This window comes from Burkholderia sp. E168m22 (assembly GCF_001319805.1).
GTDB classification, from domain to species: domain Bacteria; phylum Pseudomonadota; class Gammaproteobacteria; order Burkholderiales; family Burkholderiaceae; genus Burkholderia; species Burkholderia orbicola.
The window spans coordinates 1-57,671 of record NZ_BBSK01000151.1 but is presented as its reverse complement, the minus strand read 5'-3'; the positions used below and the strand labels follow the sequence as shown (position 1 = coordinate 57,671).

At 68.6% G+C, this 57,671-nt stretch carries 44 protein-coding genes (1 of these 44 running past the window's edge); 15 read left to right on the top strand and 29 right to left on the bottom strand.

All coding sequences use genetic code 11. From position 1 onward, the window contains the following. The 11 genes from malQ to AP428_RS33370 form a co-directional block, all read right to left on the bottom strand. Nucleotides 1–1,369 carry the 5' portion of a 4-alpha-glucanotransferase gene (gene malQ / locus AP428_RS33420; RefSeq protein ID WP_054928676.1) on the bottom strand. Its footprint begins 854 nt before the window's first position, so the window shows 1,369 of its 2,223 coding nt (coding positions 1–1,369); the start codon lies at nt 1,367–1,369; its stop codon lies off the left edge, out of view. Then, a complete protein-coding gene (gene treZ / locus AP428_RS33415) occupies nt 1,366–3,237 on the bottom strand; it encodes a malto-oligosyltrehalose trehalohydrolase (RefSeq protein WP_011545540.1) in 1,872 nt (623 codons plus the stop codon). The genes malQ and treZ overlap by 4 nt, the downstream gene beginning before the upstream one ends. A gap of 8 nt (nt 3,238–3,245) precedes the next feature. After that, nucleotides 3,246–5,363: a glycogen debranching protein GlgX gene (gene glgX / locus AP428_RS33410; RefSeq protein WP_011545539.1), complete on the bottom strand. Its 2,118-nt coding sequence runs from the start codon at nt 5,361–5,363 to the stop codon at nt 3,246–3,248. Between the two features lie 32 nt (nt 5,364–5,395). Then, nucleotides 5,396–7,606 (bottom strand): 1,4-alpha-glucan branching protein GlgB, encoded by a 2,211-nt coding sequence (glgB, locus tag AP428_RS33405; RefSeq protein WP_011695010.1) that lies wholly within the window; start codon nt 7,604–7,606, stop codon nt 5,396–5,398. Beyond that, complete coding sequence (gene treS, locus AP428_RS33400) at nt 7,603–11,013, bottom strand: maltose alpha-D-glucosyltransferase (RefSeq protein ID WP_054928677.1); 3,411 nt, start codon at nt 11,011–11,013, stop codon at nt 7,603–7,605. The genes glgB and treS overlap by 4 nt, the downstream gene beginning before the upstream one ends. Further along, nucleotides 11,013–14,405, bottom strand: coding sequence for a maltotransferase domain-containing protein (locus tag AP428_RS33395; RefSeq protein WP_054928675.1), 3,393 nt, complete (start codon nt 14,403–14,405; stop codon nt 11,013–11,015). Before AP428_RS33395 ends, treS begins: the two co-directional genes overlap by 1 nt. 156 nt (nt 14,406–14,561) lie before the next feature. Then, complete coding sequence (locus AP428_RS33390) at nt 14,562–15,050, bottom strand: phage protein NinX family protein (protein WP_011545535.1); 489 nt, start codon at nt 15,048–15,050, stop codon at nt 14,562–14,564. A gap of 29 nt (nt 15,051–15,079) precedes the next feature. After that, the gene (locus AP428_RS33385) at nt 15,080–15,871 is read right to left on the bottom strand and encodes an endonuclease/exonuclease/phosphatase family protein (protein WP_011545534.1); all 792 of its coding nucleotides are present in this window, start codon (nt 15,869–15,871) and stop codon (nt 15,080–15,082) included. After that, a complete protein-coding gene (locus tag AP428_RS33380) occupies nt 15,862–18,060 on the bottom strand; it encodes a VTT domain-containing protein (protein ID WP_011545533.1) in 2,199 nt (732 codons plus the stop codon). Before AP428_RS33380 ends, AP428_RS33385 begins: the two co-directional genes overlap by 10 nt. After that, nucleotides 18,057–18,380, bottom strand: coding sequence for a hypothetical protein (locus AP428_RS33375; RefSeq protein WP_011695012.1), 324 nt, complete (start codon nt 18,378–18,380; stop codon nt 18,057–18,059). The genes AP428_RS33380 and AP428_RS33375 overlap by 4 nt, the downstream gene beginning before the upstream one ends. Next, nucleotides 18,377–19,072, bottom strand: a complete 696-nt coding sequence (locus tag AP428_RS33370) for an MgtC/SapB family protein (protein ID WP_027808544.1) — start codon at nt 19,070–19,072, stop codon at nt 18,377–18,379. The genes AP428_RS33375 and AP428_RS33370 overlap by 4 nt, the downstream gene beginning before the upstream one ends. A gap of 177 nt (nt 19,073–19,249) precedes the next feature. Between AP428_RS33370 and AP428_RS33365 the strand changes: the two genes are divergently transcribed. After that, nucleotides 19,250–19,492 (top strand): DUF6566 family protein, encoded by a 243-nt coding sequence (locus AP428_RS33365; RefSeq protein WP_023476627.1) that lies wholly within the window; start codon nt 19,250–19,252, stop codon nt 19,490–19,492. A gap of 92 nt (nt 19,493–19,584) precedes the next feature. Continuing rightward, nucleotides 19,585–20,292, top strand: a complete 708-nt coding sequence (locus tag AP428_RS33360) for a succinate dehydrogenase/fumarate reductase iron-sulfur subunit (protein WP_011545529.1) — start codon at nt 19,585–19,587, stop codon at nt 20,290–20,292. Between the two features lie 34 nt (nt 20,293–20,326). Here AP428_RS33360 and AP428_RS33355 read toward each other — a convergent pair whose 3' ends face one another. The 5 genes from AP428_RS33355 to AP428_RS33335 form a co-directional block, all read right to left on the bottom strand. Further along, nucleotides 20,327–21,379: a Rieske (2Fe-2S) protein gene (locus AP428_RS33355; protein WP_011545528.1), complete on the bottom strand. Its 1,053-nt coding sequence runs from the start codon at nt 21,377–21,379 to the stop codon at nt 20,327–20,329. After that, nucleotides 21,376–22,431, bottom strand: coding sequence for a Rieske 2Fe-2S domain-containing protein (locus AP428_RS33350; RefSeq protein ID WP_011545527.1), 1,056 nt, complete (start codon nt 22,429–22,431; stop codon nt 21,376–21,378). Before AP428_RS33350 ends, AP428_RS33355 begins: the two co-directional genes overlap by 4 nt. 12 nt (nt 22,432–22,443) lie before the next feature. Then, nucleotides 22,444–23,538, bottom strand: coding sequence for a methyltransferase type 12 (locus AP428_RS33345; protein WP_011545526.1), 1,095 nt, complete (start codon nt 23,536–23,538; stop codon nt 22,444–22,446). 13 nt (nt 23,539–23,551) lie between these two features. Next, complete coding sequence (locus AP428_RS33340) at nt 23,552–24,514, bottom strand: cyclopropane-fatty-acyl-phospholipid synthase family protein (protein WP_011545525.1); 963 nt, start codon at nt 24,512–24,514, stop codon at nt 23,552–23,554. 639 nt (nt 24,515–25,153) lie between these two features. Next, nucleotides 25,154–25,828: an HAD family hydrolase gene (locus AP428_RS33335; protein WP_011545523.1), complete on the bottom strand. Its 675-nt coding sequence runs from the start codon at nt 25,826–25,828 to the stop codon at nt 25,154–25,156. A 199-nt stretch (nt 25,829–26,027) separates the two neighbouring features. On the opposite strand from AP428_RS33335, the gene AP428_RS33330 reads away from it, so the two are divergent. Beyond that, complete coding sequence (locus tag AP428_RS33330) at nt 26,028–27,230, top strand: sugar transporter (RefSeq protein WP_011545522.1); 1,203 nt, start codon at nt 26,028–26,030, stop codon at nt 27,228–27,230. A 28-nt stretch (nt 27,231–27,258) separates the two neighbouring features. Here AP428_RS33330 and AP428_RS33325 read toward each other — a convergent pair whose 3' ends face one another. Beyond that, entirely contained in the window at nt 27,259–28,035 is a 777-nt protein-coding gene (locus AP428_RS33325) for an SDR family NAD(P)-dependent oxidoreductase (protein WP_054928674.1), read from the bottom strand. A gap of 158 nt (nt 28,036–28,193) precedes the next feature. Between AP428_RS33325 and AP428_RS33320 the strand changes: the two genes are divergently transcribed. Continuing rightward, nucleotides 28,194–29,096 carry a LysR family transcriptional regulator gene (locus tag AP428_RS33320; RefSeq protein WP_011545520.1) on the top strand — a complete coding sequence of 301 codons (903 nt, stop codon included), beginning with the start codon at nt 28,194–28,196 and terminating at the stop codon, nt 29,094–29,096. Between the two features lie 138 nt (nt 29,097–29,234). Here AP428_RS33320 and AP428_RS33315 read toward each other — a convergent pair whose 3' ends face one another. The 4 genes from AP428_RS33315 to AP428_RS33300 all read right to left on the bottom strand — a co-directional run bounded on the left by AP428_RS33315 (nt 29,235) and on the right by AP428_RS33300 (nt 34,396). Next, nucleotides 29,235–30,404 (bottom strand): helix-turn-helix domain-containing protein, encoded by a 1,170-nt coding sequence (locus tag AP428_RS33315; protein ID WP_226292092.1) that lies wholly within the window; start codon nt 30,402–30,404, stop codon nt 29,235–29,237. Nucleotides 30,405–30,558: 154 nt separating this feature from the next. After that, on the bottom strand, nt 30,559–31,686 hold the full coding sequence (locus AP428_RS33310; protein ID WP_054928673.1) for an NAD(P)-dependent alcohol dehydrogenase: 1,128 nt from the start codon (nt 31,684–31,686) through the stop codon (nt 30,559–30,561). 14 nt (nt 31,687–31,700) lie between these two features. Then, nucleotides 31,701–33,170 carry a benzaldehyde dehydrogenase gene (locus AP428_RS33305; protein ID WP_011545517.1) on the bottom strand — a complete coding sequence of 490 codons (1,470 nt, stop codon included), beginning with the start codon at nt 33,168–33,170 and terminating at the stop codon, nt 31,701–31,703. 371 nt (nt 33,171–33,541) lie between these two features. Then, nucleotides 33,542–34,396 (bottom strand): AraC family transcriptional regulator, encoded by an 855-nt coding sequence (locus tag AP428_RS33300; protein WP_011545516.1) that lies wholly within the window; start codon nt 34,394–34,396, stop codon nt 33,542–33,544. Between the two features lie 203 nt (nt 34,397–34,599). On the opposite strand from AP428_RS33300, the gene AP428_RS33295 reads away from it, so the two are divergent. The 9 genes from AP428_RS33295 (at nt 34,600) to AP428_RS33255 (ending at nt 44,769) form a co-directional block, all read left to right on the top strand. Then, nucleotides 34,600–35,472 carry a PhzF family phenazine biosynthesis protein gene (locus AP428_RS33295; protein WP_011545515.1) on the top strand — a complete coding sequence of 291 codons (873 nt, stop codon included), beginning with the start codon at nt 34,600–34,602 and terminating at the stop codon, nt 35,470–35,472. Nucleotides 35,473–35,475: 3 nt separating this feature from the next. Continuing rightward, entirely contained in the window at nt 35,476–36,957 is a 1,482-nt protein-coding gene (locus tag AP428_RS33290) for a winged helix-turn-helix domain-containing protein (protein ID WP_011545514.1), read from the top strand. A 640-nt stretch (nt 36,958–37,597) separates the two neighbouring features. Then, nucleotides 37,598–38,548 carry a catechol 1,2-dioxygenase gene (catA, locus tag AP428_RS33285; RefSeq protein ID WP_011545513.1) on the top strand — a complete coding sequence of 317 codons (951 nt, stop codon included), beginning with the start codon at nt 37,598–37,600 and terminating at the stop codon, nt 38,546–38,548. Between the two features lie 117 nt (nt 38,549–38,665). Beyond that, complete coding sequence (locus tag AP428_RS33280; RefSeq protein ID WP_011545512.1) at nt 38,666–40,024, top strand: Rieske 2Fe-2S domain-containing protein; 1,359 nt, start codon at nt 38,666–38,668, stop codon at nt 40,022–40,024. Then, nucleotides 40,021–40,509: a benzoate 1,2-dioxygenase small subunit gene (gene benB, locus AP428_RS33275; protein ID WP_011695017.1), complete on the top strand. Its 489-nt coding sequence runs from the start codon at nt 40,021–40,023 to the stop codon at nt 40,507–40,509. The genes AP428_RS33280 and benB overlap by 4 nt, the downstream gene beginning before the upstream one ends. 39 nt (nt 40,510–40,548) lie before the next feature. Next, a complete protein-coding gene (gene benC, locus AP428_RS33270) occupies nt 40,549–41,571 on the top strand; it encodes a benzoate 1,2-dioxygenase electron transfer component BenC (RefSeq protein WP_011545510.1) in 1,023 nt (340 codons plus the stop codon). Further along, nucleotides 41,568–42,344, top strand: coding sequence for a 1,6-dihydroxycyclohexa-2,4-diene-1-carboxylate dehydrogenase (locus AP428_RS33265; protein ID WP_011545509.1), 777 nt, complete (start codon nt 41,568–41,570; stop codon nt 42,342–42,344). The genes benC and AP428_RS33265 overlap by 4 nt, the downstream gene beginning before the upstream one ends. Before the next feature lie 89 nt (nt 42,345–42,433). After that, entirely contained in the window at nt 42,434–42,832 is a 399-nt protein-coding gene (locus AP428_RS33260; protein WP_011545508.1) for a RidA family protein, read from the top strand. 131 nt (nt 42,833–42,963) lie between these two features. Then, nucleotides 42,964–44,769 (top strand): tannase/feruloyl esterase family alpha/beta hydrolase, encoded by a 1,806-nt coding sequence (locus AP428_RS33255; RefSeq protein ID WP_226292095.1) that lies wholly within the window; start codon nt 42,964–42,966, stop codon nt 44,767–44,769. Nucleotides 44,770–44,901: 132 nt separating this feature from the next. On the opposite strand, the gene AP428_RS33250 is transcribed toward AP428_RS33255, so the two are convergent. The 4 genes from AP428_RS33250 to AP428_RS33235 all read right to left on the bottom strand — a co-directional run bounded on the left by AP428_RS33250 (nt 44,902) and on the right by AP428_RS33235 (nt 50,705). Continuing rightward, nucleotides 44,902–45,708, bottom strand: coding sequence for an oxidoreductase (locus AP428_RS33250; RefSeq protein WP_011695018.1), 807 nt, complete (start codon nt 45,706–45,708; stop codon nt 44,902–44,904). A gap of 35 nt (nt 45,709–45,743) precedes the next feature. Beyond that, complete coding sequence (locus AP428_RS33245) at nt 45,744–48,884, bottom strand: efflux RND transporter permease subunit (protein WP_011545505.1); 3,141 nt, start codon at nt 48,882–48,884, stop codon at nt 45,744–45,746. After that, nucleotides 48,881–50,005 (bottom strand): efflux RND transporter periplasmic adaptor subunit, encoded by a 1,125-nt coding sequence (locus tag AP428_RS33240; protein WP_011545504.1) that lies wholly within the window; start codon nt 50,003–50,005, stop codon nt 48,881–48,883. Before AP428_RS33240 ends, AP428_RS33245 begins: the two co-directional genes overlap by 4 nt. Nucleotides 50,006–50,087: 82 nt before the next feature. Further along, nucleotides 50,088–50,705 (bottom strand): TetR/AcrR family transcriptional regulator, encoded by a 618-nt coding sequence (locus AP428_RS33235; protein WP_011545503.1) that lies wholly within the window; start codon nt 50,703–50,705, stop codon nt 50,088–50,090. A gap of 77 nt (nt 50,706–50,782) precedes the next feature. Here AP428_RS33235 and AP428_RS33230 point away from each other — a divergent pair, with 77 nt between their 5' ends. Together AP428_RS33230 and AP428_RS33225 are read left to right on the top strand one after the other, a co-directional pair. Continuing rightward, on the top strand, nt 50,783–52,243 hold the full coding sequence (locus tag AP428_RS33230) for an efflux transporter outer membrane subunit (protein WP_011545502.1): 1,461 nt from the start codon (nt 50,783–50,785) through the stop codon (nt 52,241–52,243). A gap of 44 nt (nt 52,244–52,287) precedes the next feature. Then, nucleotides 52,288–52,653 (top strand): addiction module antidote protein, encoded by a 366-nt coding sequence (locus AP428_RS33225; RefSeq protein WP_011545501.1) that lies wholly within the window; start codon nt 52,288–52,290, stop codon nt 52,651–52,653. Between the two features lie 90 nt (nt 52,654–52,743). Here AP428_RS33225 and AP428_RS33220 read toward each other — a convergent pair whose 3' ends face one another. The 4 genes from AP428_RS33220 to AP428_RS33205 all read right to left on the bottom strand — a co-directional run. Continuing rightward, complete coding sequence (locus tag AP428_RS33220) at nt 52,744–54,327, bottom strand: cytochrome c (RefSeq protein WP_011545500.1); 1,584 nt, start codon at nt 54,325–54,327, stop codon at nt 52,744–52,746. After that, nucleotides 54,318–54,719 carry a hypothetical protein gene (locus AP428_RS33215; RefSeq protein ID WP_011695019.1) on the bottom strand — a complete coding sequence of 134 codons (402 nt, stop codon included), beginning with the start codon at nt 54,717–54,719 and terminating at the stop codon, nt 54,318–54,320. Before AP428_RS33215 ends, AP428_RS33220 begins: the two co-directional genes overlap by 10 nt. Continuing rightward, on the bottom strand, nt 54,716–57,355 hold the full coding sequence (gene ctaD, locus AP428_RS33210) for a cytochrome c oxidase subunit I (RefSeq protein ID WP_011545499.1): 2,640 nt from the start codon (nt 57,353–57,355) through the stop codon (nt 54,716–54,718). The genes AP428_RS33215 and ctaD overlap by 4 nt, the downstream gene beginning before the upstream one ends. Before the next feature lie 13 nt (nt 57,356–57,368). Next, nucleotides 57,369–57,671: cytochrome c family protein (locus AP428_RS33205; protein ID WP_156349368.1), on the bottom strand; the 303-nt coding region annotated here is incomplete at its 5' end.

Genomic DNA, 57,671 nt, shown 5'->3' with positions numbered 1-57,671 from the left:
TCCACATTCGCGCGAAGCCGAGCACGTGGTCGATGCGGATGCCGCCGGCGTGCGCGAACGCGGCGCGCAGCAGGTCGATGAACGGCATGAAGCCGTCCGCACGCAGCGCGTCGGGCGTCCACGTCGTCACGCCCCACGCCTGACCGGCCGCATTGAACAGGTCGGGCGGCGCGCCGAGCGATACACCGCGCAGCAGCGTCGTGCCGTGCGCCCACGCGTCGCTGCCGGCCTGATCGGAGCCGACCGCGAGATCGGCGATCAGCCCGGTCGCCATGCCCGCGCCGCGCGCGGCGTGCTGCGCGTCGCCGAGCGCGCGCGACGCGCACCATTGGAGGAAGGTGTGGAACGCGATCGTGTCGGCATGCTCATGCGCGAACGCGTCGACTTCCGCCGACCCCGACATGCGCCATTGCGACGGCCACTGCCGCCAGTCCGCGCCGATCCCGTGCTCGATGCAGAACGCCTGCAGCGCATCGAAGCGCGCATGCGCGTCGAGCGCCGCGCCGCCCGCCGCGCGAAACCGCTGGTACGTGTCGCGCGACGGGTCGTCGCTCGCGCGCCATGCGTCGAAGCACGCACGCAGGCGCCGCAGCTTCGTCGGCAGCACGCTGGGCCAGTCGATCAGCGCGGCGTCGGCCGTGGCAGCGGATGGGCGATGTGCCGCGTCGGCGCCCGGCACCGCGTCGCAGTCGAGATACGCGACGTTGTGCCAGCGCCGCGACGACGGCGAATACGGGCTGTCGTGCGCGGGAAGCGCCGGATAGCCGGCATGCGTCGGGCTGATCGCCACCGCCTGCGCGCCGTGTCGCGCCGCCTGTGCGGCGAGCCGCGCAAGCGCCGTGTAATCGCCCGCGCCATCGTCGCCGGTGCGGCGCAGGCTGTAGAGCTGCGCCGCGATGCCCCAGCGGCCTCCGTCGTGCGCACGGGCGAGCGCGTCGAATGGCCGTGCCCGCGGCGGCGCAATCGCGAGCCCGATGCGCTGCTCGCCGATGTCGAGCGCGTGATAACCGGGCATCGCGAGCGGCGGCAGCGTGCCGTGTTCGCCCGCGCCGCCCACCCGGCCGTCCACGTGCCCGCCGGTTTCGAGCGAGATCCTGAAGCGCGCGCCCGGCGGCGCGATGGTCGCGGGCAGCGTCAGCGGCAGGCCGGCGTCGCCGGTCACGAGGCGCGGCGGTGACGCGTTCGCATCGGCGAGCGCGGCCGCGCTGTCGACCCGCTGGATCGCCGTGCCGCACGGCCAGCCGAGCGCATCGACGAGCGCGACCAGCGCGTCGTCGTCCACGCGCCGTGCGACGCCGCCCGCGTCGGTCCAGTCGGGTTGCAGGCCGGCCGCACGGGCGAGCGCCGCGATCGGGACGTCGGTCGTCATGAGAGGCTCCGTCCGTTCGTGCTGTGATGCCGCGCATCCCGGTTGACCGCGCCGTCGCGCCATACGATGCAGGCGCGGGGCGGCACGTGCCCGCCGGGCAGCCGGTCGCGCGCCCGCGGCGGCGTCTCGAACACGATCTTGCCGACCGGCAGCGCGGGCAGCGTCGCGTCGTGCGAGCCGAGATTCAGCGCGATCGTCAGCGTGCTGCCGTCGCCGAGGCGCCAGCGCGCGACCAGTGCGGGCGGGTCGCCGTCGCCCGCGAGCAGTTCGACGCCGAGCGACCGCGCGTTCTCCAGATGCGGCGTCACGAGCGCCGCGCGCACGGCCAGCGCGCTGCGGTAGAAGCGCCGCCAGGCGGCCGCGTCGGGCCACGACTCGTCGGGCGGATGGTGCGACGACGAGCGCACGAAGGTCGCGATGTCGTTCGGGTCGGGAATCGCGTCGCGATGGGCGGCGTCGGCGAACGCGGGAAACGCGGCGAATTCGCGGCGCCGGCCTTCGCGCACCGCATCGGCGAGCGCGCCGCGATAGTCGGTGAAGAACTGGAACGGCTGCGTGCTGCCGTCTTCCTCGCCCATGAACAGCAGCGGGATCGACGGCGCGAGCAGCATCAGCGCGGTGGCCGCGCGCACCGCATCGTCGTTCGCGAGCGCGCGCAGCCGTTCGCCGAACGCGCGGTTGCCGACCTGGTCGTGGTTCTGCAGGAACACGACGAACGCGGTCGGCGGCAGGTGCGCGCTCGGCTCGCCGCGCGCGGCGCCGTCGTGCAGCGGCGACGGGTCGCCCTGGTACGCGAAGCCTTCGCCGAGCGTGCGCGCGAAATGGCGCAGCGGCGCATCGGCGTACGCGCGGTAGTAACCGTCGCGCTCGCCGGTCAGCAGCACGTGCGCGCTGTTGTGGAAGTCGTCGTTCCATTGCGCGTCGAAGCCGCCGGGGCCGAGCAGGCTCGCGGTATTGCGCTCGTTCTCCAGCACGAGATGCACGTGGCGCGCGTCGCCTGCCTGCGCGCGCACGCGGCGCGCGAGTTCGCGCAGCCATGCGTCGTCGTCGATCGCGTGCGCGGCGTCGATGCGCAGCCCGTCGAAGCGGTACTCGTCCAGCCAGTACAGCGCGTTGTCGATGAAGAACGCGCTCGTCTGCGGGCGGGTGAAGTCGATCGCCGGCCCCCACGCAGTCTGCCGGTCCGCGCGGAAGAAGTCGGGTGCGTAGCGCGGCAGCAGGTTGCCGTCGGGGCCGAAGTGGTTGTATACGACGTCGAGGAATACCTGCAGCCCGAGCCCGTGCGCGCTGTCGACCAGCGATTTCAGTTCCTCGGGCCGCCCGTACGACGCGTCGGGCGCGAACGGCAGCACGCCGTCGTAGCCCCAGTTGCGTGCGCCGGGAAACGCATTGACGGGCATCAGCTCGACGGCGGTCACGCTGAGTTCGGCGATCGCCGGCAGGCGCCGCTCGACGGCCGCGTAGCCGCCGCATGCGCCGACATGCAGCTCGTAGAGCACCGTTTCGTGCCACGGGCGGCCGCGCCACGCGTCGTGGCGCCAGCGGTACGCAGCCGGATCGACGACCTGGCTCGGGCCGTGCACGTCGTACGGCTGGAAGCGCGACGCGGGATCGGCCACCGCCAGCGCGTCGTCGAGCAGGTAGCGGTACAGCGTGCCGGGGCCGCACGGCGCGACCGTCTCGAACCAGCCGTCGCCGGCAGGCGTCATCGGGATCGCGCGGCCGCCTGCGTCCTGCAGCTCGACGGCGGCGGTGCGGCTCGCGGGCGCCCATAGCCGGAAGCGCGTGCGGTCGGCCTCGATGCAGGTCGCGCCGAACGACGATTCGAATACATGCGTGCCGGTGGGGCGGGCGGAACGGGATGTCATAGCGGTCCTCAGGAAGACTGATCTGGCGGCGGCACGGCCGCGACCGCGATCACGGCCGCATGCGCGGCGACGTCGAGCCCCGCTTCCGGCCACGAGCGCGGGCCCGAGTCGGGCGTCGCAGTGTCGAGCAGGATGCGGTAATCGAGCACGGGCGCGGGCGGTATGAACGTGATGGTGTCGGCCGATGCGTTCAGCATCACGAGCAACGCTTCGGTGCGCCCGGTGCGGCCGGTGCCGACGCGCCGCATCGTCAATGCGCGGCGTTCGCCGTCTTCCCAGGCGGGCACGGTGAGCGCGTCGCCGCGTTCGTCGAACCAGTCGATCTCGCGCATGCCCGGCGCGCCGTCGCGGTCGCCCGACGGGTAGCGCGGCGCCGACATCACCGGATACATGCGCCGCAGCGCGGCGAGCCGCGACACGAAGCGGGTCATCTGCACGCCGGCGTCGCTGTGCGCGAGATCCCAGTCGAGCCACGACAGTTCGTTATCCTGGCAATACGCGTTGTTGTTGCCGTGCTGCGTGCGGCCGAATTCGTCGCCGGCCACGAGCATCGGCGTGCCGAGCGCGGTAAACAGCGTCGCGAGCATCGAGCGGGCGACGCGCAGCCGCACGTCGCGGATCGCCGTGTCGTCGGTCGGCCCTTCGACGCCCCAGTTCGCGCTGCAGTTGTCGTCGCGGCCGTCGCGGTTGTCCTCGCCGTTCGCGTCGTTGTGCTTGCCCGCATACGCCACGAGGTCGGCCAGCGTGAAGCCGTCGTGCGCGGTCACGAAATTGATCGAGGCCCACGTGCGGCGCCGCCCGTGATTGAACAGGTCGGCCGAGCCCGACAGCCGCGCGGCCAGTTCCGGGCGCTGCCCCGCGTCGCCGCGCCAGAAACGCCGCACGGTGTCGCGAAACCGGTCGTTCCATTCGGCGAAGCCGGGCGGGTGGCGGCCGAGCTGATAGCCGCCGGGGCCGAGATCCCACGGCTCGGTGATCAGCTTGCGCTGCGCGAGCACGGGGTCCTGCCGCAGCGCATCGAAGAACCCGGCGCCGGGCTCGAAGCCGTGATCCTCGCGGCCGAGCGTCACGCCGAGATCGAAGCGGAAGCCGTCGATGTTGAACGCGGTCGCCCAGTAGCGCAGCGAATCCATCACCATCTGCACGACGCGCGGATGCGACATGTTCAGCGTGTTGCCGCAGCCGGTTTCGTCGACGTGATAACGCGGATCGTCGGGCCGCAGCCGGTAATAGCTCGCGTTGTCGAGGCCGCGCCACGACAGCGTGGGCCCGAGCTGGTTGCCTTCGCACGTGTGGTTGTAGACCACGTCCAGCACGACTTCGATGCCGGCCGCATGCAGCTGGCGCACCGCGATGCGCATTTCGTCGAGCCGCCGCGTCGTCAGGTACGACGGCTCCGGCGCGAAGAACGCGGCCGTGTCGTAGCCCCAGTAGTTGCGCAGCCCGCGTTTCACGAGCTCGCGCTGCTGCAGGAACGCGTGGATCGGCAGCAGCTCGACCGTCGTCACGCCGATCGACAGCAGGTGATCGATGAACGCCGGATGCGCGAGCGACGCGAACGTGCCGCGCTCCGGCGGGCGCAGCCCGGCGCGGCGCATCGACGCGCCGCGCACGTGGGTCTCGTAGATCACGGTGCTGCGCCACGGCACGTTCGGGCGGCGGTCGTTGCTCCAGTCGAACGCTTCGTCGACGACCACCGCTTTCGGCATCGCGGGGGCCGAATCGCGGCGGTCCATCGACAGGTCGGCCCGGTTCGAATGCACGCGATAGCCGAACAGTGCGTCCGACCAGCGGAACTGGCCGACCAGCTTGCGCGCGTACGGGTCGAGCAGCAGCTTGGTCGGATTGAAGCGATGGCCGTGCTGCGGCTGGTACGGGCCGTCCGCGCGGAACCCGTACACGGTGCCCGGATGCGCGTTGGGCAGGTAGCCGTGCCACACCTCGTCGGTGCATTCGGGCAGGTCGAGGCGCGCGAGTTCCTTGCGGCCGGTCGGGTCGAACACGCACAGCTGGATGCGCTGCGCGTGCGCGGAAAATACCGCGAAGTTGGTCCCGAGGCCGTCCCAACTGGCGCCGAGCGGATAGCTGCGGCCGGGTTCGAGACGGTCGGGCAGGGCGGTCGGCATGGGGTGGGTCTCCGTGTCGGGGAGGTGAATGATCAGGCAGGGGTCAACCAGAGCGTCGCGAGCGGCGGCAGGCGCAAGCTCGCCGACCACGCCTCGCCGTGCGCGGGCACGGCTTCGGCCCACACGGCGCCGTCGTTGCCGGCGTTGGTGCCGCCGTACGACGCGGCATCGGTGTTCATCAGTTCGCGCCAGTGGCCGGGCGCGGGCAGGCCGAGCCGATAACCGGCGCGCGGCACGGGCGTGAAGTTGCAGACGGCGACCACCAGGCGCCCCGTATCGTCGCGGCGCGCGAACGCGAACACGCTGTTGTCGCGGTCGTCGCCGATCAGCCAGGCGAAGCCGGCCGCGTGGCAGTCGAGCGCATGCAGCGCCGGCTCGGCCGCGTACGCGCGGTTGAGATCGCGCACGAGCCGCTGCACGCCGCGATGCGCGGGCGCGTCGAGCAAATCCCAGTGCGGCGTCGCGTCGTGCGCGAACTCGCTCCACTGCGCGAATTCGCTGCCCATGAACAGCAGCTTCTTGCCGGGGTGTGCCCACATGAAGCCGAAATACGCGCGCAGCGTCGCGAGCCGCTGCCACGCGTCGCCGGGCATCTTCGCGACGAGCGAGCCCTTGCCGTGCACGACCTCGTCGTGCGACAGCGGCAGCACGAAGCGCTCGGAGAACGCGTACACGAGCCCGAACGTCATCCGGTCGTGGTGATAGCGGCGGTGGATCGGGTCTTCGTGCAGGTACGCGAGCGTGTCGTGCATCCAGCCCATGTTCCACTTGAAGTCGAAGCCGAGCCCGCCGTCGGCGGTCGGCGCGGTGACGCCCGGCCACGCGGTCGACTCCTCCGCGACGGTGACGACGCCGGCCGGCGCGGCGTCACCGTGCAGCGTGTCGTTCAGCCGGCGCAGGAACGCGACCGATTCGAGGTTTTCGCGGCCGCCGTACACGTTCGGCACCCATTCGCCTTCCTTGCGCGAATAGTCGCGATACAGCATCGACGCGACCGCGTCGACGCGGATGCCGTCGACGTGATAGCGGCGCGCCCACGCGAGCGCCGACGCGACGAGGAACGCACTGACCTCGGTGCGCCCGACGTTGAACACGCAGGTGTTCCAGTCGGGGTGCATCCCCTCGCGCGGGTCGGCATGCTCGTACAGCGCGCTGCCGTCGAATTGCGCGAGCCCGTGCGCGTCGTTCGGAAAATGCGCGGGCACCCAGTCGACGAGCACGCCGATGCCGGCCGCGTGCGCACGATCGACGAAGCGCGCGAAGCCCTCGACCGGCCCGAAGCGCGCGGACGGCGCGAACTGCGCGAGCGGCTGGTAGCCCCACGAGCCGCCGAACGGGTATTCGGCGATCGGCATGAATTCGACGTGCGTGAAGCCCATCCCCTTCACGTACGGAATCAGCCGCTCGGCGAGTTCGTCCCACGTCGCGCTGCGGTCCATCTGTTCGGGGATGCGCTGCCACGACTCCGGATGGACCTCGTAGATCGACCACGGCACGCGGTAGCGGTCGTCGTGGCGCGGCCGTGCGTGCATCCAGCCGTCGTCGTGCCAGGCGAACGCGTGGAGCGCCGCGACGTCGGCGACCACCGACGCCGTGCGCGGCGGCGCCTCGGTCGCCCGTGCGCACGGATCGGCCTTGTGCGGCAGCACGCGCCCGTCGGCCGCGCACAGCTCGTACTTGTAGCGCTCGCCCGCTCCGATGCCCGGCACGAACAGCTCCCACACGCCCGACGGCCGCCGCAGCCGCATCGGATGGCGGCGTCCGTCCCATGCGTTGAAATCGCCGACCACCGACACGCGCTGCGCGCTCGGCGCCCACACCGCGAACCGCACGCCGTCGGTGTCGTCGATGCGCACCGGTGTCGCGCCGAGGCAGTCGAGCACGGCTTCGGGATCGCCGGCCGAAAAACGCGCAAGCGCTGCTTCGTCGAGCAGCGTGCCGAACGCGTACGCATCGTCGGTCACCTGATGCGCGTCCGGCCAGTCGATCGAGAGCAGATAGTGCGGCGCGCCGCCATCGTGCGCGATCGTCCCCGCGAAGCAGCCCGCGCGATCGACGCACGCGAGCGTGCCGAGTTCGGCGCCGTCCGGCGACAGCGCGCGCACGCGCTCGGCGCCGGGCAGCAGCGCCCGCACGACGATCTGGTCATCGTGTCGGTGCGGGCCGAGGCACGCGAACGGGTCGGGATGGCGGCCGGCGAGCAGCGCATCGATATCGGCGCGGTCGAACAGCGTATCGGTCATGGGTTTCCTCCGTCGTCGGGCAGCGCGCCGTCGCCGAGCAGCCGGTCGACCAGCGCCGCGAGCCCGCCGACCGGCACGCTCAGCCAGTCGGGCCGGTTCGCGGCTTCGTAGCACAGCTCGTACGACGCCTTGTCGATCAGGAACAGCGCGAGCAGGCGGTCCGCATAGTGCGGATCGACGAAGCGCGCGGGCGCGAGGTCGGCCGCCGCGCGATAGCATTCGACGAAGCGGTCGGCGGCGGCCTGTCCGAAGCGGTCGAACAGCGCACGCTTGCGGCCGGCCGCTTGCGGCGGCGCCTTCTCGATTGCGAACTGCGCGGTCGCGCTCACGTACGACAGCGAGCGCAGCAGGCCGGCCACGTCACGCAGCGGATGCGATTTCGCGCGCCGCCGCTCGAGCGGGCGCGCCGGTTCGCCTTCGAAGTCGATCAGCAACGCGTCGCCCTGCACGTCGAGCACCTGGCCCAGATGAAAATCGCCGTGAATTCGCGTGCATTGCGCGTCGAGCGTGCGTGGCACGAGTTCGCCGAGCGCCTCGACGGCCGCGTCGCGCGATGCGAGCAGCGCGTCGGCCGACGCGCGGGTGGGGGCATCGAGCGCGTCGAGCCGCGTGCGCAGCACGTCGAGCGCGCGTTCGAACGACGCGATCGCGTCCACGCACCAGCCGTCGACGTGATCGGGCGTCGCGGTTTCCGGTGCGAACGCGGGATCGTCGGATGGCTGCGCGAGCGCGACGTGCAACTGGCCGAGCCGCGTGCCGATGATGCCCGCGAACGCCGCGTAGCCGAGCAGCGCGTCGGGTTCCTCGTCCGTTTCGGCCGTCTCGCCTTCGTCCGCGGCCGGCAGCGCCAGCTCGTCGATCGCGCGGCGCAGGAAGTCGAACGAGCGCGTCCACGCGTCGCCCTGGTTGTCGACGTAGCGCTGCAGGATCGCGACCGTATGCGGCGTGCCGTCCGGGTCGACGTGCACGACTTCGCCGGCCAGCGTCGCGGTGTTCGCATACCCGATGCGCGTCAGGTGCCGGCTCATTTCCGCTTCCGGATGAATGCCGTGCGCGACCTTGCGCACCAGCTTCAGCACGATCGCGTCGCCGATCACGAGCGAACTGTTGCTCTGCTCGGCCGCGAGCCAGCGCACTTCCGCGTCGTCGCCCGGATCGAGCCCGGCGAGCGCGTCTTCCGGCAGAAAGGTGAGTTGGCCGCCGTCGGACGTGGGCACCGTCGCGCCGTCGCGCAGCTTGCGCAGCATCCCGCGCGCGAACGCCGGCAGCGCGAACGCATCGGTCAGGTAGCCGACCGTATGGCCGCGCCGCACGCGCGCGAGCGCCAGTTGCGCGAACAGCGGATGGGACGTCTCGCCGCCCCACGCGGCCGCGAGCGGCACCACGTAGCGCTCGACGCCGCCGTCGCTCGCGGACACCCACGCCTCCGCATACTGGAACGGCTCGTCCGGAATCGGCGTGACGACGTTCAGCCACGCGTCGCCGATCTTGCGATCCTTCGATGCGAACCAGCGCCGCCGCGCGAGCCACGACGCGAGCGCGTCGTGCGCCAGCGCGTGCAGTTGCGACACGTCCGGCCGCGTATCGCCGCGCCGCATCACGAGCGTCACGTATTCGGGCAGGGGCTCCGCATGCGGCTGCCGCCACGACGGCTCGCGGCCGTGTTCGGCGAGCACGAACCACAGGAACCCGTACGGCGGGAAGGTGAGGAGATACGGGAGCTGGCCGATCGGCGGAAACGGCGAATCGGAGGTCATCTCGATCGGCACGCGGCCCGCGAATTCGGACAGGTCGAGTTCTACCGCCTGCGACGCGCGCGACAGGTTCGCGACGCACAGCACCGGCTCGTGGCCCTCCAGCTCGCGCAGGTACGCGAGCACCTTGCGGTTCTCCGGGCGCAGGAAGCGGATCGTGCCGCGCCCGAACGCCTGCGACGCACGGCGCGTCGCGAGGATGCGCCGCGTCCAGTTCAGCAGCGAATGCGGGTCGCGCGTCTGCGCCTCGACGTTGATTGCGTCGTAGCCGTACAGCGAGCCCATCACCGGCGGCAGCACCAGCAGTTCGGGGTCGGCGCGCGAGAAGCCGCCGTTGCGGTCCGACGACCACTGCATCGGTGTGCGCACGCCGTCGCGGTCGCCGAGGTGGATGTTGTCGCCCATCCCGAGTTCGTCGCCGTAGTAGATCACCGGCGTGCCGGGCATCGACAGCAGCAGCGAATTGATCAGCTCGATGCGGCGCCGGTCGCGCTCCATCAGCGGCGCGAGCCGGCGCCGGATGCCGAGGTTCAGCCGCGCGCGGCGGTCGCTCGCATAGGTCTGCCACAGCAGGTCGCGCTCCGAATCGGTGACCATCTCGAGCGTCAGCTCGTCGTGGTTGCGCAGGAACACGGCCCACTGGTTGCTCGGCGCGAGCGCCGGCGTCTGCCGCATGATGTCGAGGATCGGGAAGCGATCCTCGCTCGCGATCGACATGTAGATGCGCGGCATCAGCGGGAAGTGGAACGCCATGTGGCATTCGTCCTCGTTGCCGAAGTATTCCTGCACGTCTTCCGGCCACTGATTCGCTTCCGCGAGCAGCATCCGGTTCGGGTACTCGGCGTCGATCGTCGCGCGAATCCGCTTCAGGATCGCATGCGTCTCGGGCAGGTTCTCGTTGTTGGTGCCTTCGCGCTCGACCAGATACGGCACCGCGTCGAGCCGCAGCCCGTCGATGCCGAGGTCGAGCCAGAAGCGCATCACCTGGATCACTTCGCGCACGACGGCCGGGTTGTCGAAGTTCAGGTCCGGCTGGTGCGAGTAGAAGCGGTGCCAGTAGTACTGGCCGGCCACCGGGTCGTGGGTCCAGTTCGACGTTTCGGTATCCAGAAAGATGATCCGCGTGCCTGCGTATTTCGTGTCGGTGTCGGACCACACGTAGTAGTCGCGATGCGTGGAGCCCGGTTTCGCGCGGCGCGCGCGCTGGAACCACGGATGCTGGTCCGACGTGTGGTTGATCACGAGCTCCGCGATCACGCGGATGCCGCGCGCATGCGCCTCGCGGATGAAGCGCCGCACGTCGGCCAGCGTGCCGTAGTCGGGATGCACGTCGCGGTAGTCGGCGATGTCGTAGCCGTCGTCGCGGCGCGGCGACGGATAGAACGGCAGCAGCCAGATCGTGTCGACGCCGAGTTCGGCGATGTAGTCGAGCTTCGCGATCAGGCCGGGGAAATCGCCGATGCCGTCGTTGTTCGAGTCGTAGAACGACTTCACGTGCACCTGGTAGATGATCGCGTCCTTGTACCACAGCGGATCGTCCGCACAGAGCGCGGGTTCGCGGCGGCGCGCGCGGCGCCGGCGCGGCGTGCCGGCCGGCGCGAGCGACGGGAATTGCGCGCGGCGCACGTCGTCGAGGGAATCTTCGCGTTTCATCATGCATGCGCTCCCGAAGGGCGGCGGGCGGGGTCCGGTTCGGGTGCCGCCGCCCGCGCGGCGCCCGGAGACGGCGCGAGCCGCCAGATTGCGTACGGCCGCACGTGCGGATCGAGCGACACGTACTGGCGATGGCCGCGCCAGGTCTCCGCGTGCGCGGCGTCCTGTTCGAGCGCATCGAGCGGTTCGCCGTCGGCCAGCCCGAGGCCGCGCCACAGCGCCGCATCGAGCGTGAAGTTCGCGGCCTGCGGATGCCACGGGTCGAGGCTGATCGCCACGATCACCACGCTGTCGAACGCGGGCGTCGCCTTCATGAACACGAGCACCGAATCGTTGTCGGCCTCGACGAACGTAAGCCCGAGATGCGTCTGCAGCGCCGCGTGATCGCGCCGCGCGCGGTTCAGCCGCGCGACTTCCGTGCCGATGTGCGCGCCCTTGCTCCAGTCGCGCGCGCGCAGCTCGTATTTCTCGGCATCCGCGTATTCCTCGCTGTCCGGCAGCGGCGCCGATTCGCCGAGCTCGAAGCCCGAGTACAGGCCCCACGAGCCGGCCAGCGTCGCCGCGAGCGCCGCGCGGATCACGAACTGCGAACGCGGCGCGTTCTGCAGGTGGCGCGGATTGATGTCGGGCGTGTTGACGAAGAAGTTCGGCCGGAAGAATTCGCGTGGCGGGCCGGCGGTCAGCTCGGTCAGGTAGTCGATGAAGTCGCGCTTCGACTCGCGCCACGTGAAGTACGTATACGACTGCGAGAAGCCGACTTTCGCGAGGCGGTACATCATCCCCGGCCGCGTGAACGCCTCGGACAGGAACACGACGTCCGGATGCCGGCCGCGCACGTCGGCGATCATCCACGCCCAGAACGGCAGCGGCTTCGTGTGCGGGTTGTCGACGCGGAAGATCCGCACGCCCGCGTCGACCCAGAACAGCACCGCGTCGCGCAGCGCGAGCCACAGGTCGGGCAGCGCGTCCGGCGCGTAGAAGTCGGGGTTCACGATGTCCTGGTAGCGCTTCGGCGGATTCTCCGCGAAGCGCAGCGAGCCGTCGGGCCGCCACGCGAACCAGCCCGGATGCGCGGCGAGCCACGGATGGTCGGGCGAGCACTGGATCGCGAAATCGAGCGCGATCTCGAGCCCGTGCCCGCGCGCGGCGTCGACCAGCGCGCGGAACGACTCGAGCGTGCCGAGCTGCGGATGCACGGCCGTATGGCCGCCGTCGGGCGAGCCGATCGCGTACGGGCTGCCGACGTCGTCGGGGCCGGCGGTCAGGCTGTTGTTGCGGCCCTTGCGCGCGGACGTGCCGATCGGGTGGATCGGCGGGAAATACAGCACGTCGAAACCCATGTCGCGGATGCGCGGCAAATGCGCGATCACGTCGTCGAACGTGCCGTGCCGGTGCGGATCGTCGCTCGCCGAGCGCGGAAACATCTCGTACCAGCTCGAGAAGCGCGCCTGGCGGCGTTCGACGTCGACCGGGTAGGTCGTCGCGTCGTGCGTGACGAACGGGCGGTAGCGCAGCGCCGCGAAGGCGTCGGCGAGCGCGGGCCCGCCGATCGACGCGAGGCGGTCGTCGGGCGACGCGTCCTTGAGTTCGGCGACGAGCCGTTCCATCTGCTTGACCGCGCGCGGATCGACGGGATCGGCGAGCTTCAGCGCGGTCGCGAGCAGCAGTTGCGCTTCGCGCACCTCCAGCGTCACGTCCTGGCCGGCCGCGCGCTTCTTCGCGATATCGGTGACGAGCGACGCCCAGTCGTCGCGCCACGCGACCACGCGGAATTCATGGCGGCCGAGCCGGTCGAGCGTGACGCGTGCGTGCCAGCGGTCGTTCGGCTCGGCTTCGAACGGCACTTCGCGCCAGGTGTCGTCGTCGGCGGCGCGCCACTGGAGCACGGCCGCGAGATGCGCGTGCCCGTCCGTGAAGATCGACGCGCTGACGACGAGCGGCTCGCCGATCACGCGCTTGATCGCGAAGCGGCCGTCGTCGACCGACGGCTCGACGCGCTCGATCGCGATCCGGTCGGCCACGAGCGCGGCCGACAGCGCGGTGCGTTCGCGCGCGGCGTCGGCGCGCGTCGTGACGGGCGGCGCCCGCCATGCATGCAGCAGCGCATACGCGCCGGGCGCGAGCGTGAACGGCTCGAGCGCGGCCGGCGGATGCGTGCGCGCGCCGTCCTGCGTGACGACGCGTGTGAAGCCGCCCGGCACGCCGGGCAGGATCGTCGCGGGGTCGACCGTCGCAGGCGCGTCGAGATCGGGATTCAACGCGATCAGCAACGCCGCGTCGTCGTGTTCGAGCAGCGGCCCGGTGCCGCGCAGCAGCGCGGTCGCGCTCGCGCCCGGCGCGCTCAGTTGCACGATTTCGCCGCGCGCCGCCGCGACGGGCGTGGCGCGGCGCCACGCGTTCGCGTCGGCGAGCGCGCCCGACAGGTCGAAACGCGCGTGCTCGAACGCGGCGCGGTAGCGCGCGGCATCCGCGTCGCGCGCCATCAACGGCACCGTCACGCCGCGCTCGAAGCCCATCGGCACGAGCCAGCCGGTGCCGACGGCCGCGGCCGTCCACAGCGCGCGGCGATACGCGCGGGCGACGGTGTCGTCCGGCGCGTCGGGCCAGTCGTCGGCCAGACGCGGGCCGTCGGGCGCATCAGGGAACGCGATCGGCGCGCCGATCCGGCGCAGCAGCCGGTGCTCGTCCGCGAACCACGGCGCGCGCAGGTCCCACCAGCGTACCGACGAAAACACCGCGTCGAACCCGGCGGCTTCGAGTTGCGCGAGCGCGTCGCGTGCATGGCCGGGCACCCCGGCGAGCACCGCGACGTCCGGGCGCGCACGGCGCAGCGCCGCGCGCCAGCCCGGCCACCAGTCGGCCGGCAGGTGATGCGGCGCGTCGATCAGGAAGCCGGCCGCGCCCGCGTCGGCGTACGTCGCGAGATGCGCGCACCACCATGCGGACAGCGCGTCGCGCACCGCTTCGTCGGCGGTGTTCGCATGCGCGATATCCAGTGCGTGCGCGGTGCCGCGCGGATCGATCAGCGCGTCGTCGTGCGTACGCTCGGCGTACCAGTCAGGATGCTCGGTGCGCAGCGGATTGTCGCGCGCGATGCGGTCGGGCACGACTTCGAGCAGCAGGCGCAGCCCGTGGCCTTTCGCCAGTTGCGCGAGCCGCGAGAAGGTTTCGAGCGCGCTCGCGCGTGTCTCGAACGACTGGGCCGGCCGACGGAAATCGGCCACGTGGCGCGGAAAGCCGGCCACGCTCGCGGCCCAGAACGCGCCGACCAGCACGTGATCGAAGCCCATCCCCGCGATATGCGCGAAGGTTTGCGGCCACGCGTCGAGCGTTCCGACGAGGCGGGCGTCGCAGAAGTAGAGATGGGGAGCGAACGGTGGTGTGGAGTCCATGGCGTGGCGCGGCGTGGGCGAGTGGCGCGGGCGGTAAAGCCGGTTCGTCGCAACCTGCGTGCCTGCTGCGCGAACGTCAGCAGGACGGGGGCGTGCAGGGGAAGGCGGTTTGAAGGGGCCTGTCGTTTTTACATGAGCGCCAGGCCCACGTATGTACTACATGCGCGGTATGGAGCGGATATCCGAACTGTCGCCCGTCGCGGCATCATCGTCCGTCGTCGGGATCGGCACACCCGGGTCAGACCGCACCACCGCGCCATGTTCGATCCGGTGCGGGAACGGCGGCGGCGCGTCCACCTCGTCGCCGAAGCGTGCGCGCACGAATGCGCGCAGCAGCGCCTCACGCGCCGTGTGGCCATGCGCGCCGCAGGTCGACGGGCCGTCGACGAAGGTCGCGTCGCATTCGACGTCGTCGCCGTGGCGGGCGATCCGCAGATCCTCCACGCGATCGAGCACCGCGCCCGCGTCGGCCCACGACGCCGACGGCGCGAACGGTGCGTCGAGATGCCGGAACGCGTCGCAGGCGGCCGTCACGACCACGGTCGGCGCGACCGCCGTGAAGCGCAGCGTGTCTTCGTCATCGGCGCACAACGCGCGTGCGCACCAGTAATCGAGATCCTTTCCGTCGAGTGCGTCGGTTCGCATGGGCTGCCTCCGTCGGATCGAAAAACGCGTCACAGCGCAAGCGCCGTGCCCGTCGCGGGCGTCGAACGCATCCGCGCCACCAGCGGGTAGTGGTCCGACGCGTGCCGCGCCCGCGCGCTGCGGTGCACGACCACGTCGACCAGCAGCTCGCCCGGATGAATCCAGATCCGGTCGAGCGAGAACACCGGGCACACGGTCGGGAACGTGCGCGGCGCCGGCGCACGCCGGAACCGCGTGACGAGCGCCTGCAGCGCGCGGCCGCGCACGAACCATTCGTTGATGTCGCCGAGCAGGATCACCGGCATCGCGCCCGTATCGAATGCCGCGAGCAGCCGCTGCACCTGCGCGCTGCGTTCGCTGGCCGACAGCCCGAGATGGGTCGCGACCACGCGGATCGGGCCCGTGCTGCAGTCGATGTCGGCGTCGAGCGCGCCGCGCGGCTCGCGCGGGTGGAACGACAGGTCGAGCGTGCGCGCCGCGCGGATCGGGCAGCGCGACAGCACCGCGTTGCCGTAGCGGCGCTCGGGCGTGTCGATCGTCGGGCCGGCCGCCGCGTGCATGCCGGTCGCGTCGCGCAGGTGCGCAAGCACGTCCGGCGCGCGTGTGCCGCCGAGCGGCACTTCCTGCAGCGCGATCACGTCCGCGTCGAGTTCGTCGATCACGGCCGCGATCCGGTCGACCGCACGCGCTGACCACGCACCGTAGCCGCCGTGGATGTTGTAGGTCGCGATCCGCAGGTCGCGCCCGCCCGGCGCGGCGGCGGGCGCCGCGTCGGCGGTGACGACGTGCGGCGCCGGGGCCGGTTGTTTGCTCAGCGCCATCGTCGCAGCATCCTCACGAGCAGGATCGACACGCCGACCAGCGCGAGGCCGATCGCCGCGAGCCACGCGAACGCGCCGGGCCCCGGATGGCTGAGCGCGGCAGTCAGCTGGTGCGCGAACGTGACGGTCAGCACGATGCCGGGCAGCATCCCGAGCGCGGTGCCGATCAGGTAGTCGCGCAGCCCGATGTGCGATGCGCCGGCGACGAGGTTCACGACGGTGAACGGCGCGATCGGCAGCAGCCGCAGCACGGCCATCGCGACCACGCCGCGCCGGCCGATGTGCTCGCTCAGCCGGTTCGCGCGCGGGCCGGCGAGCCGGCGCACCGCGTCGCGCCCGAGCCAGCGGCCCAGCGCGTAGGTCGCGGCGGCGGCCGCCATCGAGCCGATGCCCGCATACGCGAAGCCCGGCCACGCGCCGAACACGAGCCCCGTCGCGGCGATCAGCAGCGTGATCGGCACCGCGCAGGTCGCCGCCACCACGTACGCCGCGAGCAGCAGCACCGGCGCGGCCGGCAGCCGCGCGATGCCGGCCACCGCGTGCGACAGCGACGCGACGTTCAGGTGCGCGCCCAGCGGCGTGAAGCGCCACGCGAGCGCCAGCGCGGCGATCGCGAGCACGATCGCGCCCAGCACGAAAAAGCGCGCGGTGAGCGAGCGGTGCTGTTCGTGCGGCACGAATTCGCGGACGAACCGGTCGGGCTCGATCGGCTGCTCGGGGTCGAGCCGCGCGCTGACCGGCACGAGCGCCTCGAATTGCGGCGACACGGCCGGATCGAGCGTGCGCAGCGTGCGGCCGGGTTTTGCGCGCAGCCGGTCGAGCACGACGTTCGGCCGTTCGCCGCACGCGAACGCGTCGGCCACCTCGGCGGGCGTCGTGCCGAGATGCTCGGCCAGCAGCCGCTCGCGCATGCCGGCGATCGCGCCGCGGATGCGTGGATCGCCGGCCGCGACGAGCGCGATGCAGCATTCGGTATCGAGCACCATCGAGCGGTTATTGAGGTTCGCGCTGCCGATCACGATGCATTCGTCGTCGACGATCGCGATCTTGCTGTGCACGTTCACGCACGCGTCGCCAAGCCCGTCGACGTGCGGATACAGCAGCCGGTAGCGGTCGAAGCGGTCGGCCGACGCGAGCGTCGCGTGCAGCCGCGCGCGCAGCACGCCCATCGTCGCCTCTTGCAGCCAGCCGCTCTGCACCCGCGGCGCGACGACGGTGACGTCCGGCCCGTCCGTATCGGCGAGGCGCGAGGACAACGCGTCGCGCACCACCGCCGCGGTGAAATACTGGTTTTCGACATACAGGTGCCGCTGCGCGGCGCGGATCGTGTCCTCGACCAGCGCGCGCACCTGCCGCACCGGTTCGCGCCCGCCGTGGCGCGGCGCCGTATAGGCGATGCCGAGCCGCACGTCGCGCACGTCGACGCGCGCCTCGCGCGGCCACGGATCGTCGTCGTCGGGCCGGTAGAGATGCCGCTGCGCGCGGATCGCGATCGGGCGCCCGCACGCTTGCAGCCAGCGGGCCCGCGCCTGATCGCCGATCGCGGCGGCCGCGTCGCCGTCGAACATCGCGTGCACGTCGTGGAACGGCCCGTACGGCATGCCCTGCTCGTCGCGGCGGCGCGGATCGTCGGCCGCATGCGCGGGCGTGTCCCAGCGGGCGCGCGTCAGGTCGAGGCCGCCGACGAACGCGAGCCGGTCGTCGATCACGACCAGCTTCTGGTGATGCGATGCACCGCGCGGGTGCGCATCGTCGAGCCGGAACCGGATGCCGCGATGCGCGCGCCAGCCGGCCCGATACACGGGCGGCCAGTCGCGCTCCAGCGCGTAGATCATCGCGAAATCCCACGCGAGCACGTAGATGCGCAGGTTGTGACGGGCCGACGCGAGCGCATGCAGGAAGGCCGCGAGCGTGTCGGGCAGCGTGTCGTCCGCGCCGCCCGGCGCGAGCCGCATCCGGCTGTCGACGTCCCAGCCGACGATGAACACCGTATGGCGCGCACGCAGCAGCGCGGCGCGCAGCGTCGAGAAATACGCGTCGCCGTCGACCAGCATCGTGAAGCGGTCCGCGTGGCGGATCGTGTCGCAGTTGCGCCCGCGTTCGAGCAGGCCGTGCCGCGACGGGCCGTCCGCCGACGCGGCGTCGATGCGCCGGTCGTCGGCGCGGGTCACGCGATCCGGCGCGATCATCGGGCCCCGACGTCCCGGTTGCCGTCGATCCGCTGCAGCAGCGCATCGCAGCGTGCCCGAAGCCCCTGCAACTCCGGCGAATGCGCGTCGAGCCGCGCATGCTCGCCATCCGCGACCGCGATGTCGTAGATCTCCTGCGCGATCGTCGCCGACGCGTGCGCGATCCTGATCCGGTCGAGCCAGTCGCATTCGGCGTGCTGGCACGCGAGCCACGCGCGCAGCGCGCCCACCAGCTGGCTGGTCGTGAGCCACGTTCCGCTGCGCATGCGCGCGGCGAGCTGGCTCGTCACGAGATAGGAGAGCAGGTCGGTCTGGGTCACACGAAACTCCTTGACGAGGTGTCGGGTTGACAGGTCCGTACGCACGCGATGTTTTGCAGCGTCTCGCAGATCGCCGCAAATTCCGGCCCGCTCGTGCGCGAGAACGAGACGGAGATGTCGTCGGTGTCCGGATCGTCGTCCGATTGCTGGACGATGAACCGTTTCACGCGCACCCGGCCGGGGCCGAGCGCCTCGTGCAGCGTGCCGAGCGTGAGGCCGCCGCGCTCGGCCACGAGCTGCAGCGTGCGCTGCTGGCGCTGCGCGATGAAGCGGCGCTCGAGCGGTTTCACGCCCGCGAGGATCGCGAGCACGATCGCCGTCGCGCCGACCGACGCAACCACCATGCCGCCACCCGCGGCGAGCCCGACGCCGGCCACCGCCCACAGGCTCGCGGCCGTCGTCAGCCCGCGCACCACTTCGCCGCGCAGCAGGATCGAGCCCGCGCCGAGAAAGCCGATGCCGGACACCACTTGCGCGGCGACCCGCGACGGATCGAGCACGACGCCGTTCTGCCCGCGCACGTCCTCGAAGCCGAACGTCGACACCAGCATCACGAGCGCGGAGCCCACGCACACGAGCATGTGCGTGCGCAGCCCGGCGGCCCAGTTGAGGCGTTCGCGTTCGAGCCCGATCACGCTGCCGAGCAGCGCGGCCAGCAGCAGGCGTCCGAGTAATTCGAGGTGGCCGATCATGATGTGCATCCCTTCCGGCCCTAAGTGAAGCGGGCCCGGTAGCGGTTCGATGCGGAAAAGGGACGCAAGCAGCGTGCCGGCCGGGCACGGCGCGTGCGCGCAAGGCCGACGGCGCGCCTGGCGAGCATGCGGCGCGCATTTTTTGCATCGCTATCGCAGATAAGACAGGAGGCCACCGTGGCACATCAACAGGACGCACAGGTTCGGGACCCGTATCGCGGCCACGAGATTTTCGTGTGGGCGCGACCCAACGAGCGCGGCGCATGGCGCGACGAGGTGCAGGTGTACGTCAACGGCGCACGCATCGAGCTGGTGGTGCCGGAAGCCGCCGGCCCCGAATGGCTGACCGAGGTCGAGGCGCTGCGGGCGGGCCTCGAGCGCGGCCGCTATCTGATCGACAAGCGCGTGGACGACGATTGACCGGCATCGCGCTTGCGGCGCCGTGTGCCGCGACAGCGCCCCGCCGTGCAAGTACCCCATGAACCCACGCCGGCCCGCGCCGGGAGGAACCGATGAGCGATCCGCGCACCTTGCATATCTATCGCTACGACCCCGACCGCGACGCGGCGCCTTACATGCAGCGCTACGAGATCGACGTGAATCCGGACGACCGCATGCTGCTCGACGTGCTGGGCCGCGTGAAGTGCGACGACGAGACGCTGTCGTATCGGCGCTCCTGCCGCGAAGGCATCTGCGGCTCGGACGCGATGAACATCAACGGCAAGAACGGCCTCGCATGCCTGACCAACATGCAGACGCTGCCGCGCGAAATCGTGCTGCGGCCATTGCCGGGGCTGCCGGTGGTGCGCGACCTGATCGTCGACATGACCGATTTCTTCAACCAGTACCACTCGATCCGGCCATACCTGATCAACGACACGACGCCGCCCGCGCGCGAGCGGCTGCAATCGCCGGAGGAGCGCGACCAGCTCGACGGGCTGTACGAATGCATCCTGTGCGCGTGCTGTTCGACGTCGTGCCCGAGCTACTGGTGGAACCCGGACAAGTTCGTCGGTCCCGCCGGGCTGCTGCAGGCGTATCGCTTCATCGCCGATTCGCGCGATCTCGCGACGGCCGAGCGGCTCGACGATCTCGAGGACCCGTACCGGCTGTTCCGCTGCCGGACGATCATGAATTGCACGGACGTGTGCCCGAAGGGGCTGAATCCGACCAAGGCGATTTCGGAGATCCGGACGATGCTGGTCAGGCGGACGGTGTGAGGCAGGATATCCCGAAGCCGGGCTTCAACTCCCGCTATTTCCCGGCGAACGCGTCCGCCTGCGCGGCGCGATGCCGTGCCGCAACCCGATCACTGGCCGGATAGAACTGCCGCGCCCATCGCTGGAACACCGGGTACGGCCCGTCGCCTGCGACCGGGGTACCGTAGCCGGTGTAGTCGCGATTGCCCCACACCATGATGTCTTCCTTGAACACCGGCACCAGCCACAGCCGGTGCAGCAACCGGCCGAGCACGGCGTAGACGAGCCGCTGCACCGGGGCCGGCCACCTCGACAGCCACGAAAAGCGGAACGAGATACCGTCACGGAAGGTCCAGCGCAGCGGCGCGATCTGCACGCCGCACGCGAAGATCTTCGCTTCGAGGCCGATCGCCTTCATTTCATGGTCGGACGACACGCAGCCAAGGCCGTGAACGCCGATCAGCGTGCGCCATTTGATGTGCTTCCACGCCATGTCCACCTGCATCGAAATGCGCGGGCCGTCGATCACGGGCGTATGCGGCTTCATGTCCTTCCAGCGGTGCAGCGCGCCGAAATGTTCGAGATCGAAGCCGTTTTCCGGCAGGTTCTGCATCACGCCGCGTAGCGTGAATGCCTGGCCGACCGGTGCCGAGAAGCCGGTCATGTCCACTTCCGGCAGTTCCCAGGTCGGCGCCAGGCCGTCGGCGTTCTGCCATACGAACACGAAGCCGTTCCACTCGCGCACATGCCAGGTGCGAAGCGTCGGCCGTTGGCCGCCTTTCGTGCAGCCGGCGGCGATACGCCGGCCGTCGGGGCCGTACGCGTAGTGATGGAACGGACAGACGATCTGCTCGCCGTCGACCGTGCCGCCGTGGCCGAGATGCGCGCCCTGGTGCGGGCAATACGCGTCGACCGCGCAGGCGACGCCCGAGGCCGTCCGGTACAGCACGACGTCGCGTCCCATGAACGGCGTCGCGAGCACGGCCCCGCGCTTCAGCTCGCGGCTGAAACACAGCGCGAACCACCCGTCCGGATAGGGCAGCGGCGCGGTTTCGTCGACGGGGCCGGCTGCATGCATCGCGCGCTCCTGCATCGGCATGGCACTCATCGCGCGAATTCCCGATCGGCATGTGCGATGGCCGCCGACACGGGGCCGTCTCGCCCGTCGGGTGCGTCGCCGCCGGGCGCCGGGTAGAACTGCGCGGCCCAGCGCCGGAACGTCATGATCGGCAGCTCGCCGGCCATCAGCGTCGGGCGTGCGTCGTAGTCGCGGTGATCCCAGATGCGCAGGTCGCGCTTGAATTGCGGCACGAACCACAGCCGGTATGCGGCGCTCGCGAGGACCTCGTGCAGGGCCCGGCGCAGCGGCGACGGCCACGCCGACGCACGTTCGACGCGCAGCGCGACGAATTCGCGGCAGGTCCAGCGATCGGGTTCGATCTGCGTCGGGAACAGCACGACCCGCGCGTGCAGCCCGAGGTCCGGCAGTTCCATGCGCGCGGCCATGCAGCCCAGGCCGTGCATCGTGATGTCCAGCAGCAGCCGCTGCCCGAGCAGCACGAGCGTCGAGCGCATCGTCAGCCGGTGGCCGTCGGCTTGCGGCGGCTCCAGCACCGGGTTCGACCAGCCGTGCACCGGGCTGAAATGATTGATGTCGACGCCGTTCTCGGCCGGATTCTGCAGGCTGCCGTTCAGCGTGTGGCACTGGCCGCGCGGCCGCGAATAGCCGTCGAGGTCGAGTTCGGGCAGCGACCACGACGGCGCTGCGCCCGCACGGTCCTGCCATGCGAGCACGAGGCCGTTCCATTCGCATACGGGGCGCTGCCGCAGCGTGGCGGCGGGCGGCTTGCCGTCGCGCCCGGCGCGCACGCAGGTGCCGTCCGGCGCGAACGCGAGGTGATGGAACGGGCATACGATCTCCTCGCCGCGCACGACGCCGCCGTGCCCGAGATGCGCGCCGAGGTGCGGACAATGCGGCGCGACCGCGCGAATCAGGCCGGATGCCGTTCGATACAGCACGACGTCCGCGCCCATGAAGCGCGTTACGACGAGCGCGCCTGGTTTGACGTCGCGGCTGTAGGCCAGCGCGAACCAGCCGTCCGGATAGCGATGTCGCGAAGCAGCGGCGGGTTCGGGCACAAGAGGGAGCGGTGCGTGCATGTGCGTCTCCAGTCACCGGGGCCGAGCATGCCGGTCCGCCGCCGCGATTTCCTCGAGCGTCGGCAGCGCCGTCATCGCGACTGCGCCGCCGGCGAAGCGCCCGCCGCCGAGATCGTCGCCGTGGTAGCGGGTGCTGAATGCATGAAACTCCGCATTGCCGGCACTCATGTAACACAGCTCCGTCACGTAGGCCTGCGCGTCGGCGTCGCCGGCCAGCGCGCCCGTCGCGACCGCTTCACGCGCGTCGATCAGACGGCGTTCGTTCGACATGCAGAGTACCGCCAGCCGGTCGAGCGCCGCCTGTGCGTTCAGTTGCTCGACGCGCATCAGGATCCACACGGCGTTGAATCGCTCGTGCGCGGACCATTCCTTGCGAAACGAAAACAGGTCGTTGACGAGGATCACCGAATCGATCGTCGCATCGCGCGCATCGGCGAGTGCCGCGTGTTGCGCGAGGCGCTGCCCCATGTCGATGTCGAGCGCGTATTCGGTGAGCAGCGTGATCCAGTGGCCGAAGCCCTCGACCCGGCGAAACGCCAGATAGTCGGCCAACGACAGGCGCGTTGCGTCGGTTGCCGTCGGGCTGGCCTGCGTATGGATCTGCTCGCGGATGCATTCGACGAACCGCCGCCAGAAGGCCGGGCGCGCCTCGCTCTGGGTGCGCATCAACTGCAGCGTGTCGTGCAGCAGCCGCGCGGAAGGTGCGTCGGCCGGCGGCGGCGTGCCGTCGACGGCCGCCAGGAAATGCTCGCGCAACGTGTCGAGCCCCGCCTGATCGCCGGTGCGTGCGAGATGCGTGAAGGCGTCGTCCATCAGCGTCGTGACGTGCATCATGCGGTGGAGCGCGTACACGCGATCGGGCCGCGCATTCGGGTAGCACAGGCTGCCATACGCGGGAATGCGCTGCGCGAGAAAACGGCGCGCCGCGGCGTCGCTGCGATAGTGCTGCACGATGTACGGGTAGTCGTCGATCGCGAGCTGCCGCTCGATTGCTTCATGCTGCGGGTGCCGTGCGACGGGCAGCGACAGATGCGGCAGCGGCAGCACCAGCGTTTGCGTCTCGCTGGGCGGGGCGCTCGTGGCGCGTGGCGTTCCGGATGCTTGCATGCGGCTCTCCAAGTTACGCGTCCGGTTTGACCGCGACGATGCTGTAGGTCGACACCTTGTTCTTGATCAGCGCGACGGACCAGTTTTCGGCGAGCACGCGCAGTTCTTCCAGCGTGTCCGGCGCACGGTGCGGAAAATGGCGGTCGATGTTGGCCTTGGCATCCATCAGCCAGCGCGCGACGTCGATGTTCGACGGCAGCACGCGCATGTCGCGGATCGCGAACCCGGCGTCGATCAGCACCTGCCTGAAATAATCGGGCGTCTTGCGGTGCTTGCATGCGATCCGGTCGACCTCGTCGGGCGTGTCGGACGCGTATTCGCTCAGGTCGACGTTGTACAGATTGTCCGAGATGACCACCGAGCCGCCGCCGCGTACACGCGCATGCAGCGCGCGCATCGCCTTTTCGTACAGCGCGTTCGGGAAATGCGAGATCACGCCGCGAATGATCACGAGATCGTATGGTGTCGCGGGATCGGGCAGTCGATCGACGTCCTGTGCGTTGCACTGATACAGGTTGATGCGTTCCGCGAGCCCGTGTTGCGCATGAAAGCGGGCGCAGTAGTCGAGCTGTTCGCGACTGACGTTGATACCGTCGAGGCGCATGCAGCCGGGGAAGCGGCCGGCCAGATACTTGAGGATGTAGCCCCAGCCGCAGCCGATGTCGAGAATGCGTTCGACCCGGGCGGGAACGGGGTCGTCGAAGCCGGCGAGATGAAGCTGGCGTTCGAAGTAGCGAATGCCCGATTCATCGAGCGAGATCGGCGGCGTGGAGCGCGGATCGTCGTACACACCGAACTGGAACAACAGGTACTCGCCGATCGCCTTGCGCCAGTCGTCCGGGCTGCCGGCGTAGGTCGTCTGCACTTTCCGCTCGTAATCGCTCACCGTCTCGCCATGCAGCACCCGGATCGGCAGGGCGGGTTCCAGGTGCGGCGCGCGCAGTTCGGCGATCGCCTGTTCGCTGATCTGATTCATCGAAATCCTCGCGTCGTCCATTTCCGTCAAACCGGACAAAACAATGCGCGCCGATCGAGCGGCGGCGCACGTTTTTACGAAACGCCGGCACAAAAATACCCCGGCCGATACCCGTGATCGTGCGATCGAATAAATCGAGGTAATGCTTCGGTCGAAACGTTATGAAGGTGAAAGATCCGTGCGCATTTATAGAATCCCCGGATAAATGGCGGAAAGGGCGCTACGACGCCACATCGCGACACAGGCCCGATATCGCGCCTGGGACATCTGGCGACGAGGCTGGCGCCGGCTGGCCGGTTCGGCTCCGTACGCAACGCGTATTTTCACGATTCTGGCACTGCGATCGTGAACCGGAAACGAAGTATTTTTGTTATATGAAAGGCGATTCGATTTTTCAAGAATCTTCCCGTGTGTTTTAAAAACACAGGAAAACAGGTGTGAATAAAAATATTAAAATCGCGCTTGTCAATGGCGGTGGGGATTGTTTCGATTCGATGAATCGAAAAAAGCCGCGACGCGAACGATCGCGCGCGCGCGGCTATCCGGCCGGACGAGCTCGTGCGGCCGCATGACGTCAAGCTCGACTGAAACGCCCGCTCCCGCAGGAGCGGATCGGGCGCGGTGGACCGGCGCCTACGGCTACGGCCGCGCAGCCACCTCGTCGAGGTGCCACAGCAGATCCGCCGGATCGTCGTACACGCGCAGCGCGCCGGCGCGTTCCAGTTCGTCGCTGCCGTACCCGCCCGCCAGCAGCCCGACGCCGAGCGCGCGGCAGCGGGCGGCGGCGAGCATGTCCCAGATGCTGTCGCCGACCACCACCGTATGCTCGATCGGCACGTTCAGCTTCGCGGCGGCAGTCAGGAACAAATCCGGGTCCGGCTTCGCATATTTCACCTGATCGCGCGTGACGACGACGTTCTTCGCCGGATCGACGCCGAGCGCCTCCAGATTGATCGCCGCCGTTTCCATCCGCCCGCTGGTCGCGATCGCCCAGCGAATGCCGGCATTCGACAGCGCGGCCAGCAGTTCGCGCGCGCCCGGCAGCGGCCGGACCTGCGCGCGCAGCCGCTGGTACGCGGCCGCATGCAGCCGCGCGAGCCGCTCGACGCGCTCGGCGTCGATGTCGCCGGCCGTTTCGCGCAGCAACTGGTTCAGGAACAGGCCGCCGCTCATCCCGATCTTGCGATGGATGCGCCACACCGACAGTTCGATGCCTTCGGCGTCGAGCGCTTCCTTCCACGCGAGTACGTGCTGATAGACGCTGTCGACGAGCGTGCCGTCGAGATCGAACAGAAATGACGTTTCAATGCGCATGTAACTCTCCTGGCCCGATGATCGTCGGGCAAATCGTCGGCAAAACCCAATGCGTCACATTATCGGCGCACGGCCGTGTCACCGCCATGTCCCGCGCCGCACGCACCGCGCCCGGCGGCGGGTCGAACACCGCTGGTACAATCGCGCCGATGCGCCGGGCGGGCCGCCCGCGCACGCCCAACCTTCGTCGAATCCCCGTATGGCAACCCCCGACGCCGTCAGTTCCGAACAATCGTGGTGGGGCGTTCTGGCCCTGGCGCTCACCGCCTTCATCTTCAATACCACCGAATTCGTGCCCGTCGCGCTGTTGAGCGCGATCGGCGACAGCCTGCAGATGCAGCCGACCGCCGTCGGCCTGATGCTGACGATCTACGCGTGGGCCGTCGCGGTCGTGTCGCTGCCGCTGACGTTCGTCACGCGCCACGTCGAGCGCCGCAAGCTGTTGAGCGTGGCGCTGCTGGTGTTCATCGGCAGCCATGTCGTGACCGGCGTCGCGTGGAATTTCACGGTGCTGATGATCGGCCGGCTCGGCATCGCGTGTGCGCATGCGGTGTTCTGGTCGATTTCGATCCCGCTCGCGGTGCGGCTCGCGCCGAGCGACCGCAAAAGCCGTGCACTCAGCCTGATCGCGATGGGCTCGGCGATCGCGATGGTCGCCGGGATTCCGCTCGGACGCGTGATCGGCGAGGCGTTCGGCTGGCGCGTCACGTTCCTGATCATCGCGGGCACGGCGGGCATCGCGCTGCTGTTGCTGCGCGCCACGTTGCCGTTGCTGCCGAGCCAGGGCGCCGGGTCGCTGAGCAGCATCGGCGTGTTCCTGCGCAAGCCGGCGCTGGTCGCGCTGTATGCGATCACCGTGCTGGTCGTGTCCGCGCACTTCACGTCGTACACGTACATCGAACCGTTCGTGCAGAGCATCAACCATGCGAGCAACAGCCGGATCACGTACGTGCTGATCCTGTTCGGCATCGCCGGCCTGCCGGCCGCGGTCTGCTTCAATCGCGTCTATCCGCACCGGCCCGACGATTTCCTGCTGGCGTCGATCGTCGCGCTGTCGGGCTGCCTGCTGATCCTGTTCCCGTGCGCGCTGAACATCGTCACGCTGTCCGTGCACACACTGGTGTGGGGCGGCGCGATCGTCTGCTTCGGGCTGGCGATGCAGGCGTGGGTACTGAAGCTGGCGCCGGACGCCACCGACCTGGCCGTGTCGATCTACTCGGGGCTGTACAACGTCGGCATCGGCGCCGGCGCGCTGCTCGGCAACCATATCGCGGGCGACTTCGGGCTGCCGTGGATCGGCACCTTCGGCGGCGTGGTCGCAATCTTCGCGGCCGGGGTCGCGTGGGCCGCGTTGCGGCTGCACGCGAAACGGGAAGCGGCGCTCGCGGCCCCCGCGCCGTGAAGCCGCTGCCCGGCACGCCGCCGGTGCATCACGCGATCGAATAGCCGCCGTCGGCCACGAGCGCGTGCCCCGACACATAGCTGGCATCGTCCGACGCGAGGAACGCGACGACCGTCGCCATCTCGTCGGCGGATGCCCAGCGGCCGGCCGGCGTCGATTCGGCAAAGGCGAGCCGTGCTTCCTCCGACGCCCAGATGCCGCGGTGATGGAACGGCGTATCGATCAGCCCCGGGCACAGCGCGTTGACGCGCACGCCGCGTTTGAACCATTCGATCGAAGCCGTCTTCGTCATCCCGATCACCGCGTGCTTGCTCGCGATATACACCGACGCGTTCTCGAAGCCGATGACGCCGCCCATCGACGCATTGTTGATAATGCTGCCCTTGCCCTGACGCAGCATGATCTCGGCCGCGAACTTCATCGAATTGAACACGCCGCGCACGTTCGGCTCGAACACCCGGTCGTAGCTTTGCGCGTCCTGCTCGAGCATCGGCGCGAACACGCCTTCCGTGCCCGCATTGTTGAACGCGACGTCGAGCCGTCCGTGGGTCGACACCGTGAAATCGAATAGCTTGCGGAGCTCGGCTTCGTTCGCGACATCCGCGGCAAAGGCCGTTGCGTTGCCGCCGGCGGTCGCGATCTCGTCGACCAGTCGATCGAGTTCGGCCTTGCGTCGGGCGCTGACGACGACCTTCGCGCCGCGGCGCGCGAGTTCGATCGCCGACGCGCGGCCGATGCCGGAACTGGCGCCCGTCACGAGGGCGATGCGACCGTCGAGCGGGGCAGAGTGCGTGCTTGCGTTCATGATGCGTTTCTCCGTGAGGGGTGATCCGTTGCGTCGAAGCGACGTCTGATGCGCATTGTGGTCGTTCGACGTCGACAAAAAAATGGAACAATGGCGCATTCAGAATTCCTTTTTGGGGAATTAAAATCGCTTTTTCGCGAGCATCATAAAGGCTTCCCATGCTCAACCGCCTCGACATCCTGAAGATCTTTGCCGCGGCCGCCGCGGCGCCGACGTTTCGCGAGGCGGCCGCGCGGCTCGGCGTGTCGCCGCAGGTCGTCACGCGCGCGGTGCGCGAACTGGAGGAGATGCTCGGCGAAACGCTGTTTCACCGGACGACCCGCAGCATCCGGATCACCGCGTTCGGCCAGTCGTTCGCGCGCGAGGTGCAGGGCGCGCTGGCCGTGGTCGACGGGCTGTTCGGGCCCGCGACCGGCCAGCGCGACGAGCCGGTCGGCGTCGTCCGGATCACCGCGCCGTCGGGCATGGGGCGGCATTACGTGCAGCCGATCCTCACCGGCCTCATGCAGCGATATCCGGGGCTCGTGCCCGATCTGCGGCTGTCGGACGTGCCGTCGCCGGTGGTCGACGAGCAGATCGACATCGGCGTGCGTGTCGGCGCGATCGGCGACAACCGCTTCGTCGCGCGCATGGTCGGGCCGCTGCCGATGTGGGTGGTGGCCGCGCCGTCGCTGATCCGGCGGCTGGGCGAGCCGAAAAACCGCAAGGCACTCGAAGCGATGCCGGTGACGTGCCTGATCGATCGTGCAAGCGGGCGGCCGTGGCCGTGGATGTTTCGCGGCGAGCAGCAGTTCGTGCCGTCGTCGCCGGCTTACCTGACGGACGACACCGAGGTGGAGATCGAGGCCGTGTGCGCGGGGGTGGGAGTCGGCCAGTGTTCGGAATATCTGGTGCGGCCGTACGTCAGGAAGGGGCGCCTCGTGCGGGTGTTGCCGAGCCTCGAGCCCGAGCCGTGGAAGCTGCACGTCTATCGGCCGCGGCGCGGGCCGATGCCGCGTCGTATCCGGGTGGTGTACGACGAACTGGTGGCGAAGCTCGCGGAGGCGACGTGGCGGGAGTAGGGATCGTCGCGGCTGCGCCGTGGGCCGACACGCTGCGGCGTCATCATGGTGCCGACGCACCCGTATCGTTGATCCCGGGCGACTTTGGGCCGCCGTGGATCGGCGCCATCGCCACACGGCTCACTTCACCCCGCATCGTCAATGCGGCCCGTCGTGCCTGATCCCTGCCGCATCGAGCTGCCGAAGTTTCGCGTACAGCGTCGTGCGTGAAATACCGAGCTGCCGCGCGGCCGCCGACACGTTGCCGTCGTGCTCGTCGAGCGCGCGGCGGATCGCGTCGAGCGACTGTTCGTGCAGGCTCGCCTGCGGGCCGGCGGCCGACGCGACGTTGCACACGTCGGCAGCGTCTTCGAGCACATCGGCGTGCCGCGCCCTGGTCGCGCGATCGAGCGGCGCACGCACGGTGCGCACCCATACGTGGCTACCATCGTCGCGCGCGATCCGCTGCGGCGTACGTGCCGGTGTCAGCAACCGGCGCTGCTGCGCGGGCGTCGCGCCCGGAAACAGTTGCCGGAGATCGACCGGCGCCACCGGCCCGGCGGGCGCGAGATCGAGCATCTGGCGGGCCAGGCGGCTCACCGCGCGCACGCGGCCCGCTTCGTCGAGCGCGATGACGCCGGCGAGCGGCGTGCCGAGCCAGCGCGGATCGAATTGCACCTGCAGCAGATGGCAGTCGCGCAATATCGCATAGAGCCGCTGTTCGGCGGACAGCGATGCGTGCCGGAATGACTCGCGCAGCTGCGCGATATTGCGCCGGCCGATGCCGGTGATATCGAGCGCGCCGATCACTTCGCCGTCGAAACCCACGAGCGGCACGGCCAGACAGAACACTCGCGACAACTCGTCGAGATAGTGCTGCGCGCCCGCGACGACGGTTTCGGCGCCGTCGTGAATCACGCAGCTCGGCGCGGTCGTGCCGATGTTCGGTTCGACGATCCGGCGCCCGGCGACGATCGGCGTGAGCAGCGCGTCGTCGCATTGCGGGCTGCGGCGCGCATGGACGATCGTGCCGTGCGGATTGACGCACATGATCGTCCATTCGCTGCCGCCGAATGCGGCCCACAGCGGCTCGATCTCCTGCGCGACGCAGCGGGTGAGCCGCCGGTCCGCGCGCGATTCGGCGGGTTCGCGCTGCATTTCATAGCGGGCGGTTTGCCAGGGCCGCAGCCCGGCGTCGCGCGAACGCAGCCACGAACGCGCGACGCTGGCCGGCAACGCCGTTTCCGGCAGCGGCTCGCCCGCGGCGAAGCGGGCGCGGAGCCGGTCGAGGTCGACCGGCCGTGAAAGGGATTCAGGGGCCGTGTTCACGCTGCGCTCCATTTGAAGTCGAGGTCCGGGCCAGGCGTGGCGGCCTGGCGTGTCGCGCGAATGCGTAATATAGCCCGGTGCCCGAAGGCGGGTATTTTCCCGGGAAGGGGCGCCGCCGTGTGCGTCGGCGTGCGGCCGGCGGCGCCTGTTGCGTTCAATGCGGCAAACGCAGGATCGGCTTGAGCGTGATCCCCTTGCTGCTGTCTTCCGCCGCCTGGTTGATCTGGTCGAGCGGATAGAACTTTACCAGCCGGTCGAACGGAAACCGCCCTTGCAGATGCAGTTGCACGAGTTGCGGAATGAACGTCTGCGGCACGCTGTCGCCTTCGACGATGCCGCGGATCGTGTGGCCGCCGAGCAGCAGGCTGTTCACGTCGAATTCGGCCCTGGTGCCGAGCTTCGGCGCGCCGACCACGCCCATCGTGCCGCGCGAGCCGAGCGCGTCGATCCCTTGCGACAACACCGCCGGCAGCCCGGTCGATTCGAGCGCGAAGTCGACGCCGCCGCCGGTGATCTCCCGGATCGCGTCGACCACGTCGACCTCCCGGCTGTTGAGCGCGTGCGTCGCGCCGAGTTCCAGCGCCAGCGCGAGCCGCGACGGTACGATGTCGACCGCGATGATCGTCGTTGCGCCGGCGATGCGCGCGGCCATCACCGCGCTCATCCCGACCGCGCCCGCGCCAAAGCTCGCGAAGCTGCTGCCGGTGCGCACCGCGAGCGAATTGATGACGGCGCCCGCACCGGTCTGGATCCCGCAGCCGAGCGGGCCGAGCAGTTCGAGCGGCGCTTCCTTCGGCACCTTGATCGCGTTGTTTTCGCGGGCGAGCGCGTAGCTCGCGAACGACGACTGCGCGAAGAAATGATCGTGCAGCGGCTGGCCGGATGCGTCACGAAGCGCGGTCTGCCCGTCCGCGTCGGCGCCGCCGAAGTTCAGCGCGAAAAACTGCCGGCAATACGCGCCGTGACCGCCGACGCACGACGTGCAGTGACCGCACGCGCCGTAGGTCAGCACGACGTGGTCGCCGGCGGCGAGCGTCTTCACGTTCGGGCCGACCGCCTCGACCACGCCGGCGCCTTCGTGACCGAGCACGGCGGGAAGTGGCACCGGATAGTACTGGTCGCGCACGATCAGGTCGGTATGGCACAAGCCGGTCGCGACGACGCGCACCAGCACTTCGTCGCCGCGCGGCGCGCGGATGCGGGCCGCTTCGATCGAGAAGGGCGCGCCGGCGGCGCGCGCGACGGCCGCGGTGACGGCGCGTGTGTCGTGTTCGGTGTACATGGTCGGTCTCCTCGTCAAATCGGATACGGCGGCGCTTCGCCCTTGATCGTCAGCCACTGCCACTGCGTGAATTCCTCCCAGTTTGCCGCACCGCCGATGCTCGAGCCATTACCCGATGCGCCGACACCGCCGAACGGGTTGATCACTTCGTCGTTGACCGTCTGGTCGTTGATGTGCAGCAGCCCCGTGTTCAGGCGCTCGCCGATCCGCAGTGCGCGTCCGACGTCGGCGGACAGGATCGCCATCGACAGCCCGTATTCGGTCCGGTTCGCGAGCGCGATCGCGTCCTCGTCGGTATCGAACGGCACGACGATCGCGACCGGCCCGAAAATTTCCTCGTCGAACGCCGGATTGCCCGGCGCGACGCCGCTCAGCACGGTCGGCTCGAAGAACAGGCCGCGATGGCCGCCGCCCGTCTCGATGCGTGCACCTGCGCGGCGGGCCGCATCGACCACGCTCGCCGCATGGTCGCGTTGCGCGGCGTTGATCAGCGGGCCGAGGCCGACGTCGCCGGTGGCCGGGTCGCCGACGCGCAGGCTGCGCGCTTTCTCGACGAGCTTCGCGACGAAGCGGTCGTGAATCGCGCGCTGTACGAGCACGCGGCCGGTCGCCATGCAGATCTGGCCTTGATGCAAATACGCGCCCCATGCGGTGTTCGCGACCGCGCGGTCGAGGTCGGCATCGTCGAGCACGATCAGCGAGTTCTTGCCGCCGAGTTCGAGCGATACCTTCTTCAGGTGGCGGCCGGCCGCTTCGCCCACCTTGCGTCCGGCCGCGGTGGAGCCGGTGAACTGGATCATCGCGACGTGCGGATCGGCGACCAGCGCCGCGCCGGCCGCGCCGTCGCCGGGCAGCACGTGCAGCACGCCTTCGGGCAGGCCGGCGAGCTCGAACACGCGGGCGATCGCGATGCCGCCGCACACGGCGGTGCGCGGATCGGGCTTCAGCACGACCGCGTTGCCGAGCGCGAGCGCCGGCGCGACCGCACGAATCGCGAGGTACAGCGGGAAATTGAACGGCGAGATCACGCCGACCACGCCGCGCGGGCGGCGGCGCGCGAGCGACAGCCGGCCGGCTGCTGATGGCAGCACTTCGCCGGCCGCGCGAGATGGCAGCCCGGCCGCTTCGTGCAGCGCCTTGATCGTGACGGACGTTTCGAACGCCGCCTTCGCGCGCGTCGAGCCGCTTTCGCGCACGAGCCAGTCGACGATCGCATCGGCGTGCGTTTCGGCGACGGCTGCGGCGCGGCGCAGGACGGCTGCGCGGTCGTCGTAGGGCAGGGCGAACCAGGCGGGCTGGGCGCGGTGCGCGGTCGCTGATGCTTCGGCGATGGCCGAGCTGTCGGCAAGACCGATGCGGCCGAGCGTGTTGCCGGTCGCCGGCTCGATCACGTCGGCCGCATGCGGGCTCGCATGCCAGCGGCCGGTGAAGGTCTTGCCGCGCCAGATGTCGGTGTCGAACAGTGCGGGGGTGTTGCTATCCATGTGCGCTCCTGGGGATTTCGGATCGGCCGGATCGTTGCGTGAGCGACGATCGGCATGCGCGCGAGGGTAGGGGACGGCGGTGAAACGAGGGTATCCGGGTTTTTTCCCATCCGTCGCGCCCGCATGGATTGGCGGGTGGATACGATTCGGTGTGCGGAAATTGAACAGTTGCCGTGTGGACTTGTGCCGCACGCCGCGTGATGACGTGGCAGATATTGCCGGTGCGGCATCGGCCGTTCACCGTCACCGTCTGGAGCCGCCGCGTCCAACCGCCGGCAGCAAGCTTATCGCGAGCGGTCGGGTACGCCAGGATTTACCGGCTGAGTGGTTCCAGTTCAACGGGGGCGACAGAAGTCGGAAGTGAAGAGGCGTCAGTTGCATCGAGCACGGGATGCCTTCAGATCGCGGGGCGCAGGCAGACCGAACTTGGTAAATAGCCTTGCCAGGTAGGACGGCGATTCGATCCCTACGCTCAGGGCTGCCGACAGCACGGTCGTGCCGGGAACATTCAAGAGCGAACGCGCGCGCATGACCCGTTGCCGGAGCTGATAATCGGTGAGGCTTTCGCCGGTCTCCTCGCGGAAGATCCGGGTGAGATGACGTCGCGATATGGCGAATTCCGAGGCGATTGTCTCGATATCGATCCGCTCCGCGAGCATGACGTCAAGGTACGCCTTGATTTCACTGACCAGTTGCCCGCGCGAAACCTTCGGATTGGCATCGCTCGGTGCGGCGCCGAGCACCGCCGCCACGCACGCCGACGCAATCAGCCGATCGACCAGATCGTTCTGATACCGCGCCATATCGTGCGCTTCCTCCGTTTCGTCGCCCGCGTCGAACTGTGTTTGCAAACGCAGTGCCCCAAGCAGAGCAGGCGGCGGCACGCAGTAGCGCGGTGCATCGCCCCCGTCGATCCGGACATTGGATTTGCGCGCACAAAACGAAACGAAGTCGCGCTCCGCATAGACCGCCGTATGGCAGTGCTCTCCGGGATTGCTCGCCGTGTCGTGAAAAATCCCGGCAGGAACCATCGCAAGCACGCCGGCGCCGATGCGTTGCGAATGTTTTGAACACTCCGAAGTCAGCGTCAGCGTGCCTTGACTCGGCAACAGGAACATGAACTCTTCGTGCTCGTGCCACGACGTCACGTAATCGGCCATCGTGATGCGACGGGTCGCAGCCACGCGGTCGGCGGGAATGTGCGATTTGGACGTCTGATAAAACATGGCGGGAACCTGCGACTTGGGACTTTATAAGGGACGGGCAACGCGCTGACGCCCATCGCCATGGCCCGATAGTGAGCATGTTCCGGCCCAAATGGAAGCGAATAAAAAACGCAGGCCGTGCATGCTGCGAGGGACGGCGGACTGGCCGCCGGCTTCGCAAAAGGCGGCACACCGATAGGCGGAGTTAATTAGGGAGCAAGCGCATGAGCATCGTACAACGTGTGCGGCTTGTACGGGTATTTTCCATCACCGACGAGGGCGGCAATCCGGCCCCGGTTGTGCTCGACGCGAACGGCTGGTCCGACGCGCAAATGAAAGAGGTGGCCCGCGCGTATGGTCTGGAAAGCGGGTTTGTGATGCGCGCCGTCGATCCGCACCATGATTTTCGCTTCCGCTTTTTTGTGCCCAACCACGAGATGGAGATGTGCGGACACGCGACGCTGGGCGCATTGTGGCTGCTGCGTCACACGGGCGCATGGCGCACGAACACGGCGCTGATTGAAACGCTGAGCGGCAGCATCGAAGCGCGGTACGACGCGTCCGACGCGCGGATCGAAGTCAGCCAGCCGGCGGGACGCGTCGAGCCGGTTGTCGACGCGGCGCTCATTGCCAGGACACTCGATGCATTGAACCTCGATGCGGGCGACCTGCTGCCGCTCGACATCGTCAACGCAACGACGAGCCGCACCAAAACGCTGGTGCCGGTCCGCACGACCTCACGGCTGAATGCGATCATGCCGAAACTCGACACAATCGAAGCGCTATGCGACGCGCTGTCGTCGACCGGTCTGTATCCGTTTGCGCTCGATGCCAATGCACCGCGCGTGTTCGACGCACGGCAATTTCCGCGCGCGTCCGGCTATTCGGAAGACGCGGCGACCGGCATCGCAGCGGCAGCGCTCCTGTACGGCGCGCATCGCCATGGGCTCGTCACCGGAGCGGGACGCGGCATCGTCGTGCGTCAGGGTGCGGCGATGGGACGCCCGTCCGCGATCACGGTGAACTTTCGCGATCCGGCCGATGCAAGCAGCGGTTGCTGGCTCAGTGGCCCGGTTGGTCTGATGGACGAGGCCTGAGTCATGTTGCTGGGCACACTCGAAGTCGATTTGTCGACACGCTCGTTACGACGTGATGGGAAGGCTATCCATGTCGGTTCGCGTGCATTTGACGTGCTCGCGGTACTGTTGTCGGCGGCGGGCCGTCTCGTCACGAAAGACGAGTTGATGGCCGCGGTCTGGCCCGGCACGGTAGTCGAAGAAAACAATCTGCAGGTCCATATTTCCGCGTTGCGAAAATTGCTCGGACCGCAACGCGACCTGATTGTGACCGTACCCGGTCGCGGTTACCAACTGACGCAGAGGTCAGCCCCGAGCGCGAATTTGACGCCGGCTACACCGCCCAGGCAGGGCGACAGCGATATTCCGCGACGGCACGGGGCGCTCACGGGACGCGACAGCCTAGTCTCCAATATTGCGGCAATACTGGACACGACGCATATATTGACACTGGTGGGCGCCGGGGGAGTCGGGAAAACGAGCGCGGCAATCGAAGTTGCTCATGCGGCAGTAAGCGGCCGTTTTGATATCACGCGCTTCGTCGCGCTTTCCGATGCTGCCTCTCCAGAAGCGGTCTTGCAGAAAATCGCGACGGCATTCGGCCTGTCGATACGGGACGACAGGTCGGCGGTGGACGCGCTAGTCGCCGCTTTGCCGCGAGACCGCACGCTGCTGGTGCTGGACAACGCCGAGCACGTCATCGACGCAGTCGCTCGACTGGTCGATTCAGTTTGCATGCGGCTTGGCAACTTGCGGGTACTCGTCACGAGCCGTGAGCCGTTGAGGGTATCAGGTGAGACTGTCTGCCACGTGCGTCCGCTCCAGGTGCCGCGTCCGGAGTCATCCATCGCAGAGCTGCTGGATTGTGAGGCAGTGCAGATGTTCTTGCAGCGCGCGCGACAGTCGGGTTGCGACCTTGATACTTTAAGAAAAAGCGCTCGTCTCGTTGGCGATATCTGCCGTCGGCTCGACGGTAATCCACTGGCGATCGAAATGGCAGTCGGGCGTATCGGTGCATTGGGCGTTCGAGGTGTTCACGGATTTCTCGACGATCGCTTCAAGTTGCTGACGCGGGGATACCGGACGGCGCTTGCGCACCACCAGACGTTACAGGCCAGCTTCGATTGGAGCTTTGCGTCGCTGAGCCCGTCGAGTCAGAAGCTCTTGGGTCACGTTGCGGCATTCCAGCGTGCTTTTACGTTCGAGGCATTGCGTGCGCTGGTATGCGATGCGCGGTATACGCTGTCTGACGTTGCCGGCGACATTGCTGAACTGACCGAGAAGTCGCTGGTGAGTGTCGAGCCGGGTAACGGCGAACATCGATTCTTTCTTTCCGAATCCGCTCGAGCATACGCGTTGCAAAAACGTCGCATCGGAGGGAAGGACATTCGAATGTTCGCGCACTATGCCGGGTACCACTTCAGTGCTTGTGAGGAAGCGTCGACCATTGGAACGGATGCGTTCAACGAGAAAGTGGAAGAGCGGGAGCTTGCCTACGCCATCTGAGCATGTAAGGCAATGGTAGGCCTCGACCCGCTGACGCGGCCTGAATGAATTGCAGCGAGCAGTTGAATCCGCCGCCCACAAGGGACAGTCGACATTGCGGAAAGCCAGCGTCCGCGCCGTCGCTTTACGACGTGTAGCCCGTCAGGAAAACCCTGATCGACTCCGCAGGCCGCCCGTTTTCAGCCGTTTTTCCCCGGTCGATACCGGCCGCGCCGCCGCCCGCCTCAGCGATATCCCGCACCCGCGCGATTGCGCTCCGGCAAGCCTTTCAGTCCGTGCATGTAGCTAAAGCAGGTATGGTGCAACGCAGTATTTTGCGTCCAAGGCTGAATTTTTATACCCATCAGGTATCAAAAAGCGCGACCAAAAGTATTGGACGCGCCATTTCCCCGCCGCGTATAAATCCGTTCCATGAATAGCCCACGCAGCGCGCTCCGCGTCCTCCGCCGCCCGAGATCGCATCGAAACCTGCGTCGTCAATCTGTCGGCGAGCCGCCAGCGCAAGTTGTCCGCGGCCACGATGCATGGCCCGATGCCGATGCTCGATGCGTACCTCGCACCCGCGACGGACTGACGAAAATCGCACGGTAATCGAGTCAGGCAAGGACCGTCACCCCCAAATACACATGGAGACAGCATCATGAGCGTCAAAGTTTTCGACACGACGGAAGTGCAGGATCTGCTGAAGGCCGCATCGAACGCGGCCGGGAATCGCGGAAATGGCACGAACGGCGACGCACGTACGCAGCAGATCGTGCTGCGCCTGCTCGGCGACCTGTTCAAGGCGATCGACGATCTCGACATCACGCCCGACGAAGTGTGGGCCGGCGTGAACTACCTGAACAAACTTGGTCAGGATAGCGAAGCGGCGCTGCTCGCGGCCGGTCTCGGTCTCGAGAAATATCTCGACATCCGGATGGACGCCGCGGACAAGGCGATCGGCCTCGACGGCGGCACGCCACGCACGATCGAGGGGCCGCTGTACGTGGCGGGCGCCCCGGTGCGCGACGGCGTCGCGAAGATCGACCTCGATGCGGACGACGGCGCGGGCCCGCTCGTGATCCAAGGCACGGTCACGGGCCTGGACGGCAAGCCGATCGCCGGCGCGGTGGTCGAATGCTGGCATGCGAATTCGCACGGCTTCTATTCGCATTTCGACCCGACCGGCAAGCAGAGCGACTTCAATCTGCGCGGCGCGGTGAGGACCGGCGCGGACGGCAAATACGAATTCCGCACGCTGATGCCGGTCGGCTACGGCTGCCCGCCGCAGGGCGCGACGCAGCAACTGCTGAATCGCCTCGGCCGCCACGGCAACCGCCCCGCACACGTGCACTTCTTCGTCGACAGCCCCGCTCACCGCAAGCTGACGACGCAGTTCAACATCGACGGAGATCCGCTGATCTGGGACGACTTCGCGTATGCGACGCGCGAGGAGCTGATTCCACCCGTGACCGAAAAGACCGGCGGCACCGCGCTCGGCATGAAGGCCGACGCGTACCAGGACATCGAGTTCAACTTCGTGCTGACGCCGCGCGTGCAGGGCAGGGACAACCAGATCGTCGAACGCCTGCGCGCGTCCGCCACCGCATAACCGCCGGCGGCACGGCGGCGCGCGAGCGCCACCGCTGCCGGCCGGTCACCCCGAGATTCAACCGATACCGATGCGAGCGTGCTTGCAGGACGCGGCACGCGCATGGGAGGAGCCATCATGTCCGCCACGATCGACCACACCAACGACCTGGATCATCTGCTGGAAACCGCCGTGCAGGATGACAAGGAGGCCGGCATCTTCCGCTGCCGCCGCGACATCTTCACGAACGCGGAGCTGTACGAGCTCGAGATGAAGCACATCTTCGAGGGCAACTGGGTGTACCTGGCGCACGAAAGCCAGATTCCCGACAACAACGATTACTACACGACATGGATCGGCCGCCAGCCGATCGTCATCACGCGCGACAAGACCGGCGAGCTGCATGCGGTCATCAATGCGTGTGCGCACAAGGGCGCGATGCTGTGCCGCCGCAAGCACGGCAACAAGGGTAGCTTCACGTGCCCGTTCCACGGCTGGACCTTCTCGAACACCGGCAAGCTGCTGAAGGTGAAGGACGAGAAGACGACCGAGTATCCGGTGCAGTTCAACACGCACGGCTCGCACGACCTGAAGAAGGTCGCGCGCTTCGCGAACTATCGCGGCTTCCTGTTCGGCAGCCTCAACGCCGACGTGCTGCCGCTCGAGGATTACCTCGGCGAAGCGCGCGTGATCATCGACCAGATCGTCGACCAGGCGCCGAACGGGCTCGAAGTGCTGCGCGGCAATTCGTCCTACATCTACGAAGGCAACTGGAAGATGCAGATGGAGAACGGTTGCGACGGCTATCACGTGAGCACCGTGCACTGGAACTATGCGGCGACGATGGGCCGCCGCAAGGAAGACGGCACCAAGGCGGTCGACGCGAACAGCTGGAGCAAGTCGGTCGCGGGCGTGTACGGCTTCGACCACGGCCACATCCTGCTGTGGACCCGGACGATGAACCCGGAGGTGCGGCCCGTGTACCGGCATCGTGACGAGATCAAGGCGCGCGTGGGCGACGTGCAGGCCGATTTCATCGTGAACCAGACGCGCAACCTGTGCGTGTACCCGAACGTGTTCCTGATGGACCAGTTCAGCACGCAGATTCGTGTGGTGCGGCCGCTCGCGGTCGACAAGACGGAAGTCAGCATCTTCTGCTTCGCGCCGAAGGGCGAGAGCGAGGCCGACCGCACGACGCGGATTCGCCAGTACGAGGATTTCTTCAACGTGACCGGCATGGGCACGGCCGACGATCTCGAGGAGTTTCGCGCGTGCCAGGCCGGCTATGCAGGCATCACGGCGATGTGGAACGACCTGTCGCGCGGTGCGCCGCTGTGGGTCGACGGGCCGGACGAGAACGCGAAAAAGATGGGGCTGAACCCGCGCATTTCGGGCGAGCGCAGCGAGGACGAAGGGCTGTTCGTGTGCCAGCACGAACACTGGGTGAACGTGATGCGCGATGCGCTGAAGAAGGAACGCGGGGAGGTGGCGGCATGAGCTTCGATTACCGGACGATTTGCGCGGCGCTGTATCGCGAGGCGCGCCTGCTCGACGATCGCGAGTGGGACGCGTGGCTGACCTGCTACACGGAAGACGTCACGTATTGGATGCCCGCATGGGACGACGATGACCGGCCGACCGACGATCCGCGCAGCGAGATCTCGCTGATGTATTACGCGGATCGCGGCGGCCTCGAGGATCGCGTGTTCCGGATCAAGACCGAGCGCAGCGGCGCATCGACGCCCGAGCCGCGCACCAGCCACAACGTGACGAACGTCGAGGTGCTGGCCGAACGCGACGACGAGGTCGACGTGCGCTACAACTTTCACACGCTGAACCACCGTTACCGCGTGACCGATCACTTCTTCGGCACGATGTTCGTCACGTTGCGCCGCGCGGGCGACGCGCTGCTGATTTCGCACAAGAAGATCGTGCTGAAGAACGACTACATCCGGCAGGTGCTCGACGTCTATCACGTCTGATGCCGTTGGTTTGCCATGAAAGGAAGTGGAGGTGACGCGATGTCCAGCTACAAGATTGCATTGAATTTCGAGGACGGGGTGACCCGCTTCATCGACTGCAAGGCCGGCGAGAAAGTACTCGACGCGGCCTTCCGCGCGAAGATCAACCTGCCGATGGATTGCGCCGACGGCGTGTGCGGTACCTGCAAGTGCCGCGCCGAGAGCGGGCACTACGACCTCGGTGACGATTACATCGACGATGCGCTGACCGAGGACGAAAAGGACGGCGGCCTCGTGCTGACGTGCCAGATGGTGCCGCACAGCGACTGCGTGATCGCGGTGCCGACGTCGTCGGTCGCGTGCAAGACCGGGCAGAGCGCTTTTGCCGCGACGGTCACGAAGGTCGAGCAGCACAACGATGCGGCCGTCGTGCTCGAACTCGACGTCGGCGCGAGCGCGCCGGCGTTCCTGCCGGGCCAGTACGTGAACATCGGCGTGCCGGGCAGTGGCCAGCATCGCTCGTATTCGTTCTCGTCCGCGCCGGGCGACACGAAGGTCGGATTCCTGATCAAGAAGATTCCCGGCGGGGTGATGAGCAGGTGGCTCGAATCGGCGAAACCCGGCGACACGCTCGAACTGCACGGGCCGCTCGGCAGCTTCTACCTGCGCGACGTGCAGCGGCCGCTGCTGTTCCTTGCCGGCGGCACGGGCCTCGCGCCGTTCCTGTCGATGCTCGAGGTGCTCGCGCGCAGCGGGTCGCAGCAGAAGGTGCACCTGATCTACGGCGTGACGCGCGATCTCGATCTCGTGCTGGTCGATGCGATCGAAGCGGTTGCGTCGAAGCTGCCGAACTTCAGCTTCGCGACGGTCGTTGCCGATGCGGCGTCGAACCACGCGCGCAAGGGCTGGGTCACGCAGCACATTCCGGCCGATGCGCTGAACGACGGCGACGTCGACGTGTATCTGTGCGGACCGCCGCCGATGGTCGATGCGGTGCGCCAGTATTTCGACGACGCAGGCGTGAAGCCTAACAGCTTCCACTACGAGAAGTTCACTCCCAACGTCACGGCAAAGGCGGCATGACCATGCAACGATTCTCCGGCAAGGTCGTCGTCGTCACTGGCGCGGCGCAGGGCATCGGCCGCGGTGTCGCGCTGCGCGCGGCGGCCGAGGGCGGCAAGGTGCTGTTCGTCGATCGCGCGGATTTCGTCGCCGACGTGGCGGCCGAGGCGACCGGTGGCGAGACGGCAGGCTTCGTCGCCGATCTCGAAACCTATGAGGGCGCGCACGCGTCGATCGCGTATGCAGTGCAACGGTTCGGCGGCATCGACATCCTGATCAACGGCGTCGGCGGCGCGATTCGCATGCGGCCGTTCGCCGAGTTCGAACCGGCGCAGATCGACGCGGAAATCCGCCGCTCGCTGATGCCGACGCTCTATGCCTGTCACGCGACGCTGCCGCACCTGATCGCGCGCGGCGGCGGCACGATCGTCAACATCTCGTCGAACGCGACGCGCGGCATTCGCCGCGTGCCGTATTCGGCGGCGAAGGGCGGCGTGAACGCGCTGACGTCGGCGCTCGCGATGGAATATGCGGAACACAACATCCGCGTCGTCGCCACCGCGCCGGGCGGCACCAGCGCGCCGCCGCGCCGCGTGCCGCGCAATGCGGCCGGCGACACCGAGCAGGAACAGGCGTGGATGGGCGAGGCCGTGCGGCAGGTGACGGAATCGACGTACTTCAAGCGCTACGGCAGCCTCGACGAGCAGATCGCGCCGATCCTGTTTCTCGCGTCGGACGAGGCGAGCTACATCACCGGTACGGTGCTGCCGGTCGCGGGCGGCGATACGGGTTGAAGGGCGTTGACGGTGCACGCGCCGCAGCCGCGTGCACGACGACCCTCACATAACCGGCCGGCGCGGCAAGCGCGGCCACGGAGACATTCATGAGCAAACGCGAAGCGATCATCCCGGCCGGCATGGAAGCCGTGTACGAAAAAATCGGCTATGCACCGGCGATCAAGGTCGGCGATACCGTTTACGTGTCCGGCCAGATCGGCCGCGACGCGGCGATGCAACTGGTCGAGGGCCGCGAAGCCCAGATCGTGCAGGCGTTCGAGAACCTGAAGCGCGTGCTGGATGCCGGCGGCGCATCGCTCGACGACGTGGTCGACCTCACCACGTTCCATACCGACATGCGTGACCTGCCGCTGTTCATGCAGGTGCGCGACCGCTATTTCCATGCGCATCCGCTGCCGGCGTGGACGGCCGTCGGTGCGCACATGCTCGGCGGCTCGCCCGGCTATATCGTCGAGATCAAGGCGATGGCGGTGCTGCGCGACTAGTCAATGCGGTGCCCGCGGTTTTGGCGCGTGTATCGGCTTTCCCTGTACGCGAATCAATCAAGAGAGAACGGAGGGGTGGAATGGCGTCGATGCTCAACGGTAGAACTCGTCGTGGTGGATGGCGTTTCGGCATGGCTGTCGCGGCATCCGCGGCCGGCATACTGATGGTGTCCGGTTGCAACGACAACGAAGTCCAGAATGCCGGAGGCGGCACGGCCGATGCCGCGTTGACCTGCGATCAGACGATGAAGGCGAGATTCGCGCCGGATGCGAACACGGCGGTGATCGCGGTGAAGTCGTTCAAGGCGGGCGATCCGCTGGTGCTCGATGCGTCCGCGGTCACGTCCGCGACGCCCGTCGCCGGCAACAGCCTGTGTCTCGTCAAGCTGAACGTCGGGCCGGGCCACGCGGGCCCGTCAGCCGCACCGTCGACGTCGGCCGGCATCGGGATGGAAATCTGGCTGCCCGCGCCGTCGAACTGGAATCGCAGGATTCACAACCTCGGCGGCGGCGGGTGGCAGGGCGGTGCGTACGGCGACCCGACGAAGATTGCCAGCGCGGGCGCGACGCCGAACGCCGCGACGATCGCGGCGTCCGAGGGCGCGGTGGTAGGCACGACGGATACCGGGCACGCGATCCAGAACGGATCGTTCGCGATGAATCCGGACGGCACGATCAATACGACGCTGTGGAACGACTTCGCGCAGCGCAGCCTGCACGAACTGGCGCTCAAGACGAAGGCGCTGGTCGCCGCGTACTACGCGACGCCGCAAAAGTATGCGTACTGGGACGGCTGCTCGACCGGCGGCCGGCAGGGCTACAACGAAGCGCAGAACAATCCGTCCGACTACGACGGCTACCTGAACGGCGCGCCTGCGTTCAACTGGTCGAAGTTCATTACGGGCGAGCTGTATCCGCAGGTCGTCGCGCAGGTCGATCTCGGCGGCGTGACGCTGACGGATGCGCAGCAGTCGCTGCTGTCGGGGGCGGCGGTCAGCGCGTGCGACACGGTCGGCGGCCAGCATCTCGGTTACCTGATGGACCCGGCCCAGTGTCGTTACGATCCGACCCAGGACGCGAACGTACTGTGCTCGGGCGTGAAGATCGGCGCCGTCACCGGCACGAACGCGACGGCCGCGTGCGTGACGGCCGCGCGGGCCACCGCGATGAACAAGACCTGGTACGGGATGACGCGCGATGGCTCGGTGCCGAATCCGGCGCTCGACATCGGCACGGCGACGTCGCTCGCCAGCAACCAGATGTGGTTCGGGCTGATGCGCGGCACGGGCACCGGCGCGCTGGCCGGCGCGACTCCGTTCAGCATCTCGACCGACCTCGTCGCGCTGGAGCTGCAGGACCCGACGATCGCCGGCGCCGGCTTCACGAACGCGACCGGCAACGGCGCGAACAAGTGGAAGGACCTCGGCTATGCGGGTCTCGCGAACGCCTATGACCAGGGGATCGCGCTGCAGTCGTCGTTCGGCAACATCAACACCGATAACCCGGACCTGTCGGGGCTCGTGACGCACGGTGCGAAGGTGCTGCATTACCACGGTCTTGCCGATCCGCTGATCACGCCGTCGGGCAGCATCCACTACTACGAACGCATCGCGAGCCGGATGGGTGGCATACCGGCGGTGCAGCAGTTCGACCGGCTGTTCCTCGTGCCGGGCATGGGGCATTGCAGCGGCTATGGCGGTGTCAACGGCACGGCCGGCCCGGCGCAAACGGCCAATACGGTGCCGTTGCCGCATGCCGACCGGCAGGACCTGTATGCGCAGTTGGTCAACTGGGTCGAAAACGGCAACGCGCCCACGAGCATCAAGCTGACGTCGGCGGACGGCAGCGCGAGCCAGCCCGTGTGCATGTATCCGACGAAGGCGACGTACAACGGTTCGGGATCGATCCGGGACGCGGCGAACTATTCGTGCAAATGACGGGCGAGCACGCTGCGGCATGTCGCGTCGCGATTGCCGGTGCATGTCGATGACGGGCGGCCTCGGCGCGGGGCCGAGCTTCGCGAACAGCTCGGGCATCCTCGTTCAAAGACGTTTCGCCGGCGCGCCGCGTCACGCGAGCCGGAATTTCTTGCGCAGGCTCGAATCGACCGGGCCGGCCGGCATGAAGCGTCTCAATTTGCCCAGGAGAGACGCCTCGCCAGAAGGCGCGCGTCGCATGCGCCACGCGCCGAGCGCGGCCTCGACGATGGTGGCGGCCACGCCGTCGGGCTCGGGCGCGGCTTTCACGTTGTCGACCACCGCGCGCGCCGCAAGCGTCCGTTCGCGGTCATAGTCGGCGATCTTCGCGTTCGCGAGCGGCGCATTGACGTCGAGATTGGTCCGCGTAAACGACGGCTCGACCAGCGTCGCACGAATGCCGAATTGCCGCACCTCGTGATCGAGCGTTTCGGTCAAGCCCTCGACCGCATGCTTGGACGCCGCATAGAGGCCCATGTACGGCGCGGGCAAGAACCCGAGCACCGAACTGACGTTGACGATGCGTCCGCCGCGTCGGGCGCGCATGTGTGGCAGCACGGCCTGTACCGTGCGCAGGATGCTGAACACGTTGGTGTCGAACAAGGCGGCCGCCTCGGCCAACGACGTTTCCTCCACCGCACCGATCAGGCTCGTGCCCGCATTGTTGACGAGCACGTCGATACGCGCGGCCCGCTCGACGATCGTACGGATTCCGGATTGAACGGACGCATCGTCGCGCACGTCCATTTCGATCAGCTCGACGCCGGCGACGGGCGCGGTTCGGGCAATGCTGCGCACGGTGCCGAATACCCGGCACCCGCGTTTGGCGAACTGCTCGGCGGTGGCGCGTCCGATGCCCGAAGACACGCCGGTCACGACGACAACGGTAGGGTTCGACATGGTTGTTTCCTTCGAGCGGATGAATGATGGAACGGTCAGTTGCGTGCGTCGAGCGTGGCCGCAAGCGTGGAGTCGGACAGCGACGCCGGTTCGGGCTCGCCGTGATGCGAGCCGGCGGTGCGTCCCGGCCCGATCCTGAACCAGATCGCGTACATCGCCGGCAGGAACACCAGCGTGAGGATCGTGCCGGCGAACGTGCCGCCGATCAGCGTGTACGCGAGCGTGCCCCAGAACACCGAATGCGTGAGCGGGATGAACGCGAGCACGGCCGCCATCGCGGTGAGGATCACCGGGCGCGCCCGCTGCACGGTCGCTTCGACGACCGCATGGAACGGGTCCAGCCCCGCCTGTTCGTTCTGGTGGATCTGCCCGATCAGGATCAGCGTGTTGCGCATCAGGATTCCCGACAACGCAATGAGGCCGACCAGCGCGTTGATGCCGAACGGCTGCCGGAACAGGATCAGCGTCGGCACCACGCCGATCAGCCCGAGCGGGCTGGTCATGAACACCATCACCATCGCCGAGATCGAGCGCACCTGGAAGATGATGATGACGAGTGTGATCGCGAGCATGATCGGGAACAGCGGCAGCATCGCCGTCGTCGCCTTGCCCGATTCCTCGATGGAGCCGGCCTGTTCGATCCGATACCCGCTCGGCAGCTTGTCGACGATCGGCTGAAGCTGCTTCGTGATCGCGGCCGATACGTCCGGCGGCTGCAAGCCCTCGGCGATGTCGCCGCGCACCGTGACCGTCGGCACGCGGTCGCGCCAGCGCATGATCGGTTCCTCCATCCGCACGTCGACCTTGCCGACCTGCGACAGCGGAATGCGCTGCCCGTTCGCGCCGGCGAGCGTGAAGTCGTCGAGTCGCGCGGGGTCGAGCCGCGCATCGCCGCCCGAACGCGCGATCACCTGCACGGTCCGGATATCCTCGCGCACCGCGGTGACCGGCACGCCGGTGAGCAGGAACTGCAACTGCTGCGCGACCGCGCTGGACGTCAGTCCGACCGCCTGCAGGCGGTCCTGCTGCAACGTGAAATGCAGCGTCGGCGCGCGCGTGCCCCAGTCGGCATTGACGGTGTGCATCATCGGGCTGCCGTTCATCACGTTCCCGACTTCCGACGCGATGCCGCGCAGCGTGTCGGGATCGGGGCCGGTGATCCGGTATGCGACCGGGAACGGCGAATACGGGCCGAACACGAGTTGCGTGACGCGCACGCGCGCTTCCGGCGCGAGGCCGTCGGCGACGGCGCGGCGCAGGCGCGCCTTCAACGCGTCGCGTTCGTCCTGACTGTCGGTGCGCACCACGATCTTCGCGAACGACGGATCGGGCAGCTCCGGGCCCATCGCCAGGTAGAAGCGCGGCGCGCCCTGGCCGACGTACGCGGTGACGATGCGCGCTTCCTTCTGCTTCGCGAGCCACGCCTCGACCTTCGATGCGGCGGCACTCGTTTGCGAAATCGACGTGCCGTACGGCATCTGCACCTCGACGAGCACCTCGGGGCGGTCGGAGATCGGGAAGAACTGCTTCTTGACGACTGCCATGCCGAGAATGGCGAGGACGAACAGGCCGACGACCGACCCCGCGACCAGCCATTTGTGCGCGATCACGCGCGTCAGCACCTGGCGGAAACGGTTGTAGCGCGGCGTGTCGTAGATCGCATCGTGGCCGCCTTCGATCTTCCTGAAGTCGGGCAGCATCTTCACGCCGAGGTACGGCGTGAACACCACCGCCACGACCCACGATGCGATCAGCGCGATCCCGACGATCCAGAACATGTTGCTGGTGTATTCGCCGGCGGTGGAGCGCGCGAAGCCGTTCGGCATGAAGCCGACCGCGGTCACCAGCGTGCCGGCCAGCATCGGCGCGGCCGTATGGCTCCACGCATAGGCCGATGCGGCCACGCGCCCGTAGCCTTCCTCCATTTTCACGACCATCATTTCGATCGCGATGATCGCGTCGTCGACCAGCAGCCCGAGCGCGAGGATCAGCGAGCCGAGCGTGATGCGGTCGAAGTTCTTGCCGGTGGCGGCCATCACGACGAACACCACGGCCAGCGTCAGCGGCACGGCCGCGGCGACCACGAGGCCCACGCGCCAGCCCATGCTGACGAAGCTCACCAGCATGACGACGAGCAGCGCGGCGAAGAACTTCACCATGAACTCGTCGACGGCCGAGCTGATGTTGACCGATTGATCGGTGACCTTGGTCAGGCTCATGCCGAGCGGCAGCCCCGCATTGATCGCGCCGACTTCGTGGTCCAGCGCACGGCCGAGGTCGAGCCCGTTCCAGCCGTCGCGCATCACGATGCCCAGCAGCAGCGCGGGCTCGCCGTTGTTGCGGATCAAGAACGTCGACGGATCTTCGTAACCGCGTTCGACGGTCGCGATGTCCGACAGCTTCAGCGTGCGGCCCTGCGAGACGATCGGCGTGTCGCGGATCTTCTGCAGCTTGTCGAACGCGCCGTCCACGCGGATGAAGATCTCCGGCCCGCGCGTCTCGACGGAGCCGGCCGCCGTCAGCACGTTCTGGCCGTTGAGCGCGGCGAACACCTCCTGCGGGCTCACGCCGAGCGTCGCGAGCCGGTCGTGCGACAACTGCACGTAGATGCGCTCGGGCTGTTCGCCGATGATGTCGACCTTCTTCACGCCCGCCACGTGCAGCAGCCGCTGGCGCAACGCTTCGGCGTCGCGCACCAGCAGGCGCTGCGGTTCGCCCTTGGCCTTCAGCGCGAACAGCGCGAACGTGACGTCCGCGTATTCGTCGTTGACCATCGGGCCGATCACGCCGGCCGGCAGGTTGGTCGCCTCGTCGCCGATCTTCTTGCGTGCCTGGTAGAACTGCTCCTGCACCTCCGACGGCGGCGTGCTGTCGAGCAGCGTCAGCGTCGTGATCGCGAGGCCCGGGCGCGTATAGGTCTCGGTGCGGTCGTACCAGCGCAGCTCCTGCATGCGCTTTTCGATCTTTTCGGCGACCTGGTCGTGCATTTCCTGCGCGGTCGCGCCCGGCCATGCAGTGATGATGGTCATCACCTTGATCGTGAACGCCGGGTCTTCCGCGCGGCCCAGCTTGAAGAACGACACGAGGCCCGCGAGCGAAATCAGGCAGATCAGGAACAGCGTGATCGCGCGCTCGCGCACCGCGAGCGCCGACAGGTTGAATCGTCGCTCGCTCACGGCCGTGCTCCTGCGCTCGCGACCGTCGCGGCCGGCGCGGACATGCGCACCGCTTCGCCTTCGCGCAGCAGCTGCGCGCCGAGCGCGACGACGCGCTCGCCTGGCTTGAGCGCGCCGTCGCCGGCCACGCGCGCGCTGTCGTCGTCGAGATGCTCGACCTTGACCGGCCGCCACGTCACCTTGGCCGGTTCGCCGGCGACGACCCACACGCCCGGCCCTTTGCCCGCGTCCAGCAGCGCGCCGATCGGCACCTGCATGCCGCGTTGCGAAGCCGCGCGCGCGTCGTCCGGGATGCGGATCGTGACGGTCGCGCCCAGCGGGGCGTCGGCCAGCGCGCCTTGCAGCACGTAGCGCGCGTCGAAAGTACGCGTTCTCGCATCCGCGGTATCGGAAAGCTGGCGCAGCGTCGCGGGGACGCTGATGTCCGGCTTGCCGAACAGCCCGGCCTGCGCGACCGACCCGATCGCCGGACGCAGGGTTTCGGGCAACTGGATCACGGCTTCGCGGCTGCCGGCGTGCGCGAGCCGCACCACCGGCTGCCCCGCGCTGACGACCTGGCCGGGCTCCGCGAGCGTTTCCATGACGACGCCGTCGCCGTCCGCGACGAGTTGCGCATAGCCGGTCGCGTTGCGCGCGACGTCGGCGTCGGCCTCGGCGGCGCTCAGTTGCGCTTTCGCGGCATCGGCGGCGGCCTTGATCTGGTCGTAGGCCGATGCCGATATCGCGCCGGTGCCGCGCAGGTCGCGGTAGCGCGCTTCGTCCTCGGCGGTCTGCCGCGCGCGCGCCCGTGCGGCGGCGACGGCTTCGTCGCGGGCGCGCGCCGCGAGCTTCAGGTCGACCGGGTCGAGCCGCATCAGCGGCTGGCCGCGCTTGACGGTTTGACCGGTATCGACGAGCCGCTCCAGCACCTTGCCGGCTACCCGGAAGCCGAGATCGCTCTGCACGCGCGCGGCGACGGTGCCGGTGAACGAGCGGGACGCGGGAACGGCCGCCTGCACGACGGCGGTACGCACGAGCGGCGCCTCCGTGCGCGGATCGGACGGCGCTTTTCCGCTGCAGGCGGCTAGCGCGAGGGGCAGTGCGGAAGCGACTGCGAAGAAAGCGGGGCGACGCCGAACCATGAAAGACCCAGTGACGAAGTGAGCGGGGCTTTCATTGTGTATCTAGTGACTAATATAGTCAATAGTCACAAACGGTGACGCATCACGGCGCGAGGCTGCGCAGGACGAGGCTGGACAGTTGGGCCGGCGCGGCGTCGGTCGTGTCGAGGTTGTACTGGAGCAGCAGCGGGTTCAGGTACGGCCGCATCACGAGGTAGATCGCCGTCGCGGTTTCGTCCAGCGGCGTCTTGCGTTCGAACTCGCCGTTTTGCCGGCCTGCCTGGAGGACGTCCTGCAACAGCGTCTGCACGCGTGCCTCGTAGGCCTGCACCGACTGCCAGTTTTCGGTGGCGGCCGACGCCGCGATGTCGTACAGCTTGCGGTCGTGGAAGAACAGCCGGAGGCTCGCCTCGGTAGAGACCTTGAAGAGCCGCCGCAGCTTTTCGGTGGGCAGCTCGGCCGCGGCGACGGCCGCGCGCACGTCCGTCTCGATTTCGCGCAGGCAGTTCGCGCAGATCATCTCGCCGATCGCCTGCTTCGACTCGAAGAACTTGTAGATATAGGCCTTCGAGAAACCGATCGCCTTCGCGAGGTCCGACACGGTCGTCTTTTCATAGCCGTACCGGCTGAAGTGCTCGGTGGCGGCGGCCACGATCTGGTCGCGGACGTCGTGGTCGGCCGGGCCGCGCGCGGGCGCCGGGGAAGGGTCGATTTTTTTCATGGGCTGCAGCTGACGGGAATGGACAACGAGTGACTATTTGGTATTATAGTCACCACCGGATTCTTGCCAAAACCCTCATGCTACCCAAACCCATCGTTGCCGCGGCGCTGGCCGCCATCTTGTCGGCGGGGTGTGCCGTCGGTCCCGACTATGCGCGGCCGGACGTGGCGATGCCGCGGCAGTTCCAGGGGCAGCGCGCCGTGGATCAGCGCCACGCGGCGGCCGACGCCGATCTCGCGACGTGGTGGACGGGCTTCGGCGATCCGCAATTGACGCGCTACATCACGCTGGCGCTCGCGCAGAACCTCGATCTTGCGCAGGCCGCGGCGCGCGTCGCGCAGGCACGCGCGGGGCTCGGCGCGGCGAATGCGGCGCTGCTGCCGTCCGGCAATGTGAGCGGCCAGGCCGCACGCGTCTACCAGTCGGTCGAAACGCCGTTGGGGCAGGTGTTGAATGCGACGCCCGGTTTCGACCGTCATGGCAACGACTACGAGGCCGATTTCAACGCGAGCTGGGAGCTGGATATATTCGGCGGATTGCGCCGCGGCCGCGAAGCGGCGCTCGCCGACTATCAGGCCTCCGAAGCGGCGGCGGTCGCGACGCGGCTCGCCGTCGCCGCGCAAACGGCGGATACCTACATCACGATTCGCGGGTTGCAGGGCCGGCTCGAGGTCGCGCGGCACCAGGTGCAGACCGAGCAGGATCTGCTGTCGACCCTCAACCTGCTCTATGGAAAGGGCCTCGCGGCGGAGCTTCAGGTGCGGCAGGCCGAAGGCGCGCTCGCGCAGGTTCGTGCCACGGTGCCGGTGCTCGAAGCGGCGCTGGACGCGGCGATGAATGCGCTCGACGTGATGCTCGGCGCGCAGCCCGGCACACATCGCGCGGAATTGCTCGACGGCGGCGAGGTACCGGTCGCGCCGCGGATCGCGGCGACCGGCACGCCCGGCGAACTGCTGCGGCGCCGGCCCGACCTGATCGCCGCCGAGCGGCGCGTGGCGGCGTCGAATGCACGCATCGGCGTGGCGATCGCCGAGTATTACCCGAAGTTCTCGCTGGGCGGGTTGATCGGCAGCGCGACGACGATGGGCGCGGGCAACCTGTTTGCCGGCGGCGCGAACCAGGCTGCGGGCGTGCTCGGCTTGCGCTGGCGTCTGTTCGATTTCGGCCGGATCAATGCGCAGATCGCGCAGGCCAAAGGGCAGGATGCCGAAATGCTGGCTGCGTATCGGCTCGCGGCGCTGCATGCGACCGAGGACGTCGAGAATGCGTTCTCCGCGCTCGTCAAGCGTGACGAGCAGGCGGCGATTCTCGGTGACGGCGTGAAGTCGCTCGGCCGCGCGCGGGCCGCGTCGTTCGCGGCTTACCAGAAAGGGGTGGTCAGCCTGATCGAAGTGTTGCAGGCGGACGAAAGCCTGCTGCGCGTATCCGACGAACGCGTGCAGGCGCGAACCGAATCGGCGCGTGCTGCGGTTGCGGCGTTCAAGGCGCTCGGCGGTGGTTGGCAGGCGCCGGAAGCGCAGGCTGTTGCGAGTCGGTAGCGGTAGTATCGGAACCTGATCGCCGCCGAACTGGGGGATTGAAGATGAAAATCAGCGAACTGGCCGAATTCGATGGCTCGAAGTACCTGAAAGATGACGAAGCGATTCGCTACTACTTGGCGCAGGCGTTCGAAGATGGGGATCCTCGACTGATCCAGGCCGCGCTCGGGAACGTCGCGAAGGTGCGTGGCATGACGGCGCTGGCGCGCGAGTCCGGTGTGAAGCGTGAAGCGCTTTACCGCGCGCTGTCGGAAGGCGGGAACGCGGAATTTGCAACGATCATGAAGGTCGTCGCCGCGTTGGGATTGCATCTGACCGTTGCGCCGACCACGCAGACCGCCGAAGCGGCCCCCGCGCCTGAACCGACGTCGCGCACGCGCTCGCACGCACGTGCGACGGCCCACGGATGATCTCGTCAGGGCCGGGCTGCAAACGTCGCGCCGGCCCGCCCGTACCGATCTGATCGGCCTCGCGCGAGAAGCTCCGCGCGCGGCACGCCGCTACCGATGGATCGCCCCCCGCAACCGCCTCACATCCCGCTCCGACACCGGCGCCGCCCGATTCCCCCACGCACCGCGCACGTAGCTGACCACCGCCGCGATCTCGCCGCTCGTCAACGCGCCGCGCATCGCCGGCATCCGTTGCACCGGCCCGGGCTTGCCCGGCGTGGGCCGCGCGCCTTCGACCACGATCCGGATCGCGCTCGTCGGATCGGCCGCGAGCACGATCGAACTGCCCGCGAGCGCCGGCCCGTGATCAGGGACGCCTTTACCTTCGGCACCGTGGCAACGCGCACAGAACCCCGCATACACACCGGCTCCCGGCGCCTGCTGACCGCCTTCCGGCCGCGGGCCGGCCACGGTGAGCCGCGGCACGCCCACACCCAGCGGATTCGTCGCGGCAGTCCGTTGCGCGGGCAACGACTTCAGGTACACGGCGATCGCGTGGCGGTCCGCGTCCGTCAGCAACGCGGTGCTTTCGCCGACGACCAGCGCCATCGCGCCGAACACCGCGCCACGCGCCGCATGGCCGCTGCGCAGGAACGCGGCGATGTCGTCGGCCGACCAGCGGCCGAGGCCATCCGGGGCCGTGCCAGTCAGGTTCGGCGCGAACCAGTGGTCGTTGATGCCGCCGGTCAGGAACGCGGGGCTGCGCTCGTCGTAGCCGCGTTCGTTGTAGGCCGGCCCGCGCGGCGTATGGCAGGCGCCGCAATGGCCGAGCCCCTGCACGAGATACGCGCCGCGATTCCATTGCGCGGATTGCGACGGCTGTGGCGTGAACCGGTCGCGGTTCGCGAACACGAGGCTCCATAACCCCAGCGCCCAGCGCTGGTTGAACGGAAACGGCAGTTGCGTGAGCTTCGCCGCATTCGCGGACGGCGCGACGCCGCGCATGAAATACGCATACAGCGCGCGCACGTCGTCGTCGGTCAGGTGCGCGAACGACGGGTACGGCATTGCCGGATACAGCCGGCTGCCGTCCGCACGCACGCCGCGCCGCATGGCGTCGTCGAATTGCCGCAGCGTGTAGTTGCCGATGCCGTGCGTCGGGTCCGGCGTGATGTTCGGCGCATAGATCGGCCCGAACGGCGAATTCACCGGCTGGCCGCCCGCGTACGGCGTATGGTCGGCCGCGTCGTGACACGCGGCGCAATCGCCGGCGAGCGCGAGGTAGCGGCCGCGCGCGAGCGTCGCGGCGTCGGCGCTCGCGGCAGCCGCGGCGATTACCGGGCGGCGGGCGGTCGAAGCGGAAGCCGCATCGGGCGGCGGGGTGGACGCCGCGGACGATGTCGAATCCGCCACCAACGCGCCCCGGTCGCGTGACAGCCGCCGGTCGTCCTTCACGCGCGCGGACATCGACGCACCGGCCTCGGCCGCCGATGCTCCGATCCGCACGAACCGCCAGCCCGACGCGGGCTCGGGCGCTTCCGCCGCCGACGCGGCGTCGGCTGCATTGCCGGGTGCGGCTGTGTTGTCGTCCTGCCGCATCTCGCATCCGCAGAGCGCGACGCATACCGCGAATGCGACGCCCGCGCGGCGGCCCGGAAATCGGAACGGAAACAAAGCGAACGAGATCAGCGCCATGGACTGCAAGGCCCCACGAAAGCGGTGACGATCCCCGTGAACACCAGACCGATCACGAAGCCGAGCGCGGCGAGCATCCCGCAGCGCGCGAGAAAGCGCGTACTGTCGTCGCGCGTCGCGGCGGGCGCGTCGCCATCGTGCCGGTGCCGCCACGCGCGCGCGAGCCATGTCGCGCACCCGGCGGCCAGCGCGAATGCCCCCGCGGCGATCAGCGCGAGCCACACGCCGACGTGCGCCCAGCGCGGCACGGCCTGCGCGACGCCGAGCGGATAGCACGCGGTGGACGCGAGCGTCTCCGACACCAGCATCTGCGCGAACCACAGCGCGGGCGCGCCGACGAGGCCGGCCGCGATCGCGAGCAGCGGGGTCCACGCGCGTCGGGCGTCGTTCATCCCGTGCTCCTCAGCCAGAAGGGCGATACGTACAGCGCGGTGAAGATGAACAGCCACACGACGTCGACGAAGTGCCAGTAGAGCCCGCCGATCGTCAGCGCGACGCGCCGTCCGCGGCCGAAGAAACCGGCGGCGGTCCACCCGGCGAGCAGCGCGAGGATCGCGAGACCGGCCACGACGTGCGCGAGGTGGAACCCGGTGATCGTGAAGTAGAGGCTGCCGTACAGATGTGCGGTCGGGCCGTACGGATGGTCGCGCCATTCATGCAGCTGAACCAGCGCGAACGCGGTGCCGAGCACCAGCGCGACGACGAGCATCGCGACCGCGCGTGCCTGCCTGTCGGCCCGCACCGCGCGCTCCGCGAGCCACACGAACACGCTGCTCGACAGCAGCACGACCGTGTTGGCGGCCGCGAGCCAGATCTTCGGCATGCCTTCGGGCGGCCACGGCGCGGACCACTGCGACTGCAGGTAGAAGTAGCAGAACAGCAGGTAGCCGAACAGCCCGGCCTCGGTCACGATCAGCGTGAGCACGCCCCACCAGCCGCCCGCGCGTTCGCCGCAACTGCCGACCGGCAGCGGTTCGATGCACGCGGCCGGCGCCCCCGGCGGCACCGTCGCCGACGGCGGTTCGTCCGGATGAAGCCCGGTGGCCGCGGCGGGCGCCAGCGTGTCGGCGCGGGCCGGCAGGCGCGCGCGTTGTCCGAGTTCGCGGCGCGGCCACAGCCACGCGGCGGTGGCGATCGTGCAACCGGCGACGGCCATGCAGACGAGCGTCGGCGAGCGCGCGAGCATTGCCGCGAACACGGCGGTCGCGAGCAGCGCGAGCACGAACGGCACGCAACTGTCTTCGGGCATCTTCAGGATCGCGCTCGGCGCGGCGGCGAGCGGCGTGACCGCGAGCGCCTCGCGCCCGTCCGCGAGCCGGTAGCCGACCCGCAGGCTGGTGCGGGTTGGATCGTCGCGCGTTTCCCACAGCGGATGCCGCGACGCGACGAGCGGCAGCACCGCGAAGTTGTACACGGGCGTCGGCGACGCGACGGACCATTCGAGGCCGGCCGCGCCCCACGGGTTGTCGCCGGCACGCACGCCGCGCCGCGCGCTCACCAGCGCGTTGACGACGAACATCACGATGCCGATCCCGAACACGAATGAGCCGATCGTCGTCAGCAGGTTCGACGTGTCCCAGCCCATCCCGGATGGATAGGTGTAGATCCGGCGCGGCATCCCGAGCAGCCCGGAGATGTGCATCGGGAAGAAGCCGAGATTGAAGCCGACCAGCACGACCCAGAACGTCAGCTTGCCGAACCGCTCGTTCATCATCCGCCCGGTGAATTTCGGGAACCAGTACGCGACGCCGCCGAGCACCGGGAACACGTTGATGCCGAGCAGCACGTAATGCAGGTGCGCGACGACGAAGTACGTATCGGTGAGCTGCCAGTCGAGCGGCACGGCCGCGGTCATCACGCCCGACACGCCGCCGACCACGAACATCAGCACGAAGCCCGCGAAATACAGGAACGGCGTGCGGAACACGGGGCGGCCGGTCCAGATCGTCGCGATCCATGCGAACACAGCGACCGCGCTCGGGATCGAGATCAGCATGCTCGCGGCGCCGAAGAACGCGAGCGCGAGCGGCGCGATGCCCGTTGCGAACATGTGGTGGACCCACACCTCGAAGCCGATCAGCATCGTCGCCACGGTCGACACCGCGACGGCCTCGTACGCGACGAGCGGCCGCCGGCAGAAAGTCGGCAGCGCATCCGACACGATCCCCATCGCCGGCAGCACGACCACGTAGACCCACGGATGCGCGAACATCCAGAACAGGTGCTGCCACAGCAGCGGCCGGCCGCCGTGCGCGACGTCGAAGAAATGCGTGCCGGCATTGCGGTCGAGCCACAGCAGAAGGAACGCGAGGCTCACCGACGGCACCGCGACCAGGTTCGCGACCGACGCGGTCAGCGTGCCCCACACGATGATCGGCAGCCGGTCGATCGACATGCCGTGCGCGCGCATCCGCAGCAGCGTGACGACGAAGTTCGCGGCGCCGCCGGTCGTCGAGATGCCGAGCAGGATCATCCCGAGCGCGTAGATGTCGATGTTCGCGCCGGCGCTGTAGTCGAGCGACGTGAGCGGCACGTAGTTGAACCAGCCGCCGTCCGGCACCGCGCCGAGCGGAAAGCTCGCGTACAGGAACAGCCCGGCGAACAGGAACGACCAGTACGAGAACGCGTTCAGCCGCGGAAACGCCATGTCGCGCGAGCCGAGCATCAGCGGCCACAGGTAGTTCGCGAAGCCGGACAGCACCGGCAGCGCGTACAGGAAGATCATCGTGACGCCGTGCATCGTGAACAGCGAATCGTATTGCGCGGGCGTGAGCACGGTCGCGTTCGGCCGTGCGAGCTGGATGCGCATCACGAGCGCCTCGACGCCGCCGAGCAGCAGGAACACGAACGCGGTGACGATGTAACGCAACCCGATGCGCTTGTGATCGACGGTGCCGAGCCAGCCGCGCCAGCCGGGTTCCGATTCCCACAGCTCGGCCAGCACGCGCTCGTGCGTGGAGCCGGGCGGCGCTTCGCCGAGATCGGGTACGCGGCTGAGCGGGGCGGGCGTGTCGCGGGCAATGGCCATCGGCGTCCTCGGTTCAGTGCAGCGTCGCGAGATACGCGGCGAGATCGTCGGCATCGCGCGGCGCGAGCGCGATCGACGGCATCAGCGACTGCGGCTTGACCTGCTGCGCATGCGCGATCCAGCGGCGCAGGTTGTCGGGGGTGTTGTCGAGCGTGCCGGCCGCGAGCAGCCGGCGCGTGCCGACGTGCGTGAGATCGGGGCCCGCGTCGCCTGCGGCATCGGTGCCGCGCACCGCGTGGCAGCCGGCGCAGCGTGCGGCGAATACGCGCTGGCCGCGGCGTTCGGCCCCGGCGCCTGCCGCGGGTGCCGGGGCCGG

Excerpts from the sequence above, each read along its gene's own strand:
- treZ (WP_011545540.1), bottom strand. The coding sequence starts at position 3,237 with ATGACATCCCGTTCCGCCCGCCCCACCGGCACGCATGTATTCGAATCG.
- glgX (WP_011545539.1), bottom strand. The coding sequence starts at position 5,363 with ATGCCGACCGCCCTGCCCGACCGTCTCGAACCCGGCCGCAGCTATCCG.
- glgB (WP_011695010.1), bottom strand. The coding sequence starts at position 7,606 with ATGACCGATACGCTGTTCGACCGCGCCGATATCGATGCGCTGCTCGCC.
- treS (WP_054928677.1), bottom strand. The coding sequence starts at position 11,013 with ATGAAACGCGAAGATTCCCTCGACGACGTGCGCCGCGCGCAATTCCCG.
- AP428_RS33395 (WP_054928675.1), bottom strand. The coding sequence starts at position 14,405 with ATGGACTCCACACCACCGTTCGCTCCCCATCTCTACTTCTGCGACGCC.
- AP428_RS33390 (WP_011545535.1), bottom strand. The coding sequence starts at position 15,050 with ATGCGAACCGACGCACTCGACGGAAAGGATCTCGATTACTGGTGCGCA.
- AP428_RS33385 (WP_011545534.1), bottom strand. The coding sequence starts at position 15,871 with ATGGCGCTGAGCAAACAACCGGCCCCGGCGCCGCACGTCGTCACCGCC.
- AP428_RS33380 (WP_011545533.1), bottom strand. The coding sequence starts at position 18,060 with ATGATCGCGCCGGATCGCGTGACCCGCGCCGACGACCGGCGCATCGAC.
- AP428_RS33370 (WP_027808544.1), bottom strand. The coding sequence starts at position 19,072 with ATGATCGGCCACCTCGAATTACTCGGACGCCTGCTGCTGGCCGCGCTG.
- AP428_RS33360 (WP_011545529.1), top strand. The coding sequence starts at position 19,585 with ATGAGCGATCCGCGCACCTTGCATATCTATCGCTACGACCCCGACCGC.
- AP428_RS33355 (WP_011545528.1), bottom strand. The coding sequence starts at position 21,379 with ATGAGTGCCATGCCGATGCAGGAGCGCGCGATGCATGCAGCCGGCCCC.
- AP428_RS33350 (WP_011545527.1), bottom strand. The coding sequence starts at position 22,431 with ATGCACGCACCGCTCCCTCTTGTGCCCGAACCCGCCGCTGCTTCGCGA.
- AP428_RS33345 (WP_011545526.1), bottom strand. The coding sequence starts at position 23,538 with ATGCAAGCATCCGGAACGCCACGCGCCACGAGCGCCCCGCCCAGCGAG.
- AP428_RS33340 (WP_011545525.1), bottom strand. The coding sequence starts at position 24,514 with ATGAATCAGATCAGCGAACAGGCGATCGCCGAACTGCGCGCGCCGCAC.
- AP428_RS33335 (WP_011545523.1), bottom strand. The coding sequence starts at position 25,828 with ATGCGCATTGAAACGTCATTTCTGTTCGATCTCGACGGCACGCTCGTC.
- AP428_RS33330 (WP_011545522.1), top strand. The coding sequence starts at position 26,028 with ATGGCAACCCCCGACGCCGTCAGTTCCGAACAATCGTGGTGGGGCGTT.
- AP428_RS33325 (WP_054928674.1), bottom strand. The coding sequence starts at position 28,035 with ATGAACGCAAGCACGCACTCTGCCCCGCTCGACGGTCGCATCGCCCTC.
- AP428_RS33320 (WP_011545520.1), top strand. The coding sequence starts at position 28,194 with ATGCTCAACCGCCTCGACATCCTGAAGATCTTTGCCGCGGCCGCCGCG.
- AP428_RS33310 (WP_054928673.1), bottom strand. The coding sequence starts at position 31,686 with ATGTACACCGAACACGACACACGCGCCGTCACCGCGGCCGTCGCGCGC.
- AP428_RS33305 (WP_011545517.1), bottom strand. The coding sequence starts at position 33,170 with ATGGATAGCAACACCCCCGCACTGTTCGACACCGACATCTGGCGCGGC.
- AP428_RS33300 (WP_011545516.1), bottom strand. The coding sequence starts at position 34,396 with ATGTTTTATCAGACGTCCAAATCGCACATTCCCGCCGACCGCGTGGCT.
- AP428_RS33295 (WP_011545515.1), top strand. The coding sequence starts at position 34,600 with ATGAGCATCGTACAACGTGTGCGGCTTGTACGGGTATTTTCCATCACC.
- AP428_RS33290 (WP_011545514.1), top strand. The coding sequence starts at position 35,476 with ATGTTGCTGGGCACACTCGAAGTCGATTTGTCGACACGCTCGTTACGA.
- catA (WP_011545513.1), top strand. The coding sequence starts at position 37,598 with ATGAGCGTCAAAGTTTTCGACACGACGGAAGTGCAGGATCTGCTGAAG.
- AP428_RS33280 (WP_011545512.1), top strand. The coding sequence starts at position 38,666 with ATGTCCGCCACGATCGACCACACCAACGACCTGGATCATCTGCTGGAA.
- benB (WP_011695017.1), top strand. The coding sequence starts at position 40,021 with ATGAGCTTCGATTACCGGACGATTTGCGCGGCGCTGTATCGCGAGGCG.
- benC (WP_011545510.1), top strand. The coding sequence starts at position 40,549 with ATGTCCAGCTACAAGATTGCATTGAATTTCGAGGACGGGGTGACCCGC.
- AP428_RS33265 (WP_011545509.1), top strand. The coding sequence starts at position 41,568 with ATGACCATGCAACGATTCTCCGGCAAGGTCGTCGTCGTCACTGGCGCG.
- AP428_RS33260 (WP_011545508.1), top strand. The coding sequence starts at position 42,434 with ATGAGCAAACGCGAAGCGATCATCCCGGCCGGCATGGAAGCCGTGTAC.
- AP428_RS33255 (WP_226292095.1), top strand. The coding sequence starts at position 42,964 with ATGGCTGTCGCGGCATCCGCGGCCGGCATACTGATGGTGTCCGGTTGC.
- AP428_RS33250 (WP_011695018.1), bottom strand. The coding sequence starts at position 45,708 with ATGTCGAACCCTACCGTTGTCGTCGTGACCGGCGTGTCTTCGGGCATC.
- AP428_RS33240 (WP_011545504.1), bottom strand. The coding sequence starts at position 50,005 with ATGGTTCGGCGTCGCCCCGCTTTCTTCGCAGTCGCTTCCGCACTGCCC.
- AP428_RS33235 (WP_011545503.1), bottom strand. The coding sequence starts at position 50,705 with ATGAAAAAAATCGACCCTTCCCCGGCGCCCGCGCGCGGCCCGGCCGAC.
- AP428_RS33230 (WP_011545502.1), top strand. The coding sequence starts at position 50,783 with ATGCTACCCAAACCCATCGTTGCCGCGGCGCTGGCCGCCATCTTGTCG.
- AP428_RS33225 (WP_011545501.1), top strand. The coding sequence starts at position 52,288 with ATGAAAATCAGCGAACTGGCCGAATTCGATGGCTCGAAGTACCTGAAA.
- AP428_RS33220 (WP_011545500.1), bottom strand. The coding sequence starts at position 54,327 with ATGGCGCTGATCTCGTTCGCTTTGTTTCCGTTCCGATTTCCGGGCCGC.
- AP428_RS33215 (WP_011695019.1), bottom strand. The coding sequence starts at position 54,719 with ATGAACGACGCCCGACGCGCGTGGACCCCGCTGCTCGCGATCGCGGCC.
- ctaD (WP_011545499.1), bottom strand. The coding sequence starts at position 57,355 with ATGGCCATTGCCCGCGACACGCCCGCCCCGCTCAGCCGCGTACCCGAT.